Here is a 56326-nt window from a genome sequence, read left to right as displayed (position 1 = left end):
TGATAACCGCGAAAACCAAGCTGCAGGGCAGGTCACAAAGCTGCGGCATAAAATCTAGAGCGCTTCAGGTTGTGAGACTCGCCGTTCTGCAGCGGGAGGTAAGCCCGGGTACGGCCCGTGGCAGAAGAACACACGACTCTCCGGAAAAGACCTCACCGCTAGAAGGTTTTCCGGGTCACACAGAGCTAGCGGACGGCGGTGATAACCGGCTCAAGGAGGAACAGGCACGACCGCTCCTCGTAGCGGTCGACCTTTGCCGTGACGCTCAGGTTCGCCCCCACGCCGATCGTGTCCGGCACCGAGCCGACCCAGTGAAGATCGTAAGTGGTGTTCACATCACGGAACTGGAAGGCCGGCCCGGGCGAGGACGTTTCGCTGAAGTCGCCCGCGCCGACGAGGATGTCATATCTGGTCTTCGCGCCCCCATGCGGTCCCATCGCGCCGATGGAGCCCGGGAACGCGATCGTTTGACCACTATGAGCCGCAGCGAACGCTGCGACCCCAGGCGCGCAGGTGTCAGTCCCCGCGAGGACAGCCGCGAGCTCAGGACTGTTCTCAGGCGTAAGCACAACGCCACCAGGTTCCGGTGATGGTGTCGGTGCCGCGTCTGTCGATTCCTGGGACGGTTGCTCGCTCGGTGCAGCCGCTGTTTCACTCGACACAGGACTCGCGGATTCTGCTGAGGTAGCGTTCCTCTCACCGATCACACCGAAGGCCATGATGATCGCGAGTACAAGCACGACCCCGCCGCCACCGACGATCCAAAGGAGCTGGCGAGACTGGGGCTTCGGGCGTCGGAACGTGATCTCCGCCTGTACCTTCCCAGGCGCCTGAGAAACAAACTCCCAGCCATCGCCTTCCCACTTCTTGATCGTTCGCGACTCCATGCCGCGGATCGCGCGGACCGTCTTCGTCTCGTACGTGACTTCGGTGTCCGTTGCCATGCTCGCAGCCCCCAGATTCAGGCCGGAAAGTGACCGGCCTCGCCGGAGTTTACCGACCTCCCTCGAGCATGCTCGCAGCCCCCGCGATTCGCTGTTGCGACCAGTGTTATAACTTGCCCCGTCACGGTGGTCTCGTCGCTCCGGCGCAGTTCTCTCGCGCTCAGCGCTGCAGCCACCACGTCGGACCACGTCATCAAGCGATCACAGAACACCACCACATAGCGATCAAATCCACACTCCTGCCGCAGGCCACGATCGCGTCCGCCCTCACAATTTCTGTGCTGGTGGAGGATCGACAAACAGGACACCGATTCGGGTGGGCTTATGGGTCGGCCGGAAGGTGATGGTCCGCACCGACGGGGCCGGAGGCACCCCACGGGCTCATCGAATACCTCGAGAGACGCCGACTCTCGTACTCCGTCGGTTCACGCTCACCACCAACCTTGCCGGGCTGATCGACCAGATTCCGAAGAACAGATGACCCGGGCCTACAACGCGGACCGGATGCCGCGCGAGGGCGCATGGGTCGCGGAACTCACGGGATGGCGGACCTGTCGGGATGGCCGGACGGGATGCGGCTGATCGTGCGTAAAGAGCGTCCGCATCCCGTCGCGCAGCTGCGCTTCACCGACGTCGACGGGCTGCGGATCACCGCATTCGTCACCAACACCAAGCACGGGCAGCTCGCTGAACTGGAGCTACGTCACCGTCAACGTGCTCGTTGCGAGGACCGGATCCGGAACTCGAAGGACACCGGGCTCACGCTTTCACTGCATCCGCGCCCAGCGGGCCGCCGCACATCAGGCTTCATACTGATTGCCCGTAAAAAGTCCAGGCCTGTCGGCCAGGGTCGGGTGGCCCGGGGAAATCTCACCCCCGGGCCACCCGACCCTGGCACTCGCCCCCCACGAGCGCGCCCATCTTCACCATTCGGCCAGTACCGGTCCCAACGCCCATCGTGGTTCTCCTTCTCGCAGAATGACTTGCAGCACGATGGCCCGTCAGGGCGGTCTCATCGCAGTGGCAGCGACACTCGACCGCAGGCCAAGGCTCCCCCGGCTCAGCGGCCGGAGAGCCGAGGCAGGCTGCCTCCTGGCCGCGACCCCACTTCACCCAAAAAGATTACTGAGAATACTGGTCCAACTGTGCTTTGTCACCCGCGGTGATGGCGCGCGGCGCGAGCCCGTTGTCCCGGAGGTGCCCATGACGGGCCACCAATCCTGACAGGCGGAGGCCATAGCTGGACTAATCTAATTTTAAATCTGGCTATTCAAATAATTCATTGTCTCGGGATTGGAATTCCAGTCGCAAATCGTAATTATCGATGCGATCGCCCAGGCAGCACCTTGCCTGGAAGATAGGCCTGCCGCACCAATGTCTTCCACAATCTTACTAGCAGGCACACCCTCATCAAGCTGGCGGCACATTCCCGTAGATATCTTTCTGATGGTTTCATCATCAACATCTGGAATCCCATTTAGCACCAGCGCACGTATCCTGTCTACCTCTTCCGCTGTTGGAACATACGAACCCATCTTCCCTTTATTTGACACTTCCTCTGTCGTTGTCGCTTCCTCAGCAGAGGGCTTTGCCGTCACGGCATCAGTCTTGGAATTCGCCATATCCTCACCGCTAGAGCATGCAGACAGGGCAACAACAGCGACAGCGGAAGCAAGGACCGAGATAAATCGACGCGAAGTCATGGATAGAACCCTTTCAAAAGACTGAATTGGGATGAAGTACACAGGATATTTTCTCGCATTGCGCCAACATGCGCCATGCGACTAAGAGCCCGGCCCTTATAGTTGGTTCAGAGTGGTCAGCCGTCTCGATAGTTTCGTTACAAGGACAGAGTATAAGTATTGTATTCGGAACCCAGACCGCGACAGATTGACTTGAGTATCCCGAAGCGTCCTGAGCGTCAATAAGGGCGCTGATAGGCATGCGAACATGAAGATTTTTGCAAACGGAAGTAGTTAACTGAATCACAATATCATAAGGCGCCCTTGAGCATTTCCGGTTCTTCCGCATTCAGAGTGCGTTGATTCGTTCTTCCCAGAACTGGAGGACGCACTGCGCAAGGCAGACGCCGGACCGTATCTTCACTGACCGTGGGGTCAGCGGCGCAAAGACCTCTCGTCCCTAGCTCGACGCCTGCCTAGATCACCTGCCCGCGGGTGATGTGCTTGCCGTTTTGAAGCTCCACCGTGTCGGCCGTAACACCCGGAATGTGCTGAAGGTCATCGCCGGGACTGAAGGACCGGGGGGCGGCTTCCGCAACGTCACCGAGGAGCCAATGGGGAGGCGATCTTGACGATCATGGCAGCCTTCGCCCAACTAGATCGCGACCTCATCCGAAGGCGCACCCGCGCGGGCTGAGTGCCGCCATCACGGCGTACATCGTCTTTGTCTCAGAGAGCCCCTCCCCGACGGTGATTGGCCCGAACCGTCCTCGGCTGCATGTTTCTGCGCTTGTCCGCGGATCACGAGGGGACCATCGGCATCTGGTTCTGACCACGTTTCGCCTGCGACCTCAAACTCAGCACGCAGGCCAAGCCTGTCAATGGACAGTGGGAACTGACCACGGGCGGACACCAAAACTGACCACAGGTGGCCAATAAGCCATGAAAAGTGGCCGCTAACTTGTTTCAGACACGGAGATAACTTGCGCTGTTAGCGTGGCCTCGGACGATGAGGTTGAGATGCTGGAGCTTTCCGTATAACGAAGGTTATCTCCGTTAAGGGAGAAGTTCCCGACCTCAGCGTCTTCTCCTCCAAGCACTTCGTAAACAACCTTGAATTTTCGACCTTCTAAGTCTTTGGCCAGCCCCAAGAATACAGGGTCAATGGCGTAGGTAACGTTGCATCCAGCTGATCCAAAACATTTCTTTTTGGAGACCGTGACATCGATTCGAAAGTCGTCATTTGTGATTATATTTCGGGAAGGAACCTTGGTAGTGGAAGTGGCGGCAGGGCTCGCGAGGGGGCTGAGGATGCCCGTTGTGTTTGACGTTCCTCCCTGAGATTTCCCGATGAGGTAGCCGCCAGTTCCAACCGCCGCAAAAGCGACAAGCAAGCCGGCTGAGACGCCGGCAATGATCCGTCGACGTGATTTCGGTCTTTTGCCCGGCGTGTTGACTGGCGGCATGTGCGGCTGGCTGTACGGGATTGGATTTTGGCCCTCGTGGCCTGGGGCTGAGTGGAAGGTCATTCGGAATCTCCTGGATTTCATGGCTGTAGTTTGTAGAAAATAAGATGCGCTTTGGTACTTATATCAGTGGGGTACGACATTTCGTAAATTTTGACGATTTTAGTTGAAAATGAGGTGCTTGTCACCGTGATCGCGACCTTCGCTTATGACCCTTCCGGCACCGCAGGCGTCATTGGCTTCACGGGGCCGCGGTGTGGCCGTTGCTGCTGATCCCAGAGTCAAACGCGGAACTACTGCGAGAGCGCGGCGAGTAAACGCGGCCCATGAGCATGCTCGCAGTGCGGTGAACAGCGGATGACGATGCCCCCAAGCCGAGCAGATCGAGTTGGGGGCATCGCACTGTTCCGGCCATCTCTGGGCCCGCAGCCCTAAGCCTTCCGGGCTGCAAGCGACGCCGCCAGGAGCTCCGGGTTATCCCCGGCTAGTGCCGCAATGGCAGCTACAACCTCGCGTTGATCGCTGATGAAGCGCAGAGCTACCTTCCTCGACAAGAGGGCCTGAAGCGCCTGTCAGTGTTTGAGATGGCTGGTCTGCGGACGGATTAGCTCGTGGGCAACAAGGCCAGGTTCTCTGGGCAGTACGCCTCGACGGATGCGCGAAGAAACGCTTCTGCTGCGGCCCTCTCTTGCAGCCAGGTTTTTCCTTGCATCTTGGCGAGCTGCATCGACAGCTCAGTCATCTCGTCGAACTTTTGATCGTCGGGGACAGTCATCGATACAAGCGCGTCACAATTCCCGTTGGCTGCCGGGATCAGCAATGCTACCTGGTCGGCAGTAGGGTAGATCCCGTAAACCTCCAGTTGCACAGCGAACTTCTCATTCTTGGTCAAAACCTTGGTTGTCGTAGTCGCTGCAGCGGATGTCGTTGTTGATGCAGCCACCTCAACCTTGCCATCACTTCCGCACCCTGCCAGAAGTAAAGCGCCGGCACCGAGAACAGATACGAATGTCTTATTCATCCTCTATGGATACCAGACCGGTCGGATGGAAGAATATTAGGGACTGCTGCACGGATAGGTGGCAAGTTAGTCCGCACAGGCAAGGACCGACAGATCGTCTTGAAAACCTAAATGTTTACGAGACAGTCGCCAGCCAAGCAGTACCGGCACCAGCAGCATGAGCTTCCGCAGGATTCGACGTCTCGCATACTCGTCTCACCGTAAACGGTTTCAGCGCTGAGACTTCCCCACCTCGGTCAACTCGCGGCTCGCCGCTGGTATCGAGCCGGGGAGACCACACCAGTTCCGCCATGAGGAAGTTGCAGGTGGACCACACTTCTCGGTCGCCATCCGGGGCAAAGGCCTGCCAGACTTTGCCAGCGTCTGGTAAGAGCGTTCGCGAATGTCGGAGCGACAAGGCACTATGCAGGCACCACGGGACCAACGTGAGGTGTGTTCGATAGTTCTGTGGGCGGCCTGTGCCACCACCCTGAATGAAGGCAATAAGAAAATGAAGTTTCGACAGATCGGTATGGCGGCAGCCCTGGCGGCAACTTTCCTGCTCGCCAGCTGTGGAGGATCAAGCGAACCTGCATCGACACCGGCATCAACGACGTCAGTCACCTACAACTCTGTCCGTGAACAAGACGCGGCCTACTTAGATATGCTCGACCAGGGCATCCCTCTAGGAGTCAGAGATACCGATCTGGCCGTCCATCGTGCTGGTGAAATCTGCAGCTCCCTTAACTCAGGCAGATCTAAGGACTCGGAGATCCAAGGATGGGCGAACGGCTCAGGATTCACGTACGGCCCCTCCGGCGCAAAGGTTCACGTTGAATCTGCTATCGATGTCTACTGCCCTGAACACAAGTAGCCAGCGGATCAAAGAACTCGAAAATGAAAACTGAAATCTCAAGGAAGCCAACGAAATACTGATGTCCGCACCGCAGGATGGTCGCCCACCTCCGGCAGGGTGGCCACCATGGTCGCCGCGTGCACCGTCGACCGACTCATGACAGACGAGGGCCTGTCCGGCACCGTCCGGAGCCTCCGGCATCGCACCACGATCCCTGGCGGGAAGGACAGCCGGCGGGCCCCTGACCTGCTCGCTCGAGATCTCACGGCTGAGGCGAAGCGGGTGACGACGGTGTCGGTCGAGACCATGAAGATCGTTGACGGCCTCGCCCTCGGCAGAGGTTGCTGAGGGAGATCAGTGGACGTGATCCGGCAATTCGAGGGTGAGCCGATATCTATGTCCTGCAGACAGAGGCTGGTCGCCACGGTCGGCTGATATCTTAACAACCAACTTAGATCAGACCGTTGGCGGCGGCACATCTGTACCGCTATACAGTGAAGTCAAGCCCGAATTATATTTGATTAGTGCTGAATCGTAGAGCTGCTCGAATCTGGCGATAGAGCTAGACGCAGCGAAACCTTCAGCGCTCATCAGGGTATCGGCAGCCTGCTGGAATGTTCGGATCGCTTCTTGCGCTTTGTCGGCACTGTCGTTGATGGCTCTCGGTGCCTTCTCAAGCATGTCCCAGTAGGTTCCAAGCGCACCCTTAGCGTCCTTGATGTTGTATGTATCTACCGCTGTAGGGCCGCCCTGGGCTGAAATCCTGGTGACTAAGTTATTCAACTCGACGATGACGTTCTGTGCGACACGTGCCGCTGGATCAACCGTGTCGATGAACTCTTGGACATCATTTTTGTCCTGGACCTGCTGCTGCTTCTCTCGCTCCTTGTTCTCGGCCTGTTGCTGCTTATCACGCGCTTCATCTTGCTTCTTTTGTTCGCGAAGTTCTTCGTATACTGGTGATCCCGTTGGCAGTCGGTCATAAACTCCATCGTCATCCGACTTCGCGATATCCAGCCGGATCGTAGTCTTGGGATCGACTTGATCCTCGGCTTCGGGGTTTTGTTCGATAACGACCCAGTTACTGTCTACCCAGGGTTTTCTGCTCTCGATCGCGTCGACATCCTCAAATTCTTTGAAACCAGCGTCTTTCAGGACGTTATGGGCTGCATCGAGTCGGTACCCAGTGACATCGGGGACGCTGGTCGTGTCGCTCCCACACCCGGCGAGCAAAATTGCAGATGCTGCCAGGGCCGCAGCGAGTACACCTTTTTGCATGGGTCAGATCGTAGCGGCACCAAAGGCCGAGGGGGACATCGGCCCTCTGCTCTAATCTAGCGAAAGATCCGGCTCAGCCGTCTTCTGACCAGTGGTGACTTTTTCCGGACCTGCCGATAAACCCCAGCTTCTACAGTCAACGTCTGAGCGGTTGCGTCTGCGGTTGGGATGCGCTTCTGCAGATACCGGAGAAACGACCGAACATCACCTTCCGGTCGGCCCCCACTGTGTCTTGGTGGTTCCTTATTGAGACGCGGCGAACTGCGCTCGCAGATAGGCGTACACCGTCTCGCGGCTGACCCCATACGCCTTCGCGAGCGCGGTCTTCGACTCGCCGGCTTTCGCCCGCGCCGCGAGCTGGCCGGCCTGTTCCGGGGTGAGCGCGGGCTTGCGCCCCTTGTAGACGCCGCGCTGCTTGGCCTTCGCAATCCCCTCCTTCTGCCTCTCCAGGATCAGAGATCTCTCGAACTCTGCGAAGGCCCCCATGACGGACAGCATCATCATCGCCATCGGCGAGTCTTCCCCGGTGAACGTCAACGACTCCTTGACGAACTCGACCCGCACCCCCTTGTCGGTGAGCGTCTTGACCAGCCGGCGCAGATCATCGAGATTTCGAGCAAGCCTATCCATGGAATGCGTGATTACGACATCGCCGTCGCGGACGAAGCCGAGCATCTGCTCCAGCACCGGGCGGGCAGTGTCCCGACCAGATGCCTTCTCCGTGAACATCTTCTCGACGTCGACACCGTCGAGCTGCCGGGCGGTGTTCTGCTCGAGAGTGCTGACCCTGATGTACCCGACCCGCACGCCAAACCCCCTCCACCCGACCAAACTGTCAGGTTGAAAGCTAAGAGCCCACCGGGCAAGTGTCAACAAATAGAATTTTCGACCTCACCTTGACGGATATTTCCCCTGCTCAAATCTGTCAGCCTGGGGTGCACCCCAGACGGGCCTAGCATTCACGGTGGTGTTCACTTCGGCCAGCCGCGAGAAGGGCTGGCAGGTCAGTGATCCCCGGCAGCCTTCCGTCGGCCTGCGGAACTGTCTGAGACGGCCGTTGATGTCTAGTAAATGGCCGACGAACCCAACCACTGGCGACATTCCGCCTCACCGCCTCGTCCCCTTGCCGGTGAGGAAGATGTGACCGCCCGGTCACCGCGCACGCCCCTCGGGGCAACACCGGCTTCCTACCGTTAGGGCTCCCCCCACTAACAGGAGGCCGGAGATGAAGCGCAAGCACGTGGTGATGGTCGGGCACGGGATGGTCGGGCACAAGTTCGTGGAGACGTTGCAGCGCAACGACTCCCAGGGCCTCTGGTCGGTGACCGTCCTCTGCGAGGAGCCGCTGCGCGCCTACGACCGGGTGGCGCTGTCCTCCTATGTGGGCGCGTGGGACCCGGCGGCGCTGGCGCTGGCCGGCAACGACTACGCGTCGGACGAGGCGGTGACGGTGCGCACCGGCGTCCGGGCCGCGGAGATCGACCGGGCCCGCCGCGTCGTGCGCACCGCAGACGGCGAGGAGATCGGGTACGACGCGCTGGTGCTGGCCACCGGCTCCTCCCCGTTCGTCCCGCCGCTGCCCGGGCACGAGCTTGGCCACGTGTACCGGACCGTCGCGGACCTCGACGCGATCCGCGCGGCCGCCGAGGCCGCGGGCCCGGGCGCCGTCGGCGTCGTGGTCGGCGGCGGGCTCCTAGGCCTCGAGGCGGCGAACGCGCTGATGCTATTGGGCCTCAAAGCCCATGTGGTGGAGCACAACCCGCGGCTGCTGCCGATGCAGGTCGACGAGGGCGGCGGCGCACTGCTGAAGAAACTCGTCACGGACCTGGGTCTGACCGTGCACACCGGCGTCGGCACAACCGAGCTCAGCGCGCTGGAAAAGGGTGTGCGCGTGGAACTCTCCGACGGCACAACCCTGGACGCCGCCTTGCTGGTGTTCTCCGCCGGCATCCGCCCCCGCGACGAGCTGGCCCGGGCTGCCGGGTTGCCGCTCGGCGAGCGCGGCGGCGTGCTGACCGACCTGAGCTGCCGCACCGAGGACCCCGATGTGTGGGCGATCGGCGAGTGCGCCGCGGTCGATGGACGGTGCTACGGCCTCGTCGCGCCCGGCTACACGACGGCGGAGATCGTCGCGGACCGGCTGCTCGGCGGAGAGGCCGTCTTCCCCGGCGCGGACCTGTCCACCAAGCTCAAACTGATGGGCGTCGACGTCGCCAGTTTCGGCGACGCGCAGGGCCAGACGCCGGGCGCGCTGTCCGTGGTGCTGTCCGACGCCGCGAAAGGCACCTACGCCAAGCTCGTCGTCACCGACGACGCGAAGACGCTGCTGGGCGGCATTCTCGTGGGCGACGCCTCCGCCTACCCGACGCTGCGCCCACTGGTGGGCCGCGCGCTGCCGGGCGACCCGGCCGCGCTGATCTCCCCGGCCGGGGAGAAGCTCGGGGCGGGGGCGCTGCCTGATGACGCAGAGGTCTGCTCCTGCAACGCCGTCACGAAGGGGGACATCTGCGCGGCGATCGCCGCCGGCGCCTGCGACCTGGCCGCGATCAAGGGCTGTACCGGGGCGGGCACGACGTGTGGGGGCTGCCTGCCGACGGTCAAGGACATCCTGGAGCAGTCCGGCGTGGTCATGTCGAAGGCGCTGTGCGAGCACTTCCCGCAGTCCCGCGTGGAGCTGTTCGACATCGTCCAGGCCACCGAGACTCGCACCTTCTCCGCGCTGATCACCAAGTACGGCAAGGGTTCTGGCTGCGAGATCTGCAAACCCGCGGTGGCCTCGATCCTCGCGTCGACTGGCTCCGCGCACATCCTCGAACCGGACCAGGCGGCGCTGCAGGACTCCAACGACCGTTTCCTCGCCAACATCCAGAAGAACGGCACCTATTCGGTGGTGCCGCGCATGCCGGGCGGGGAGTGCACGCCGGAGCAGCTGATCGTCATCGGCGAGGTGGCGCGTGATTTCGGGCTGTACACCAAGGTCACGGGCGGGCAGCGGATCGACCTGTTCGGCGCGCGCGTGGAGCAGCTGCCGCTGATCTGGCGCCGGCTGGTCGACGCCGGGATGGAGTCGGGGCAGGCCTACGGAAAGTCCCTGCGCACGGTGAAGAGCTGCGTCGGGTCCACATGGTGCCGCTACGGCGTGCAGGACTCGGTGGGCATGGCGGTGCGCCTCGAGACCCGCTATCGCGGGCTGCGCTCGCCCCACAAGATCAAGTTCGGCGTCTCCGGCTGCGCCCGCGAGTGCGCGGAGGCCCGCGGAAAGGACGTCGGCGTGATCGCCACCGAGCAGGGCTGGAACCTCTACGTGGGCGGCAACGGGGGCCAGACGCCGGCGCACGCGACGCTGCTGGCGGGAGGTCTCGACGATGCGACGCTGGTCAGCTACATCGACCGCTATCTGATGCTCTACGTGCGCACCGCAGACCGGCTGCAGCGGACCTCCCGCTGGGTGCAGGGGCGCGGCCTCGAGGATCTCCAGCAGGTGGTGTGCGAGGACAGCCTCGGCATCGGGGCGGAGCTTGAGGCGGCGATGGACGCGCACGTCGCCGGTTACCGCGACGAGTGGGCCGGGGTGCTCGAGGACCCGGCGAAACTCGCGCGCTTCATCAGCTTCGTCAACGCGCCGGAGGAGGCGGATCCCACTGTCGCCTTTGATGATTCGGGCCTGCGCAAGGTGCCCGTGTTGCTGGGGATGCCGGCGCCCAGAAAATCCTCGCAATCGCAATGACTGTGTAACGGCCCCGAAACGCCCCGTCCGTAGAAATAAAGGCACGAACCAAAGGAGACCGCGATGACGATGACACTGGCACATGAGAACCTGGCACGAACCCGCTCGAACTGGACCTCCGCGTGCACCGTGGGTCAGTTGATTCCCGGCCTGGGCGTCGCCGTGCTCCTGCGCGGCGGCGAGCAGGCGGCGTTGTTCCTGCTGCCGGACGGGCAGCTGCGTGCGGTCGGCAACATCGACCCGTTCGCCCGCGCCGCCGTGATCTCCCGCGGGCTGGTCGGCGATCGGGCCGGGGAACCGGTCGTGATCTCTCCGCTGCTCAAGCAGGCGTTCTCCCTCCTGGACGGGCGCTGCCTGGACCAGCCGGCGGTTCGGCTGCCGGTGCACGAGGTGCGGGTGTTGGACGGTGGTCTCGTGCAGGTGCGGCGTGCGTGAGCTGGCCGGGTTCACCATTGGTGTCACCGCCGCCCGGCGCGCCGAGGAGTTCGCGAACCTGCTGGTGCGGCGGGGCGCGGACGTGGTGTGCGCCCCCGCGATCCGGGTCATCGACCTCGAGGACGACGCGGAACTGGCCGCCGCCACCCATGACGTGATCGGGCATCCGCCGCGAATCGTGGTGGCCACCACGGGGATTGGCTTTAGGGGGTGGGTGGAGGCCGCAGAGGGACAGGGACTCGGGGAGGGCCTGCGCGCCGCGCTAGCCGGCACGAGGCTGCTGGCGCGCGGGCCCAAGGCGGTCGGCGCGATCCGGGCGGCGGGGCTGCGGGAGGAGTGGTCGCCCGTTTCGGAGTCCTCCGCGGAGGTCCTCGAGCGGCTGCTGGGCCAGGGCGTGCGCGGCATGCGGATCGCGGTGCAGCTGCACGGCGCCGCCACCGAGTGGGAGCCCGCCACCGACATCTGCGCGGCGCTGCGGCGGGCCGGCGCGGACGTCGTTGCTGTTCCTGTGTACCGCTGGGTGCCGCCGGCCGACCCCACACGCCTAGACCACATGATCGGCCTGGTGAGCACCGGCGCGTTGGACGCGCTGACCTTCACCAGCGCGCCGGCCGTCGCCTCATTCCTCGGGCGCGCGCAGGCCACCGGGATGTTGGAGCCGGTGCTGGCCGCCCTGCGCGGCCCAGTGCTCGCCGCATGCGTCGGGGCGATCACCGCGGCTCCGCTCACCAGCCTCGGCGTGCCTGCCGCCGTGCCCGAGCGCTCCCGGCTCGGAGCGCTCGCGCGGCTGCTCGCGGAGGAGCTTCCCGCACGTTCGGGCGTGATCCACGCCGGCGGCTCGGAGCTGCGGCTGCGGGCGGGCGGCGTGCTGCTCGACGGGCAGGCGTGTCAGCTGTCCCCGGCCTCGCTGTCGCTGCTGACGGTGCTGGCGGCGCAGCCGGGCCGGGTGGTCTCGCGCCCGGAGTTGCAGGCGGCGTTGGCCACGACGGGCTCGCACGCCGTGGAGGCCGCGGTGGCCCGGCTGCGCGGCTCCCTCGAGGCCCCTGGCGTGGTGCAGACGGTGGTCAAGCGGGGCTACCGGCTCGCGGTGGAGACCACCTGATGACCCTGGTCCTGGTGGCGCACGGCACCCGATCCGGCCACGGCACGGCAATGATCGCTGACCTGGCCGCCGCAGTCTCCGTGCAGGTGGGAGACGTGCGGACCGCCTTCATCGACGTGCGCGGGCCCTCCCCGGCCGAGGTGCTGCGCTCACTGCGAGGCGCGTCGGTGCTGGTCCCCGTATTCCTCTCCTCCGGCTTCCACGTGCGGGTAGATGTGCCCCGGGAGGTGGCGTCGGGCGCGCGGCACCCGGTGGCCGTCACCCCCGCGCTGGGGCCGGATCCGGCATTGGCGCGAGTGCTTGCGAGCAGGCTGGTCGCGGCCGGCTGGCGGCCGGGGGACGCCGTGGTGCTGGCGGCTGCGGGGTCGACAGATCCCCGCGCCCGCGCCGAGATACGCCAGATGGCGGGCTTGCTCGCTGATCTGGTGCGCGTGCCGGTGGCGATTGGCTACATCGCCGCCGGCACGCCGCAACTGTCCGACGTGCTCGCCCGGCCCCGCGCCGGCCGCGTCTTCATCGCGTCGTACCTGTTGGCGCGCGGCATGTTTCAGGATCGGCTTGAAGTGGCGGACGTGGCTGGGGTGACGGCGCCGCTGGGCGCGGACCCCGAGGTGGTCGATGTGGTGGTGCGGCGGATGGCGTCTGTGAGTTTGCCCCCGCCATGTGCCCGCGCCCCCGCTGCAACGGGGGCGCGACCGCGAAACGGGGGCGACGTCGGCGAGGGCCGGGCCGCGCGCTCATTCCTCGTCGAGCCGGCAGATCGCGTCGGCCCAGTCGACCGGCAGAGCCGCGGGGTCGACATTCCAGAACGCGAAGGCCGAGCTCTCCATGAGGGGATGGAAACGCGTCATCGTGCGCCGGTGCGGCTCGATCGCGATGGCGGCGTCGATCGCCGCGCGGTCGGTCCAGGCAGACAATGTGTAGAAGGTCCTGGCGAGGGGTTTGGCGATGAGCGCGACCCCGACGGCCCCTGGTGATGCGAGCATCTGTGCGCGGATCCGCATGGCTGCGAGGAGGAATGCGGGCACCTGCGTCAGGGATTTCAGATGGAAACGGGAGGCCATCACCAGCACCTCGGCATTCTCGGCGGGCCGGGTATTGGTGGCGGCGGTCCAGGGCAGTGCGGGCATGGTGGCCTCCTTCGGAAGGGGATCTAGTCATTGACAAGATTGCGCCTCACGGCCCATCTTGTCAATGACTAGATGCGGCGTAGGCTGTGATCCGTGACCTCGCACCCGTACCACCACGGCGACCTGCGCCACGCGATCTTGGCCGTGGCCGTCGAGCTGATCCGCGTCGACGGCATCGGCAAGCTGAGCCTGCGCGAGCTGGCCCGTCGGGCCGGGGTCTCCCACGCCGCGCCGGCACATCATTTCCGGGATAAGACGGGGCTGCTCACCGCAATCGCCGCCGAGGGCTTCGAGACGCTGGCGGACGCGCTCGCAGCGCCCGTCGATCCCGATGCGAACATCCTGGGCGAGCTGGGCGTGCGCTATGTCCGCGTCGCGCTGACGCACCCCGCGCATTTCGAGGTCATGTGGGCGCGCGCGACGCTCCGATGGGAGGACAGTGCGCTGGCCGCTGCGGCGCAACGCGCCCTCGGGCTCTTGCGGTCCGCGCTCGACGGCGCTCCGGACGCGGAGTCCCAGCTGCAGGCGGCCTGGTCGCTGGCGCACGGCTACGCGGCCCTGTGCCTGGGCGGGAACCTGGCGCCCGGCCCGGATGCCGCCGAGGCCTTCCGTCCCATCGCACGTCAGCTCTTCCCCTAGTGAGGGGGAACACCCCGGCACCGCCAGCCGTTGAGGGGGTTGTGCCTACTGAATCGAATGCCGCGTCCCTGGTCCACCTCGAGGTCTGGTCCGATATCGCCTGCCCCTGGTGCTACATCGGCGGCAACCGCCTGACCCAGGCCCTGGCCGAGCTGCCCGCCGGCGACCGGGACCGAGTGCAGGTGCGCTGGCGCTCCTATGAGCTGAGCCCGGACCGCGCGGTAGGCGGCGGCGAGCGGGAGCTCGACGCGCTGATGACGGCGAAGGGTATGACGGCGGAGCAGGTCGAGGGCATGTTCGGCCACGTCGCGAGCACGGCGCAGGCCGACGGTCTGGCCATCGACTTTGGCACCACCGTGGCTGCCAACACCTTCGACGCCCATCGTCTGGTGCACCTCGCGGGCGCGGACACCGAGCGGGGTGCGGCGGTGCTCGACGCGCTGTTCACGGCGCACTTCGTGGAGGGTGTCGCGGTCGATGACCGGCAGGCGCTGGTCAAGATCGCCGCCGCCGTGGGGTTCGACGCCGACGAGGTGGCGCAGGCTCTGGCCGATGACACTGCGTCGGACGCGGTCAGGGCGGACGAGCAGATTGCGGCGGAGCTGGGGGTCACGGGCGTGCCCTTCTTCGTCGCCAACCGCAAGTACGCGGTCTCCGGCGCGCAGCCGGTGGAGGTGCTCACCCAGCTATTGCGAACTGCGCTGGACAACGCGTCGTAGGCTCGACCGGGTGGCCGCGCCGGGTGGCCGCGTGACGGAGGGGCCCTCATGGCAGAAATCAAGCTGGTGGCGACGCTGATCTCGAAGGACGGCTCGGGCGAGGCAGTGCGGGAGATCCTCACCGGGCTGACGGCGAAGAGCCGCGCCGAGAACGGCTGTGTGGCATATGAGCTGTACGAGTCCGCCGCGGCGCCCGGCACGTTCATCACCATCGAGGTGTGGGCGGACCAGGAGGCGTTGGACGGGCACATGCGGGGGCTGAACCTCAAGTTCGCCGCGGCAGCGTTGCGTGCGCACCTCGATGGCGCGCCGGCACTGCATCCGCTGATCGCCGTCGACGCCTAGTGCGCAGGGTCGCCATCGACTTATTCGACGCGACCGCTCCGCCCGCGGACCCCGCGGCGGACGAGCGGGCGCTGGCGGAACTGGGCCTGGACCGCGACGAACAGGCTGCCGCGCTGGCCCAGATCCGCGCCAGCCGCGCCGAGCTTTCCCGGCTGCGCCACCGTGAGACCGAGCTGGCGGTGCTGTACACCAGCGCCCGGGAGTTGGCCGAGGTGCGCGACGTCGACGAGCTGCTGCAGCGGCTCGTCGACAAGGCCCACTCGATGATGGGCACCGACATCACCTACTTGTCGGAATTCGACCAGCGGACCCACGACCTGTACGTGCGGCAGACCGCCGGCGCGATCTCGCCGGAGCTGCGGCGCCTGCGGGTGCCCGCGGGCGCCGGACTGGTCAGCGCCATCGCGGAATCGCGCGCCCCGCAGTGGGTGCAGCGCTATAGCGAGCGCACGGACTTGCCGCACGACGACGACGTCGCCGCCGCGACGGAGGCGGAGGGGCTCGTCGCGATTCTCGGCGTGCCGATGTTGGCCGACGGGGAGGTCCTCGGCGTGCTGTTCGCCGCGGACCGGCGCGAGCGGCGCTTCACGGCGGAGCAGATCTCGATGCTCTCGGCGCTCGCGAACTACGCCTCGGTGGTGCTGCAGACCGCCCGGGCGCTGAGCCGGGCGGAGGTGGCGGTCGCCGAGACACAGCAGGCGCTGGCGGAGCTGACCGAGCACGTCCAGGCTCGGGACCGGTCAAATGTGGTGCACCAGGACCTGATCCACGCGGTGCTGCGCGGCGGTGGCTATCCACAGGTGGCCCGGACGCTGGGCAACGCGCTGGCGCGCCGGGTGCGTATCGTCGATGTGGACCTGCGGCTGCTGGCCTCGTCCCCGGCGGAGCACGGGGCGGCCAACCTGCTGCTGCCGAAGGCGGTGACCGACGCTATCGAGCAGAGCCGCCAGTCCGGCCACTGCACGCGGGTGGGATCAGGCGCCGGGACTGTGGAGCTGGTGGCCGCGATCACGGCGGGGGACACGCTGCTGGGCGCGATCCTGCTTGATGAGGCAGAGACGGCCGAGGGCCCGGTGATTGGCCCGGTGATTGGCCCAGTGGAGGAGCGCACCGTCGAGCGCGCGGCCCAGGTCGCCGCGATCCTGGTGCTGCAGAACTCCGCCGCGGACGCCGCCGACAGGCGCGCACGGGGCGAATTGGTGGCGGACCTGCTCAGCGCCGCGCCGGAGCGGCGGCGCGACCTGGCCCGCCGGACCCGGGGCCACGGGGTGGACTTAGGCGCGCTGGACACGGTGCTGGTGGTCTCGACGGCGCCGCCGGTGCGGCCCGCAGCGCTGCGGGCGGTGCTGCAGGCGCTGCCGGCGGGCGCGCTGGCGAGCGAGCACGCTGGCCTGGTCGCGGTGGTGATGCCATCCGGAGATCCGTCGAACGCGGCCACCATCTTGCATCGGCAGATCGCGGGGGCGATCGGCCCGCAGGCCGTGGTGGTGGCCCCGGACCGCGCGGCCACGCCGGACGGGCTGCCGCGGGCGTTCGACTCCGCGCTGCGTACCGCCCGGCTGCTAGTCGCGCTGGGCACCGTCGACGGCGCCGTGACGACCGCCGCGTACCTGCCGTACACGCTGCTGTTCGGGGATGACCCGGCGCTGCTGCACGAGTTCGTGGACGACATCATCGGACCGGTCCTGGCGCACGATAGGCAGCGGGGCACTGACCTGACGGCGACCCTGCGGGCCCTGGTGCGCAACGAGGGCAGCCCGACGAAGGCCGCGCGGGCCCTGAGCTATCACCCGAACACGGTGGTGCAGCGGCTGGACCGGATTCGCGTCCTGCTGGGCGAGGATTGGCGGCACGACGAGAAGTTCTTCCGCGTCTCGATGGCGGTGCGGCTCGAGGAGTTGCGCAGCGGCGGTGTCCTGAACGTTCGATGATGGGTCCTGGACACATTGATTTGGAAGATTAGTGGGCTGATAGCACGTGGCCCAGACCGCGCCGCGAATCTACCGTGAGGTCGGACATAAACGACTTCGGGAGGATGGCAGTGGCGATCGACAGCCGGATCAAGAACTTCAGGGCCTACGACGTGGCCGCGCGTCGCGCCGAGGTGGCCGGGCAGACCGGCCTGACGGACGCCGACATCCAGACCTTCGAGCCGGGCGCGGGCCTGACGATCGACCAGGCCGACCGCATGGTGGAGAACGTGATCGGCGTGATCGGCATCCCCGTCGGCATCGCCACCAACTTCACCATCAACGGCAAGGACTACCTGATCCCGCTCGCCACCGAGGAGCCCTCCGTGGTGGCCGCGGCCAGCAACGCGGCGCGCATCGCCCGCGGCCTCGGCGGCTTCCACGTCTCCAGCACACAGCCGATCATGCAGGCGCAGATCCAGGTCGTCGACGTCCTCGACCCGGCCGCCGCCCGCATCCGCCTGCTCGAGGCGCGCGCGGAGCTCATCGCCCTCGCCAACGAGCAGGACCCCATGCTGGTCAGCTTCGGCGGCGGCGTGCAAGAGGTCTCGGTCCGCCTGGTCACCGCGCCGGAGCAGACCTATGTGGTGCTGCACATCCACGTCGACGTGCGCGACGCGATGGGCGCGAACGCCGTCAACACCATGGCTGAGGCCATTGCGCCCCGCGTCGCCGAGATCGCGGGCGGCCGCGTCGTCCTGCGGATCCTGACGAACAAGGCGGACCTGCGGCTGACCCGCGTGCGCGCGGTCTTCGACGCCGAGCTCATCGGCAGCCCCGAGGTGGTCGACAACCTCATCCACGCGGTGCGCCTGGCCGAGTGCGATCCCTACCGCGCCGCCACCCACAACAAGGGCATCATGAACGGCATCAGCGCCGCGGTCCTCGCGACCGGCAACGACACCCGCGCGGTCGAGGCGGGCTGCCACTCCCACGCGGTCAACGCCGACGGCGTGTACTCCTCGCTCTCGCACTTCGAGAAGGACGCGGACGGCAACATCGTCGGGACCCTCGAGCTGCCGATGCCCGTGGGCCTCGTCGGCGGCGCCACCAAGGTGCACCCCGTCGCGCAGGCCGCCGTGAAGATGCTCGGCGTCGAGACGGCGGAGGAGCTGGCCGGCGTGATCATGGCCGTCGGTCTGGCGCAGAACCTCGCGGCCGTCCGCGTGCTCGCCGGCGAGGGCGTGCAGCGCGGCCACATGGGCCTGCACGCGCGCAACATCGCGGCGACCGCCGGCGCGGAGAAGCACGAGATCGACGCCGTCGTCGCCCGGCTGGTGGCGGACAAGAAGATTCGCGTCGAGCACGCTGTGGAGGTCCTCGCGGAGCTCCGCGGCGGGAACTGACCGGCCGTGTCAGCGCCTGAGCAGCCGGCCGCCTGGTCGCCGGCCCCGCACCGCTTTCCCCAGGCGGGCCTGCCCACGCAGGTGCGGGTCTACGAGGTGGGCCCGCGGGATGGGCTGCAGGCCGAGACCGAGGTGATCCCCACCGCGGCCAAGGTCGAGTTCATCGAGCGGCTCGTCGCGGCGGGCGTGGGCACCGTGGAGCTCACGAGCTTCGTCTCCCCCCGGTGGATCCCGCAGCTCGCCGACGCCGAGCAGCTCATGGCGCAGGTCTCCCTGCCCGACGAGGTCCGGGCCGTCGTGCTGGTGCCGAACCTGCGCGGGCTGGACCGGGCCATCGCGGCCGGGGCCACCGAGGTCGCGGTGTTCGTCAGCGCCACAGAGGAGTTCGCGAAGCGCAACCTCAACACCACGATCGCCGGGGCGGTCTCCGCCGCCGTCGAGGTGGCCACGGCCGCCCGGGCCGCGGGCCTGCCCGTGCGCGGGTACATCTCGATGTGCTTCGGCGACCCCTGGGAGGGCTCGGTGCCGGTGGAGCGCGTCGCCGACCTCGCCCGGGAGCTGCTCGACGGCGGCTGCACCTCGCTCTCGCTCGGCGACACCATCGGGGTGGCGACCCCGGGGCACGTGCGCGCGCTGCTGGCGGCCGTCCAGGCCCGCGGCGTCGACGTGGACCAGGTCGCGATGCACTTCCACGACACCTACGGGCAGGCGTTGGCCAACGTGTACGCCGCGCTCACCGCCGGCGTTACGGAGTTCGACAGCGCCGCGGGCGGATTGGGCCGGTGTCCCTACGCAAAGGGCGCCACCGGCAACCTCGCCACCGAGGACCTGGTGTGGATGCTGCACGGACTGGGCATCGAGACCGGCATCGACCTGAACTCCCTCGCCGACGCGAGCGCCTGGATGGCGGACCGCATCGGCCATGCCAGCCCGTCCCGCGTCGTCACCGCGCTGTTGTCATCCCGCCGCAGCGCATCCCACCAAACCTAGATCCCCTGGAGGCCAGCAATGTCCCGAGTTAGGCCCCACAGGGGCAAAGACCCCGAGAAGGCGCCGTATCTGGAGGTGTGGGGCGACACCGTGGTCGGCAAGAGCCTCGGCATCTCCGTCCTGATCGGCAGCGTCATGGGCGCGGCCGCGCTGCTCGGGGCGACGGCGCTGTTCGAGCGCGTCGTCGCGGACCCCGCGCTCGCCAACGCGTACAGCCTGCTGGTGGGCATCGTCGCCTGCCTGCTCGCCGGCGTGGTCTGCGGCTCGTTTATCAAGCCCAGCCGCATCGTCGAGCTGGCGGCGCCGGACCCCGCGGCCATCGACGAGGTCATCGAGGTGATGCGCGAGCAGCGCCACGGGCTCGGCGTCCTCGCCGACATCCCGGAGGCCGCCCGCGCCGAGCTCAAAGAGCTCGGCCTCTACGAGCACTTCGCGGCCGCTGAGGCCAAGGACCAGGCAGAAGAGGACGCCCAGAAATGACCGGAGTGCTCGCGAACGACATCTTCCTGGCCGTGATGTTCGGCATCATCGGCGCCATCGCCTTCACCCTCATCGGGCTGGTCTCCGGCACCGACGAGACGGCGACGATCGCGCCGCTGACTCTGCTGGTGATCCTGCTGGGCGCGCCGCCCGCGGCCGTGTTCACGTTCTTCCTCTCCGGCGCCATCGCCAAACATATGACGCACGCGGTGCCCACATTCCTGCTGGGCATACCGGGCGACACGATGGCGATCCCGCTGCTGCCCGAGGCCGACATGATGCGCAATCTCGGCGTGCCCCACATCGCGCTGCGCAAGGCGATCTCCGGGGCCGTCGTGGCCGCGGCCGTCGCGGTCCCCGTGTCGGTGCTGTTCGCGACGATCCTGGCGCCGTTCTCGGACACCGTCATGGACGTCGCGCCCTGGCTGTTCCTGGCCGCCGCGATCGGTATCGCCTACTCGTCCGCGGGCCGGTGGGCCGCGGTCATGGCCCTGGTGCCGTTCGTGGTGCTGATCCTCGGGGCCCGCGCCCTGACAGCCAGCTACGACGTCTCGCTGAGCATCAGCTACTTCATCGCTATCGCGGTGGGCCCGCTGATCGCGGACCTGTGCCTGAGCATCGGGCCCTCAAGCCGCAAGGAGATGGAGCGCCACGAGCCGAAGACCGTCGCCCTGGCGCCGGACATCAAGGGCTGGAAGGGCTATTTCCCCAACCCGCTCAAGGTGCTCGACCGCAAGCAGACCGCCGCCACCGCGGCCACCGCCACGATCTCCAGCGCCACCTTCGTCTTCAGCCCCGTCGCGATGACGGTGATGATGGGTGAGCTGGTCGGCGCCCGGATCAAGAACGGCTACCACCGCCTGACCACGATGATCAGCGCGAAGAACGGCACCACGGAATCGACGTACATCGCCGAGACCCTGATCCCGCTCGTGGCGTTCGGCCTGCCGCTGAGCCCCCTTGCGGCCGGCCCCGCGGCACCGCTGTTCAATGCCCCGCCGGTCTTCGAGACCAACCAGGAGACGGGGGTCATCAACAACCTCTCGACCTACCTGACCCAGTGGGAGTTCCTGGCTTTCGGCATGTTGGCCGTGGTCACCGCGACGCTGATCGCCTACCCCTTCGCGATGAACTACGCGTACCGCGCGGCGTCCCTCGTCGTCCGCAAGATCAGCCATGAGGCCGTCATCGCGGTCTTCACCGGCCTGGTCGTCGTCATCGGCCTGTGGGAGGGCGGGATCCTCGGGCTCGTCGTCACGCTCACCGTCGGACTGGTCGGCGGCATGCTCGGCCGGCTGTTCAAGGTGCACGGTGGCGTGCTGTTCATGGGCTACTACGTGGCTCTGTTCACGGTACCCGCGATGATCGCCCTGTTCTAGGGCTCGCAGGCCACGGGCCGGTGTCCGCCGCTCACGCGGCGGGCGCCGGCCGTTGTCATTTCCGGGCTTGGAGCCTGGTCGAGAGCGTGTGCGCGTGCTCGAGGAGCAGGTTCCCCAGCTCCTCATGGCGCTCGGGCCGGAACCGCGTCTCGACCCCCGTCAGGCTCAGCGCCCACGCCGGGCGGCCGCCCCGGTCGAACACCGCGGCGCCCATGCCCCAGCTGCCCTCGACGATGAGCGCGGGGTTCACGGCGTAGCCGGTGGTCAGGGTCGAGCGGATGCGGGCGCGGATCGCGTCCTCGCCGTGCGCCGGTCCCCACGCGGGCTCGAGGTCCGCGCGGGCGAAGTAGTCGGCGACTTCGCGCTCGGGCAGGTGGCTGAGGATCGCCAGGCCGGCCGAGGCGACGCCTAGGGGGAAGCGCTTGCCCTCGTGGAGCACGTGCGAGCGCAGCGGGAAGCTGCCGTCCTGGGTCAGCACACACACCGTTTCGTCGCCGCGGCGCGCGGAGAGGAACGCGCTCTCGCCCGTGGCGCGAGATAGCTCGTCGAGGACCTCGCGGGCGTGGTCGATGATGTCGTACCGGTTGCCCGCCGCCGCGCCCAGTAGATACAGCTCGGGCCCCAGGGACCAGCGCCCGGTGTCCGACGCGCGGTCGATCAGGCCCTCGGCGGCTAGCGACGTGAGGATCCGGTGCGCGGTCGGCCGGGTGAGGCCGGCGGCCCTGGCCAGGTCCGTCGTCGACGCGCCCGCGGGCTCGGCGGCGCCGACGGCGCGCAGCAGCCCCGCCATCTTCGCGACCATGGGGAGGCCCTGCTCTGAAGTCTGCACGGCCCCATCATAGCGTCCACCAGGCGGACGCGACAGTGCGAAAGGGTCATCAGGTGAGCAATGTTCCAACGCTTCATGCGAGACCCTTGACCAGGTCAGAGGCATGCAGTTCAATGGCGTGCACGGAAGCAATGTGTCTGCCCAGCGAACGTAGGTCAGGAATAGCATGATGAAATCGAAGGTGTACAGCTCCGCCGCCGAGGCGGTCGCGGATATCGGGGACGGCGCGAGCCTGGCGGTCGGCGGCTTCGGCCTGTGCGGCATCCCGGACGCGCTGATCGAGGCGCTCGCGGCGACGTCCGTGCAGGACCTCGAGGTGTTCTCCAATAACTGCGGCGTAGACGACCACGGCTTGGGCATCCTCTTGTCCGCCCGGCGGATCAGCCGGGTCACCGCGTCGTACGTGGGGGAGAACAAGGAGTTCGCGCGCCAGTACCTGGCCGGCGAGCTCGAGGTAGAGCTGACGCCGCAGGGCACGCTCGCCGAGCGCCTGCGCGCCGGCGGGGCTGGAATCCCCGCGTTCTTCACCCCCGCCGGGGTCGGCACTCCGGTCTCCGAGGGCGGCATGCCCTGGCGGTACAGCGCCGACGGCTCCATCGCCGTCGCCTCCCCGCCCAAGGAGACCCGGGCCTTCGGGGAGAAGCGGTACGTCTTGGAGGAGGCGATCAACGCCGACTACGCGCTGGTCCACGCCCTCATCGGCGACACCGACGGCAACCTCGTGTTCGACAAGACCGCGATGAACTTCAACCCGCTCGCCGCGATGGCGGGCCGGGTGTGCATCGCCCAGGTCGAGCGCCTCGTCGAGCCCGGCGAGATCGACCCCGCCGACGTGCACCTGCCCGGCGTCTTTGTGAAGCGCGTGGTGCACACCGGACCCCAGAGCAAGCGCATCGAGAAATTGACCGTCACCGCCTCGGCAGGAGCCGCATCATGACCGCATCTGTGAAAGCCAAGGGTTGGACCCGCCAGGAGATGGCCGCCCGCGCCGCCCGCGAGATGGTCGACGGCGAGTACGTCAACCTCGGCATCGGCCTGCCCACGCTGATCCCCGGCTACCTCGGCGCCGACGTGAGCGTGGTGCTGCACTCGGAGAACGGCATCCTCGGCACGGGCCCGTACCCCACTGAGGACGCGGTCGACGCGGACCTCATCAACGCCGGCAAAGAGACGGTGACGGTCAACCCCGGCGCTGCCTACTTCGACTCGGCGCTCTCGTTCGGCATGATCCGCGGCGGCCACATCGACACGGCGGTCCTCGGCGGCATGCAGGTCTCCGCCACCGGCGACCTCGCCAACTGGATGGTCCCCGGCAAGATGGTCAAGGGCATGGGCGGGGCGATGGACCTGGTCCACGGCGCCCGGCGGGTCATCGTGCTGATGGAGCATTGCGAGAAGTCCGGCGCGCCCAAGATCCTGCCGGCCTGCACCCTGCCGCTGACCGGCCAGGGCGTGGTCGACAGGATCATCACCGACCTCGCCGTCATCGATGTCGCCGGCGACGGCACGCTGGTGCTGCGCGAGCTCGGCCCCGGCGTCACGGTGGCCGACGTCCTCGCGGCCACCGGCGCGGATCTGACGGTCGACCTGTCCTAACCGCGTATTCTGCGGTGATGCATGACATTCGAGTCCTGGAGTCCGAGGCCGAGCTGCGCCAGTCATCGGCACTGTTCCGCACCGCGATGGTGGGGCTGCCCGCGCCGCGCGCCGATGGGGAGCTCCTCCTCGAGCCGGGCCGCACCCTCGGTGCGTTCCTCGGCGACGAGCTGGTGGGCACCGCCGACGCGACCAGCAGCGGCCTCGTCCTGCCGGGCGGGGCCCGCGTGGCGCACGCCGCCGTCACGCATGTCGGCGTCCTGCCCACCTACACCCGGCGGGGCGTGCTCACCGCGCTGATGACGACGCAGCTGCGCGACGCCCGCGAGCGCGGGGAGGTCGTTGCCACGCTGCGTGCGTCCGAGGCGGGGATCTATGGGCGCTTCGGCTACGGGATGGCGAGCTCGATGCAGAGCGTCGAGCTGGACCTGCGTCGCGCCCGGCTGGCCGGGGCCGCGGAAAGCGCCCCGGTGCGGCTGCTCGACGCGGCCACCGCGTGGGAGACGTTGGCGGACATCGCCTCCCGCAATCCGAGCACGCGGGCCGGCACCATCGACCGGAGCGCGCTGTGGTGGGCCAACCAGCAATCCTGGGGGCCCGGCCCGGGTCCCCGCTACGTCGCGGTGTGCGGGGAGCCCGGCGCGGAGACGGGCTTCGCGCGGTACCAGCCGATCGACACCGTGGCGTGGTTCGGCAGCCGCGACCGCACCGTCGTGGTGGGCGACCTCTACGCGCCGACCCCCGACGCCCACCTCGCGCTCGTGCGCTTTCTGATGTCCCTGGACCTGGTGGACACCGTCGTGTTCAATGCGCTGCCGCTTGACGACCCGCTGCCGTGGTTGCTCACCGACTACCGCGCGGCCCGGGTGCGCAGCGTCTCCGACGAGACCTGGCTGCGGCTGCTCGACGTGCCCGCCGCCATTGCCGCGCGGGCCCTCGCCGGACCCGGCACTGTGACCATCGAAGTGCGCGACGCGCTACTGCCGGAGAACGCCGGCGCCTATGCGATCAGCGCCGACGGGACTGCCCGCGTCGACGGGCCCGGCGAGCTGGCCGTGGACGTGGCGACGCTGGCCGCGGCGTTCCTGGGCGGCGCCCGCTGGCGGCAGCTCGCGGCGGCCGGCCTGGTCGAGGTCCGCGACGGCGCGGCGCTTTCCCGGGCAGACATGCTGTTCGCCGTCGACGAGGAGCCTTTCGCCGGGGTGATGTTCTAGAGGGCCTGGTCAAGCCGGGTGCGGGGAACATTCGGCGCGCGTTGGCGGTGATGGTGCTGTAATCAATGCGGTGACGGGGGGAACCTGGCGTGTCCGCCACACATCTGAGTTGACCACTCAAGCCGGCCGAGCGCTACCGGGTCGCCGACATTGTGCTGACCGTGATGCTGGTTCTCGGCATGATCGTCGTCAGCTTTTCCACCTTCATCATGGTCTTGATCAGCCCGATGGTGACCGACAGCTGCTCTGGCGACAGCTGCGATATGGACACCATCGGCATCGCCTGGACCACGATGATCCTGTCGGTGCCGGTGACATTCCTCGTCGTGATCGCCGGCATCATCTGGGCCGCCATCAAGCGTTGGTTCATGTTCATCTGGCCCCTGCTTGGCTGCGTGGTGATTGGCGCGGTCACCTTGATTGCCGTGCAGGTCATGGAGGGCGCCGCAGGCTTATAGCGCGGCCCGGGGAACATTCTGGCAGGATCCCGCATCTGACTTTCTGCTATGACTCTTCCGCCTACGGATCGACCCCCGCCGCACCGGCCTACCCCGCGGGCGGTCAATCGCCCCGGCCTCCAACGTCGGCTGGGCGGTCGCGGCCCTGCACCCGAAGTGGTCCTCGGGGGATGTGGCCGGCGCCGTGAACTCCTCCGCGCAGGCGAAGAAGCTGGGCAAGATCGCCCTGGGGATCGGCGTGGGGATGATGGTCCTTGTGTTCATCCTCTATGTGGTGATCATCGCCGCGGTGGTGTCCACGACGACGACCTACAGCTACTGACCTCGTGCGGGCCGGCAGGTCAGGGGAGATCCGCCGGCCGCACCTGCGTCTGGGCGAGCGCCCACTTATAGTTCGGCTTGCCCGCCGGCGACCGCTCGATGGCCTCCGCCAGCCAGACGGATCGCGGCACCTTATAGCCAGAGATGTGCTGGCGCACATGGGTGTCAAGATCCTCGAAGGTGACCTCAACGCCCGGACGTAGGGCGATAACGGCAGCGACGGCATGGCCCATGCGCGCGTCGGGCACGCCCACCACCAGGGCGTCGAGCACGGCGGGGTGGGACTTCAGCGCGCCCTCCACCTCCTCGGGGAAGACCTTCTCGCCGCCGGTGTTGATGGACACCGAGCCGCGGCCGAGCATGGTCACGGTGCCGTCGACCTCCACGCGGGCGAAGTCGCCGGGGATCGAGTACCGGACGCCGCCGATGGTGCGGAAGGTCTCGGCGGTCTTGGCGGGGTCGTTGTAGTAGCCGACCGGCAGGTAGCCGCTGCGCGCGAGCACGCCGACCTCCCCGGAGCCGGGCGCGACGGGCTGGCCGGCCTCGTTGAGCACCAGGGTGGAGGCGTCGATGCGCACGCGCGGGCCCGCGGAGGACTGCTCGCCGGCGCGCACCACGGACAGGCCGCTGAACCCGGTCTCGGAGGATCCGATGGAGTCGATGATGACCACCCCGGGCAGCGCCGCGACGAACTGCTCCTTGAGGCTGGGGGAGAACTGCACTGCGCTGCTGGTGAGTGACTTGAGCGAGGACGTGTCGTAATCCCCCGCGAGCAGGGCATCCATCATGGGCCGGGCCATTGCGTCACCCACGATGAAAAGGACTGTGACGCGGTGCCTTTGGACCATCTCCCAGGTGAACGCACCGCCGAAGTCCGGGTAGACCACGGCCTTGCCGCCGGTGAGCATTCCCGTGAGCACCGCCCACTGCGAGCCGCCGTGGATGAACGGCGGCACGGGGAACCGGGTCACCTGGGGGGCCGCCGCACCCTCACGGGACTGCTGGAACTCGTCGGTGATCTCCTCCCCGGTGGTGATGGAGATCCCGCCGCCGAGCACGCGCCACACGTCCTGCTGCCGCCACATCACGCCCTTGGGCATGCCGGTGGTGCCGCCGGTGTAGATCATGAAGATGTCGTCGGGGGAGCGCTCCCCGAAGTCCCGGGCCGGGTCTGCGGCGGCGAGGGCCTTCTCGTACTCGACGCCGCCGAAGGAGTCGAGGCTGGCGCCACTGTCATCGTCAATCACGATGAACGCCTTGAGCTTTGGGCACAGCGGCGCGACGGCCGCGATCTTGTCCGCGTACTGGCGCTCGTGGATCAGCGCCACCATGTCGGAGTTGTCGAACAGGTAGTGCAGCTCCTTCTCGACGTACCGGAAGTTGACGTTCACCATCACGGCGCGGGCCTTGAGGATGGCGAGCATCGACACGACGCACTCGATGGAGTTTCGGCTGTACAGGCCGACCTTGTCCCCGGGCCCCACCCCGCCGGACTGCAGATGGTGCGCGAGCCTATTGGCCCGCTCCTCCAACTCGGCATAGGTGACGACGCGGTCGCCGGACTCGAGCGCGATGCGCTGCGGCACGGCGTCGATGGTGTGCTCGATGAGGTCTGCGAGGTTCAGGGCCATAGGTACTGAACCTAGGCAACGAGGGGTGGGCGCGCACATCGTTTCCCATCGGCGGGCAGGGCATATCGTGGTCCCGGGTTGGCCAGATGCTCCCGAGGGCGATCGCACAGCGCCTACGGTGGAGAGCATGAACGTTCCGAGCCTGACTTTGAACAACGGCGTCGAGATGCCGGCTCTCGGGTTCGGCGTCTACCAGACGCCACCGGAGGAGACGGTCGCCGTTGTCGAGACCGCGTTGCGGACCGGATACCGGCATATCGACACCGCCGCGGTCTATGGCAACGAGCGGGGTGTCGGCGAAGCGATCGGGCGTTCCGGCATCGACCGCTCCGAGATCTTTGTCGAGACGAAGGTGTGGATCACCGACTTCGGCTACGACTCCACTCTGCACGCTTTCGACAAGAGCGCGGGAAAGCTTGGCCTCGAGCGGATCGATTTGCTGATCCTGCACCAGGCTCTGCCGGGCGATTTTGCGCGCACCCTGGATGCGTACCGGGCGCTGGAGACGCTGCTCGCGAACGGCAAGGTTCGCGCGATCGGGGTCAGCAACTTCATGCCTGATCATCTCGCGCGATTGGCCGAGTCGACGTCGGTGGTACCGGCGGTCAACCAGATCGAGGTGCACCCCTACTTCCGGCAGTCTGAGTTGCTCGCCGACGACGCCGCTCGCGGCATCGTCTCGCAGGCCTGGTCGCCGATTGGCGGCATCACGTTCTACCGCGAAGGCGCCCACGGATCGACCCTTCAAGACCCTGTTATCAACGGTGTTGCGAAGGTGCACAATAAGTCCGCGGCTCAGGTCATGTTGCGCTGGCACCTCCAGCAAGGACGCCAGGTGATCCCAAAGTCGGTGACGCCGTCGCGCATCGCGGAGAACTTCGATGTCTTCGGGTTTGAGCTGACCGCCGCCGAGCTCACCGCGATCGACGGACTCGACACCGGCGTCCGCGGCGGGCCCGAGCCCGAATACATCACTCTCGACAAACACGGGATCGAGATCCCTGAAGCCTGAAAAGATCACGAAAGGACTCTGCCATGCAGCTCGACTCGCCAGTGCCCACCACGAAAACCTCGGCCGAGCAGTTCACCGGGGACGTCTGGCTCGACGCCATCGCCGCTCCTCGCGAGGATGGCCAGCGAATGTTTGTGGCCAAGGTGCGATTCGCGCCGGGGGCCCGCACCGCCTGGCACTCACATGCACGGGGTCAGACCTTGCATATCACCCAGGGCATCGCCTGGATGGGCACTCGCGACGGGAGCAAAATCGAGGCGCATCCAGGGCAGACCATCTACTGCCCGCCGGGCGAGGACCATTGGCACGGGGCTGCGCCCGACGCCTTCATGGAGCACCTGGCGATGCTGGACAACGCCGATGATCCGGCGATGACGACCACGTGGTTCGAGCACGTCACGGACGCCGAGTATCAGGGCGGCCACTGAACTTTCCCCGGACCATCGCTACGCCGAGACGACGAACACCACCTTGCCGGACAGTCTGCCAGCCTCGCATCGGGCATGGGCCGCGGCGGCGGACTCCAGGGGATAGGCGCTGTCGACGTCCACCGAGTAGCGCCCGGCCTCGGCCAGCCGCGACGCTTGGTCGAGCGCGTGGAACGCGCTCGGTGTGGTGGTGAGCTGGACGCCGGGCACCGCCCCGGAGAAGTCCGCGATGGTGACCACCCGGCCCGGGTCCCCCGTCAGCTCGGCGAGCTCGCGGATAGAACCGTGGCCCGCGGTGTCGAGGGCCCCGTCAACGGGCCGGTCGACGCGGCCGGCCAGGCCGGGGCCGTAGGTGGTCGGATGTGCGCCCAGGGCTCGGAGCGCGTCGTGCTTGGACTCGCGGGCGGTCCCGATCACCGTGAGCCCGTCGGCGATGGCGAACTGCGCGGCGGCGTGGCCGACTCCGCCCGCGGCGCCGTCGATCAGCAGGGTCTGCCCGGCAGCGAGTCCCAGCAGCTCCAGCGAGCGCAGCGCCGCCTCGGCCGTGGTGGCGACGCCGGCGGCAGCGGGCCAGCTCAGGGCGTCGGGCTTGTGGGCATAGTGGTCCAGCACCGCGAACTCGGCATTGGTGGCAGAGCCCAGGCCGAAAACGGCGTCGCCGATCGCGAACTCGGTCACCCCGTCGCCCACCTCGTCGACGATGCCGGACGCCTCCAAACCCGGTGTCCGCGGGAAGTCCTCGCCGCCGAACATGCCGGAGCGCTCCTTGCAGTCGAACAGGTTGACCCCGGCGGCCCGCACGAGGATACGGACTTGGCCGACACCGGCGTGGGGTTGATTGGCTTCGGCGACCCCGAGGACCTCCGGGTCGCCGAAGCGGGAGTACTGGACGGCACGCATGAGTCTCCTAGACAGGTGGGGGCGGAGGCGCGCCGTGGGCGTGCGCGGGCCGGATCAACACTTTGAACAGCACGACCATGCCGACGGCGATCACCGTAATCAGCGCGATCCAGACCTAGATCATCAGGACCCAGCCGCCGGGGCTCATGCCCCAGCCATCGCCGTAGCCCATGTGTCCGTACCTCATCGTGACTCGCCTTCCTCTGCGGTTCACCATGTGCAGCTCCAGGCTAGGCCGGTTCGAGGGGCCGCTGGATCCGCGCAGGTCAAGGCGTCTTGTGAGGTCTACTCCGGCGCGTTGTCGAACATCTTCAGCGCCAGCGCCGCGTGGGTGCCGCCGGCCCCGGCCCGCAGCGCGGCGGCGATCAGCCCGGCCTCGGCGACCTCCTCGCGGGTGGCCCCGGCCTTCTTCGCGGCGGCGGTATGGGCGGTCAGGCAATAGACGCACTGCGTGACGGTGGCGCAGGCGATCGCGATGAGCTCACGCTGCTTGTGGGGGATCGCGCCGTCCTCGCGGCCGACGATGGCGTCGAAGCCGACCCAGGCCTTGAACTCCTTGGGCGCGGCACCGCGCAGTTCGGAGAGGTACTTCATGTCCTCGGTGTCATGGATGTGGGTCATGGGGCTCCTCGATGCTCGATGTGACGCGGACACCTCGGACGCTACGCTGATCCGTACCGCCGCGGCACTGCCCGATCGTGCAGCTCGGCGAGCCTGCGAAAGGACATCCATGGCCATCCCCCCGCTCTCGCGCCGCGACCTTGACTTCCTGCTCTATGAGTGGCTCGACGCCGAGTCACTCACCGCCCGGGACCGCTTCGCCGAGCACTCCCGCGAGACGTTCGACGCGGTGCTGGACCTGAGCGCGGACATCGCCATGAAGGAGTTTGCGCCGCACAACAAGCTCTCCGACGCGAACGAGCCGGAGATGCTGCCCGACGGCACCGTGCGGCTGATCCCCGAGATCAAGCACGCGCTCGACGTGTTCAGCCGGGCCGGGCTCACCGCCGGGCAGTTCGACGAGTCCCTGGGCGGGATGCAGCTGCCGACGGTGATCGCCCGCGCCGCGATGGCGTGGTTCCAGGCCGCGAACGCCTCCACCTCGTCGTATCCATTCCTGAGCATGGGCAACGCGAACCTCATCGTCGCGCACGGCACCCCCGAGCAGGTCGACACCTACGTGCGACCCATGCTCGAGGGCCGCTACTACGGGACCATGTGCCTGTCCGAGCCCGACGCCGGCTCCTCCCTGGCCGACGTGAGCACCCGGGCCGAGCCGCAGCCCGACGGCTCCTATCGGCTGACCGGCACCAAGATGTGGATCTCCGGCGGCGAGCATGAGCTGGGCGAGAACATCGTGCACCTGGTCCTCGCGAAGATCCCCGGTGGCCCGGCGGGGGTGAAGGGCATCTCGCTGTTCATCGTGCCGAAGGTGCTGCCGGTGACGGGTGAGCGCAATGACGTTGTGCTGGTGGGGCTCAACCACAAGATGGGCAACCGCGGCACCACCAACACGCTGCTGAGCTTCGGTGACGGCACGTACTCTCCGGGCGGGCGCGCGGGGGCCGTCGGCGAGCTGGTGGGCGAGCCCAACAAGGGGCTCAGCTACATGTTCACCATGATGAACGAGGCCCGCATCGGCGTCGGCTTCCTCGCCATCTCCCTCGGCTACGCGGGGTATCTGCAGTCCCTCGAGTACGCGAAGACCCGCACCCAGGGGCGTGCGCTCGACAACAAGGATCCGTCATCCCTGCCGGTGGCGCTGATCGAGCATGCCGACATCCGTCGAATGCTGTTGGCGCAGAAGGCCTATGTGGAAGGTGCGCTGGCGCTGGGCCTGTACTGCTCGAAGCTGGTGGACGAGCAGGACACGGGCGAGGACCCCACGCGCGCGACGCTGCTGCTGGACGTGCTCACCCCCATCGCGAAGAGCTGGCCCTCGCAATGGTGCCTGGAGGCGAACAGCCTGGCCATCCAGGTGCACGGCGGCTACGGATACACCCGCGAGTTCGACGTGGAGCAGTTCTACCGCGACAACCGCCTCAACCCCATCCACGAGGGCACGCACGGCATTCAGGGCCTGGACCTGTTGGGGCGCAAGGTGATCATGCAGGGCGGTGCCGGGCTGGCGCTGCTGGCGGAGACGATCACCGCGACGATCGAGCGCGGCCGGGCCGCGGGCGGGCTCGAGGCTGCCTACGCCGAGCAGCTGGCCGCGGCACTGGGGCGGATCGTGGAGACCACGATGACGCTGTGGGCGGACGGGGATCCGGCTGTGGCGCTGGCGAACTCGTCGATCTACCTCGAGGCGATGGGGCACATCGTCATCGCGTGGATGTGGCTGGAGCAGGCGCTGGCGTGCGCCGACCCCGACGGGACACCCAAGTCTGGCGACTTCTACGACGGCAAACGCGTTGCGGCGCAGTACTTCTACCGTTATGAGCTGCCGCGCGTCGGGCCGCAGCTAGACCTGCTGGGCAGCCTGGACCGCACCACCCTGGACGCGGACCCGGCCTGGTTCTGAGCCGGTCCGCCCCGGACATGGATACGGCCCGAAACCTGTTGGTTTCGGGCCGTATCCAGTTCAAACGGGTCAGAACCGGGTCGCGCTGCCGGAACTGCCCGCGCTGCCGCTGCTGCCGCTGCTGTCACTGCTGCCAAGGCTTCCGGTGTCGATGCCGAGCAGGCCGAGGATCGCGCCCAGCCCGCCGGGGGTTGTCAGCACGCCGCTGCCGAGACCGAGCGCGGCGGAGCCGACGTTGATCGGCGAGCCCACGAGGACGGGCGTGAACGCGAGAGCGGGCTCGGAGACGGCAAGGGGGTTGATGCAGGCCCCGATGGCCAGGTAGATGCCGTTCGGGACGTTGGTGATCTCTGTGCTGAAGTTCCGGTCGAGCGCGTGGGTGGCCCCGATCCTGGGGCCCCACGCGAACATGGCGGGGTCGATCTCGCCGAGCGGCGGGATGGTGCCTGCGGCGAGGTCCGGCAGCAGCGGGATGGCCTTGGCGACGTCGATCAGGGCGGGCGAGCAGGTCGTGGTGGTATGGCGCCAACCGCCGTTCGGGTCAGCCATGTCGAAGTCCACGGTGTTGCCGTCGACCGTCGTGGTGATGATCGGCTGCTCGGGGGCGTTGGCGGACGCCGCGGAGGCGGTCCCCGGCAGACCCAGCACGGAGACGCCGGCGAGCGCGACGGCCGCTGTGCCGCCCACCAGCGCGCGCTTGACAAGGCCGGTGGCGGGTGTGGAACTGCGCATCTCGACCCCCATATTGAGAAACCCAAAATGGCCCTCATAGTCTCGAAGACTAGCGCCTACTAGGGCGTCGAGCATGGCCTTTCCTGAAACTTGCTCAGGCGAGGCTGCTCGGCGAGGCCGATGATCGAGGTGTTGGAGAAGATCACGAGGATCAGGCCGAAGATGACCGAGATGGCGGACGCGGTGAGGGGCCAGCCCCAGCCAGAATTCGCGGACTTCGGGTGCGCCGCGGCGGATATCATGCCGAGTGGTGCCGCACTGCCGTCGAAGGAAAGTGAACCCCGTGCCATGCGCCTTATCAATTCGCAAGCCCATAACCGGTCAATTGGCATCGCCGCCGTGATTCTCGCGTCGTCGATCGTGCTCTCCGCCTGCTCGGACTCGGCACCCGATGACCCGGTGGCCCCCAACGACGGGTGGTCGGCGGTGTGACTACCACCGGGGGCTTCGGGGACACGGTGATCGCGGTGCCGTCGATGCCGCAGACGGATTCCGCGACGAACGGCACGGGCATGTACCCGTGGCAGGTGGACTTGTATCCGCCCGGCACACCGAAAGTGGAGGCGTCCGCCACCGAGCTGACCCTCGAGGCCATTGCCGCGACTGAGGCCGAACTGAGCTGGGGGAGCGTGCCGGAGCTGGACGCGGACGTGCTGTGGGCGATCCCAGACACAGCGGACCAGATGAGCGAGTTCACGGGGAATGGCCTCTGGAATGGCCTTGCGGCCGTGCAGCGCGGTAGTCGTGCCGAAGACCGAGGGCGTCCCCTTTGCGCTGGCTTTTTCGTCTCCGCTGAGCCTGGTGTGGGCCGCGAACCAGCTCGCGCCGCAAATGTCTGAGGCCGCATCGCGGGAGTGACGAGCAAACAGCCTCGGCCAACTCGTTCGCACAGACGCGATCCGTAGACTCTTGCAGTGTCTGTACTTGCGTTTGAACTCACGGAAACCTCCCGAGACTGGCTGATTCACCGACCGGTGGAGATCGCCATCTACATCGTGCTGGCGTTGGTCGTGCGCCTCGTCTTGCATAAGGCGATCGACCGGACAACGAACCCGGAGACCCGGCGGCGTAAGCGGGAGGCCTCACGGATTCCGTCGATGATGAGCTCGCTACGTCAGCGGGCGCCGGAGAATTTGCGGTTGCGGGCCGCGGAGGCGATGCGCCAAAAGAGTCCCGATACGCCCCGCGAGGAGGCGTTGCGGGAGCGCCGGAGCCAGCGGGCGCACACTATCGGCTCGGTGCTCAAGTCCACGGTGTCGTTCGTGGTGCTGATGTGGGTGCTCTTCCAGACCCTGTTCATCCTGGGCGTCAACGTGGCCCCGTTCATCGCGTCCGCGGGCATTGTGGGCGTGGCGATTGGCTTCGGCGCGCAGAACCTGGTGCGCGATTTCCTCTCGGGCCTGTTCATGCTCTTCGAGGATCAGTACGGGGTGGGGGACGTCGTGGACCTCGGCGACGCGGTGGGGACGGTGGAGGCAGTCGGGCTGCGGGTGACGACGGTCCGCGACGAGTTCGGCACCCTCTGGTACTGCCGCAACGGGGAGGTGTTGCGCGTCGGCAACTACAGCCAGGACTACGCGATCGCGCTGTTGGAGCTGCCGATCGCCCACGGCGCGGACGTGGACCTGGCCTGCCGAGTGGCGCTCGAGGCCGCGGTGGCCGCCGCTGCGGAGGAACCCCTGATCGGCAAGGTGATGGGGTCTCCCCAGATGCTCGGCGTCAACTCCGTCAACGTCAATGCGGTGAACGTGCGGCTGACGGTGACGGTGCGTCCCAACACGCAGTGGAGCGTGCAGCGGGAGTTGCGCCGACGAATCCTCAACGCCTTCGAGGAGAACGGCATCAAGGCGCCGCGGCCCTATGGGGTGGCGCTCGAAGAGAACGGGTGACCAGACCCCTTCAACCTGCCCGCTGCCCTGCCCGCTGCCCTGCCCCCTTCAACCTGCCCACTGCCCTGCACCGAGAACGGCGAAGTTGACGGGTTTCCGACGAAACCACGTCAACTTCGCCTCGTTCGAGCTGGTCGGCGCGAAGGGCGCGACTGCCTAGAGGGTTTGGATCTGTCGACCGAGCGCGCGGGCGCGGAAGGCGATGAACAGCATCAGGATTCCAAAGATGATCGCCCAGACGCCGGCGAGCACGGCGAGGCTGATGATCGAGGTGTTGGGGAAGATCACGAGGATTAGACCGAAGATGACGGAGATGGCGGCCGCGGCGAGGGGCCAGCCCCAGCCGGAGTTCGCCGAATTGCGGTGGGCAGCAGCGGACATCATGCCGAGGACGCCAAACACGATGGCATAGAAGGCGATGACGTAGAGCAGCGCGACGGTCGTGATGGACGGCCAGAACATGGCGATCAGGCCCACTGCGATGGACACGGCGCCGGCAGCCAGCAGCACGCCCCAGGATTTGAGGTCCGCGCGGTCGCGAATGGCGTGGGTGGCCAGCATGATGCCGTCGACCAGCGTGTAGACGCCGAACACGATGACGAGAGCCCACACCGTGATGCCCGGCCAGATGACGGCCACCACGCCGAACAGGATCGCGAGGATGCCGCGGACCAAAACCACCGACCAGACCTGCTTGAGCAGGTGGCTCAGGTTCACGTCGCCGTCGACTGTTGTCATGTTCTCTCCCTAATCGGATTGGCGTTGCCGTCATCTTGCCAGTCCAACGGGGCGGACGTGGTCTGGCCTCGGCATCGCGGCCATTAGTGTGGTGGCATTCGCCGGGGTGGTGATGGCCGAGAGGGGCTGCAGCCGATCTACCGCCGCACCATCCTGGGCACGGATCTGACGTTCGTCGGCTCCGCGTCGCTGGCGGGGCAGGTACGGCTGCGGTTCGACACGCGTGTCCAGAGAAGTGAGGCGCATCCACGCAGAATCTGCCGACCCGATATCTGCGTGGATGCGCGTAACTTTCGCGGGTTCGTCAGCGCAGGGCGGCGAGCACCGCCGGCTGGTCCTGGCCGGGCCAGGTGCCGGCGAGGTGCACACCGACGGCCGGGCGCGCGGGGTCGATCGCGCGGATCAGCTCGAGAACCTGGTCCCCGGCGGTGATCACGGTGACGGGGCCATCGTCGGCGCAGGTGACGGTATCGACCCGTGGGACCGTCGTGCCCGGCTCTCCGCTGCCCCGCACGCGGGTGGTGACCACGCGGGCGGAGTCCGGGACGGGAGTGGCGAACTCCAGGTCCGCCTGCCGCCCACCGGTCCGGATCGAGGTGGCCAAGGCGCGAGCGTAGACGGGGTCGGCGACGGCGTCGTACACCCAGCGCCGGCCCAACACGGAGTGCTCCATCGTGGTGATGAGCGACGCCTCCGCGCCCTCGAGCGGAGCCCCGCGGTAGGTCAGGGGGACGTGGTAGATCCGATTCTCGGACTGCACGAGGTGGGACTCCATGCCCACCTCGTCCTGCGGGTCGTCGAATCGGTATGCGCCCACGATGGTGAGCTCGGCACCGTTGAACCAGGGTTGCGTCGGCACCCAGGCCTGGAGGATCTCCAGCTTGGAGAGGCTCAGGGTCGCGTCATAGATGAGGGCCACGGATCCAGGGTACGAGAAAGGTATGCGAATGCCGCACTAATATGGCGGCATGACTGCATCGACTCCTGACCTCCACCTGGCGAAGGCCCTGAGTGACGTCGTCGCGGTGGCCCACGCGCGCGACGGCAGGCTCGCGATCTGGCATGTCGATGTGGGACCGGACAACGGGTTGGCCCGCATGGCTGGGGCATGGGTGGTGTCAGACGAACTGGACCAGGCCGCGACGTTGCTGCGCGGCCGCCGGGTCCTCGCCACCGCGGAGGCGCGCGCGGCCATCGAGGAGCTGGATGTGCCGATCGCCGGCTTCCTGGACCCCGACACGACCCTCGCGGGGATCGGCGAGGAGACGGACCGCCTGCAGGAGGAGTTCGAGGCGGCGATGGCCGGGCGCAAGACCAAGCTCGTCAACCCCAGTTGGCCTACGCCGCCCGATGCACTAGAGGTCGCGGACGGTGCTGAGGTGGCCGTCGCGCTCGGGATGGCGCGCTGGCTCGAGGGCCTGGCGAAGACGTGGGAGAAGGTCGAGGCGCAGCGCGTGACGCGCAAATTCCTGGCGCCTGAGTTGGGCAGGGACCGCCGGTCGCTGCCGGTGCAGTTCTAGTCGGGAAGGAAATCGGGCCAGTGATGGTTGACACCGTCGAAGGCATGCCGCGCGAATAACGGTGACATCGTCGATGGAACAATAACTACGAGCACACCACTGATCACCGATCTTTGAGAGGACCGGCCATGGCCAGGATCTATAACAATGTCAGCGAGCTTGTGGGGCGCACCCCGATTGTGCGGCTCAACCGCCTGACAGAGGGCCTCGGCGCCACCGTTGCCGCGAAGCTCGAGTTCTACAACCCCGCCAGCAGCGTCAAGGACCGCATCGGCGTCGCCATCATCGACGCGGCGGAGGCCTCCGGCGCGCTCAAGCCCGGCGGCACCATCGTCGAGGGCACCAGCGGCAACACCGGCATCGCGCTCGCGATGGTCGGCGCGGCCCGCGGCTACCGCGTGATTCTGACGATGCCCGAGTCCATGTCGATCGAGCGCCGCATGATGCTGCGCGCGTACGGTGCGGAAATCGTGCTTACGCCCCCGGCGGAGGGCATGTCCGGCGCGGTCAATAAGGCCGAGGAGTTGGTGGCGCAGTCCGACAACGCGGTCCTGGCCAAGCAGTTCGCCAACCCCGCCAATCCCGCGATCCACGAGACCACCACGGGTGAAGAGGTCTGGGAGGACACTGCGGGCGAGGTCGACATCTTCGTCGCCGGCATCGGCACCGGCGGCACCCTGACCGGTGTGGGCCGAAACCTCAAGGCGCGCAAGCCCGGCGTGCAGATCGTGGGCGTGGAGCCAGCCGACTCGGCGATCCTGACCGGCGGCAAGCCCGGCCCGCACAAGATCCAGGGCTTGGGCGCGAACTTCGTGCCCGAGGTCCTCGATCGCGAGATCTACGACGAGATCGTGGACGTCGAGTTCGACGACGCCATCCGCGTTGCCCGCGCGCTCGGCACCGACGAGGGCATCCTCGGCGGCATCTCCGCGGGTGCCAATGTGTGGGCGGCGCTGGAGCTGGCCAAGCGGCCGGAGAACGCCGGCAAGCTGATCGTCGTCATCGTCCCGGACTTCGGCGAGCGGTACTTCTCGACGCCGCTGTTCGACCACATCCGGGACTGACCTAAGTGTCCTTCCTCTACAGGATCCGCGAGGACCTGGCCGCCGCACGTGGCCACGATCCCGCCTCGCGGGGCGATCTTGAGAACGCCATTGTCTACTCGGGGCTGCACGCCATCTGGTCGCACCGGCTGGCGCACAAGATGTGGAGCCGGCCGGGCCTGCGCGGCCCGGCCCGGGTCCTCGCGCAGCTGACCCGCTTCGCGACCGGCATCGAGATTCATCCCGGCGCGCAAATCGGGCGACGGCTGTTCATCGACCACGGCATGGGCGTCGTGATCGGTGAGACTTCCGAGATTGGCGACGACGTGATGATCTACCACGGCGTCACCCTCGGCGGGCGCTCGCTGGCGCGCACCAAGCGGCACCCGACGATCGGGGACCGGGTCACGATCGGCGCGGGGGCGAAGGTCCTCGGGCCCGTCGTCATCGGCGCGGACAGCGCCATCGGCGCCAACGCCGTCGTCACGCGCGACGCGCCGGAGGACTCGATCCTCACCGGCATCCCGGCGCAGGCCCGCCCGCGGACGAAGAAGCAGCACGAGGAGCTGGTGGACCCCACCAGCTACATCGACCCGGCGATGTACATCTAGACCATTGAAGCCTGATGTGGTGGTGATCGGAGCCGGGCAGGCCGGGCTCTCCGCCGCGCACCACCTGCTTAAACGCGGCTTGGATCGGGATCGGCTGCTGGTGCTCGACGGCGCCGACTGTCCCGGCGGCGCCTGGCAACACCGTTGGCCGACACTGACTTTGAGCACGGTCAATGGGGTGCACGATCTGCCAGGCATGGCCTTCCAAGACGTGCTCGAGCCCGGCGAGGACCCGTCGGCGGTCCGCGCCGCGGAGGCGATCCCGCGGTACTTCGCGGAATACGAGCGTCGGGAGGGGTTCGCCGTGCGGCGCCCTGTGACGGTGCGCTGCGTGACGGAGGGCTTCACCGTGGAGACCGACGACGGTGCGCTGTCCGCCCGTGCGATTGTCAACGCCACCGGCACCTGGGAGCGGCCCTTCATCCCCTGGTATCCGGGCACATTTGGCGGCCGGCAGCTGCACACAAGGGACTATCGCGGGCCGGACGAGTTCGCAGGCCAGCGGGTGCTGGTGGTCGGCGGCGGCATCTCCGCGGTTGGCCACCTAGATGAGATCTCCCAGGTGGCCGCGACCACGTGGGTCACCCGCACCCCGCCCCGGTTCACCGACGAGCCGTTCACGCCCGAGGTCGGCCGCGCCGCCGTCGCCCGCGTCGAGGAGCGCGTGCGCGCGGGCCTGCCGCCCGGCTCGGTGGTCTCCGTGACCGGCCTGCCGTGGAACCCGCGGTACCGGGCGGCCCAGGCACGCGGCGCATTGGATCGGTTGCCGATGTTCGCCGAGCTCACCTCCGCCGGCGCGCGTTGGCCGGACGGGGTGACGCGGTCGTTCGACGTCATCCTCTGGGCGACCGGATTCCGCAGCGCCCTCGACCACCTCGCCCCGCTGCGCCTGCGCGGGCCCGGCGGTGGCATCACGATGACGGGCCGGCTCGCGACTCAGGTCGAGGGCCGGCCGCTGCTGCACCTGATCGGCTATGGCCCCTCGGCCAGCACCATCGGTGCGAATCGGGCAGGCCGCGCGGTCGCGGCGGAGTTGCTGGCTGCGCTGTGAGAGGGCGCGGCGATCTGTTGTGCAGCTGTGCAGGAGAAATCGCTGGATCTCCTGCACAGCTGCACAACAGAAGGGGCGCGGCGAAGCCTGTCGATCGCTGAGTGGAACGAGCGTTTGTGTTCAGCAAACGCGGTGCTAGATTGCCATTAGGACACGGGCACCGCCCGCACACCGCAATCACACTGGCCGTAGCTGTCGACTCGCTGCGGCCAGTTGTCCGTTCCGAGGACGATCGTCCATAGCCGGGCCGCCTGCGAAAGCACTATCATCTGTCGACGTGCACCGGAATCCATTTGATAAGCCGAGCGAGACCAGTCGACTGTCCGGATTCGCCAAGGCCGTCGTGGCGCTGCTGGTCCTGGCGGCGGTCGTCACCATCGGCGGCCTCATCGCGTTGTGGCCGAGCGGTGAGCGGCCCCAGATCCCGGCGCACCTCGAGATCACCCTGGGCGCGGGCTCGGAGCTGGTGGCCGGATCGGTCCTATCCGTCGCGGCGGGACCCTGCGGGAGTCCATCAGCGAACAAGGTCTTCGCCGACAAGCCCGCGCTGCCCGCCCAACAGATCGCCGAATGCCCGCAGACCATTGTCGACATCAGCTCCGGACCCGATGCCGGCCAGCGGACGCTGCTCGTGATCACCCCCGGGCCCGGCCAGCCGGAGCTGGCCGTCGGCGACGACATTCGGCTGTCCCGGTCCGTCGGATTCGACGGCGAGACCGCCTACAACTTTGAGGACTTCCGGCGCTCGGCACCGCTGCTCCTGTGGGCCTTGGCCGCCGGGATAGTGGTGTGCGCGGTGGGCGCGTGGCGCGGATTCCGGGCGCTGGTGGGCGTGGGGGTCGCGCTGGCCGTGATCGTCGGGTTCCTGCTGCCGAGCCTGCTCGACGGCCGGTCCCCGGTGGCGTTGGCACTGGTGGCGGGTTCGGCGATCTTGTTCGTGGTGCTGTATCTGGCGCATGGCGTGAGCCTGCGGACCAGCGCCGCGCTGTTCGGCACTCTCTCGGCACTGGTGCTCGCGGCGGTCCTGTCCTGGCTGGCGATCGAGACGACGATGATCACCGGGCTCGCCGAGGACAACAGCGCCACCATCCAGGCGTTCATGGGCGAGGTGTCCGTAACAGGGCTGCTGCTGGCGGGCTTCATCATCGGCTCCCTGGGCGTGCTCAACGACGTCACTATCAGCCAGGCCGCGACGGTGTTCGAGCTGGCGGGCGTCGACAAGGACCTGACGGTGCGCCAGCTCTTCGGGACGGCGATGCGCGTGGGCCGCGACCACATCGCCTCCATGGTCTACACCCTCGTGCTGGCCTACGCCGGCGCGAGCCTGCCGCTGCTGATCATCTTCTCCGTCTCCCAGCGCTCGCTGGGGGAGGTGCTCACCAGCGACGTCGTGGCGGTGGAGCTGGTGCGCTCGATCGTCGGCGCCATCGCGGTGGTGCTCGCGGTGCCGCTGACCACGCTGGTCGCGGCGCTGCTCACGCGGGGCACGGACAGCGCGGTCCTGGCGGCGGGCCCCAGCCACCAGCACTGAGGTTCAGGACAGGCCCCGCGCGATCGACTCGGTGTTGCTGACCGGCCAGGTCCGCGGCGCTGGGCGAGGCCAGCACAGTGCCGCTGGGCACGACGGCACCGAGCACGCGGAACCCGAACTTCTCGGCGAGGCATCTGAAGACGTGGTGGTTGGTCACGAGTGTGCGCCGGTCCGGCGCGATTGCGTCGAGCTCGGCGCGATAGCCGGCGGCCTGCTCGTGCGCCGCACCCCGGATGAGATCCGCGGAGGCCGTACTAGAGGGGGCGCACCGCCGGGGCGATCTCAAGGACGGGGACCGCGGCGCCGCGGGCTCCCGCCACCGTGTTGGCGATGCCGCCCTCTAGGCCGAGCCCGTTCGCGATCACCAGCTGCGCCCGCTCGACCCGGGCCGCGTCCCGCGCGGAGATCTCGAATGAGTGCGAGCGGGCCGCAAGATCGCGGCGCAGCCGAAGAGCGTGGGCGAACAGCTCAGGAAACGCTGCGCTACTTGGCAATCCGGGCGGTGCGACGCAACCGCGTGTTGACGAACTCGCCCATTCCCCAGCGGCCGAGCTCGCGACCGAAGCCGGAGCGCTTGACACCCCCGAAAGGAAGCCCGGGCAGGGTCGTGCCGTGCTCGTTGACGTAGGCCATGCCCACCTCGAGCTGATCGGCCACCTCCTGGGCCCGCGTGATGTCTGTGCCCCACACCGAGCCGCTGAGCCCGAAATCGACGTCATTGGCCAGTTTGATGGCCTCGTCTGGGGAGTCGACGCCATAGATCACCGCGACGGGCCCGAAGATCTCCTCCGAATAGGCGTCCATCTCTTTGGTGACTCCGGTCAGCACTGCTGGACGCATGAACGCGCCCTCACCGCCGGTGGCGTCACCGCCGGTGTGCAGGGTGGCACCTTGCTCAACGGCGCGTTTGACCTGCGCCACCACGGTGTCGCGCGCGTCGATCGAGGACAGTGGGCCGACTCGGGTTTTCGGATCAGTGGGGTCGCCGACCTGGGCGGACGCGAAGTACTCGACGACGGTCGAGACGAACTCGTCAAGCTGGGAATTGGGCACGATCAGTCGCTTGGGGGAGTTGCACGCCTGCCCGGCATTCGACAGCCGGCCTTTAGCCGCCGCCTTCGCCGTGGTCTTGGGGTCGCTGTCATCGAGGACGATGAACGCGTCGGAGCCGCCGAGCTCGAGCACGGCCTTCTTGAGGTTCTTGCCGGCGGTCTCCGCCACCGACGCTCCCGCACGCTCGCTGCCGGTCAGCGAGATCCCCCGCACCCGGGGGTCGGCGATCATCTCGGCGATCTGGCCGCTGCTGGCGAACACATTGATATAGGCGTCTTTGGAGACGCCGGCGGTGTGGACGATTTCGGCCATGACCTCGGACGAGGCCGCGCAGATCGATGCGTGCTTGAGCATGATGGTGTTGCCGACCATCAGGTTTGGGGCCACGAACCTCGCCACCTGGTAATACGGGTAGTTCCACGGCATGACACCGATAAGCGGACCGATCGGCTCGGTCTCGACCAGCGACTCCTCCGCGCCCTGCGGGGGCAAGCTCTCCGGCGTCAGCAATTCCGCGCCGTGCTCCGCATACCAACGGTAGATAGACGCGGCGAGCCCGACCTCGCCGGCGGCTTCCTTGATCGGCTTGCCCATCTCGGTGGCGATCAGCGTGGCGAGCTCGTCGGCGCGAGCGTCGTAGGCATCGGCGATGGCGGAGAGGAGCCTCGCGCGCTCAGCCACTGGTGTGGCGCGCCAAGCAGGGAAGGCTCCGGCCGAGCGGCTCACGACGTCGGCCCAGGCCCCGTCGCCCAGTTGCTCGAACGTCTTCTCGGTCTTGCCGGTGGTCGGATTGGCGGTGACATAAGTTGACATGAGACCACGCTACGCGGGCTCCTGGCGCTGGGGTGCGGTATTTATCGCTGCCGTGCACAAGGCGAGCGCAGGCTGATGGGCCCGACGACTGGCTTCGTGTTCAGTCGGCGTCACCACGCGATACTCGGCCATCGGTGGTGTACGGAACGAAAACGCCGGTGCTGCGTCCGACGTGGTCGAGCATCCAACCGAGGCGTTTGACCTGGCGCAGAATCACCGCGGAGTCCACGACCTGCAGGTGGCCAGTTCGCGCTCTAGATGCTGTTGCATGCGCATGGCGTCGGAGGCTGACCGGTTCCAAGTGCTCGGGGGCACTTTTCCGGAGCCTGCGGCTGCGCTGGCCCGGGCCGGTCTGACGGGAGTGGCCGGGCGCGTGCAGCCCCAGTGTCTCCCCGCACCTCTGCTCGGGCTCAGCGCCGACGCCCGAGGCGATGTCGGTCGCGCGTCGCAGGCGCTGTCGGGCTGACCGCGCGCGACCCGGCGGGCTTAGTCCAAGATAATCCGTTGCGCCCTGGCGAGGTTGGCGATCAAATCGGCACGGGTCTGGTGCTCGTGGGCCACCCATGCGGGTTGACCGGGACCGCTGCGCCACGACTCGGTGAGCGGGCTGTTGTCGGCTGTGTCGAACCCGAACTGGTCGTATAGCCGCGTCACGAGTTCCACGGCTTCGGGGAAGTCGCTCGAGGCTGAAAGCGCGAGACGGTCAGGGGCACCCGCTGGCTTTCCCGCGGTGGTGATGCGGGGAGCTTGGATGTGGTTGAAGGCCTTGACGATCTTGGATAGCGGAAGGTGCGCTTGGCGTAGCTCGTGCACTGTCTTCTCGCCCGAGTCGATGACCGGGAAATGGCCATCGCGCCAGGCCATGTAGTTGTTGGTGTCAAGCACGATCTTGCCTGCTAGCTCCTCTGCCGGCATGTCGTTGACCACCTTGAGGGGGACCGCCACGACTGCGAACTCACCATTGGCAGCGGCGCCGGCGGCGGTGGCGGCACGCGCTGCCGGGCCCAACTCGTCAATGAGGCCCTGCAAAGTCTCGGGCCCGCGGGAATTGGCAATAACGACGTCGTAGCCGTTCGCGATTGCCGCGCGTGCTATCTGGCTACCGATCTCACCTGCGCCGATGATGCCGATTACTGTCATGGATTCGTTACCTCTCTAGTGGGGGTTGCGTCGGCCCGGCACCGCCATTCGCCACTGGAGCCCAGCCACGGAACTCAAATCTGGTTGAGGCCGCCGTCGACGTACAAGCTTGAGCCGGTGATGAAGCTGCTCTGCTCGGAGGCGAGGAATGCCACGGCTGCGGCGATCTCCTCCGGGCGCCCGAGCCGGCCCAGAGGCACATGCGTAGCCAGTTGCTGTTTTAGGCCTGCGGCCGCATCCGCGTCGGGAGCGAGCCCCGACAAACCAGGGGTATCGGTCGGGCCGGGCGTGATGGTGTTGACTCGGATACCGCGTCCCTTGAGTTCATTGGCCCAGGTCCGAGAGAACGATCGGGAGGCGGCCTTGGTTGCCGCGTACACGCCGAACGCCTCCGCGCCGACGTCCATGTTGGTGGAGCCGTTCAAGATCACCGAGGCCCCGTCGTTGAGTAGGGGCAACGCCTTTTGAACGGTGAACAGCGTGCCCCGAACATTGATGCCGAAGAGGGTGTCGAAGTGCTCCTCGGAGACGTGCTCAAGTGTCACGAACTCCGCGACGGCGGCATTCGCGAACAGTACGTCCAGGCCCCGGCCCCGGCTGCGGATCGCGTCGTAGAGCACGTCCAGGTCGGCCAGGTTCGAAATGTCGCCGATCACCGCGGTGGCCGCTGAGCCAATCACTTCGACGGCCGCGTCGAGTTCGATCTTGCGGCGGCCGGTGATGAACACGTGGGCGCCCTCTGCCGCCAGCCGCACGGCACTGGCCAGGCCAATTCCGGTGGCGCCCCCAGTGACGAGAGCGGTCTTGCCGTCAAGCAGTCCCATGGGAAGAACCTCCTTCGGGTTCCGCATCGATCGATGCGGAACCCGAAGAGTAGCACTTCCGCATCGATCAATACGGAATAGGTAGGATAAGGGGGTGGAAATAGAAAAGAGTGGCCTCGGCGGCCGACCGCGAGGATTCGACGCCGATGAAGCTCTCGAGCGCGCCATGCTGGTCTTCTGGGAGCACGGCTATGAGGGGGCCAGCCTGACCAGGCTGACTGAGGCGATGGGGATCTCGACCACCAGCATGTATGCAGCCTTCGGCAACAAGGAGGCGCTGTTCCGCAAGGCCCTGGAGCGCTACACCGACGGGCCCGGCTCATATCTGGCCCGGGCACTGCAGGAGCCGACCGCTCTCGGCGTCGTCACCGAGATCCTGACCGGTGTCGTTCGAGCCACCACCATCCCGGGTGGCCCCCACGGGTGCCTGGGTGTCCAGGGTGCCCTGAGTACGGGTGATTCCGGGAGTGGGGTCCGTGACCTGCTCGTCGCCTGGCGTGACAACGGCTGCTCTCGCCTCCAGGAGCGGTTCCGCCAAGCCGTCGTCGACGGCGACCTGCCTCCGGAGGCCGATCCGCGGCTATTGGCCCGCTACGTCACCACCGTGACATTCGGCATCGCTGTGCAAGCCGCGGGCGGGGTTGGCCGCGAGGAACTCCAGGAGCTGGCAGACGTCGTCGTCCGCAACTGGCAACTCGCTGGACATCCAGCTCTCGACCAGTCGAGCGGCCTCGGGCGCTGACCCAGGTCCTCACGCTGGAGGGTCGCGCGCTGCTCGATCCGGCCGGGCAGGCTCGCTGACCGGGTGTGACGAATCCGTCGCCCTCCCGATTTGCGCGGACACGGGAAAACGCTGCTAAACTTCCCTCAGCGATTCCGCGCCTTGTGCGCGTCGCTATGCACACTGGTCAACGTCGCCCAGTGGGGTCGGTGGTCAGTGTGCGCGTCATGCCAGTAGGTAGGGCGCGTGCGAATCCGAGTGTGCAACTCTTCGCAGTGACTTCTCTTTCGGTGGGCTCAATGCTCACCACTGCTGCCGACCCGCAAACCATCCAGTTCCATGGATCGGGTGCCGGGCAACCGGTCCCGATCGCGCGGTTTCCAGTCGATACTTCTTCGAAGCGTCGGCTGGTTGCAGCCAGCGATGAGAGTGACAGCAGATGAATCTTCGACCGGGCCCCACCGGCCTCTACGATCCGGCCAACGAGCACGACGCGTGCGGCGTCGCGTTCGTCGTGGACATGCACGGACGGGCCAGCCGCGACATCGTCGACAAGGCGATCACCGCGCTGGTCAACCTCGAGCACCGCGGGGCCGCGGGCGCGGAGGCCACCAGCGGCGACGGCGCCGGCATCCTGCTACAGGTGCCGGATAAGTTCCTGCGCGCGGTAGCGGGCTTCGAGCTGCCCCCGGCTGGGGAGTACGCCACCGGCATCGCGTTCCTGCCGCGCACGGACGAGGACTCGGACCTGCTGGTCACCCGCATTGAGGGCATCGTCCGCGCCGAGGGCCTCACGGTGCTCGGCTGGCGCGAGGTCCCCGTGGACGCGTCGAGCCTGGGCGCGATGGCCCGTGGCGCGATGCCCAGCTTCCAGCAGCTGTTCATCGCCGGCGCGGGCCTGTCCGGCATCGCCTTGGACCGCCGCGCCTATGTGGTGCGCAAGCGCGTCGAGCACGAGCTCGGCGAGCTGGGTAGCGGACCGGACGTGGGCGCGTACTTCCCGAGCTTGTCCGCCCGCACCATCGTCTACAAGGGCATGCTCACCACGCCGCAGCTGCGCGATTTCTACCTCGACCTGCAGGACGAGCGGATGGAGAGCGCGCTGGGCCTGGTGCACTCGCGCTTCTCCACGAACACCTTCCCCTCGTGGCCGCTGGCACACCCGTTCCGGATGGTCGCGCACAACGGGGAGATCAACACCGTCACCGGCAACGAGAATTGGATGCGGGCGCGCGAGGCACTCATCGACACCGCCATCTTCGGGGGCAGCCACGGCACCACCGACATCTTCCCGACCTGCACCGCTGGCGGCTCCGACACCGCGCGCTTCGACGAGGTCCTCGAGCTGTTGCACCTGGGCGGCCGCAGTCTCCCGCACGCCGTGCTGATGATGATCCCCGAGGCGTGGCAGCACCACGAGACCATGGACGCGGACCGAAAGGCATTCTACGAGTACCACTCCGCGCTGATGGAGCCCTGGGACGGCCCGGCGTCGGTGGCGTTCACCGACGGCACGGTCGTGGGCGCGGTCCTCGACCGCAACGGCCTGCGCCCGGGCCGCGCCTGGGTCACCGAGGACGGCCTGGTCGTGATGGCGTCCGAGGTGGGCGTGCTCGACATCGACCCGGCGACCGTGGTGCAGAAGCTGCGTCTGCAGCCCGGCCGCATGTTCCTGGTGGACACCGCGCAGGGCCGCATCGTCAGCGACGACGAGATCAAGGCCGACCTCGCCGCGCAGGAGCCGTACGGCCAGTGGATCGAGCGCAATGTGGCGCATCTCGGAGACCTCCCCTCACGCCCCTACACCTACATGCCCCACGAGCGAGTCGTGTTGCGCCACCAGGTCTTCGGCTACACCGAGGAGGAGATCTCGCTGCTGATCCGGCCAATGGCGGCGACCGGCGGGGAGGCGCTCGGGTCGATGGGCACCGACACGCCCATCGCGGTGCTCTCGACGCGCCCGCGCATGCTCTTCGATTACTTCGCGCAGCTGTTCGCGCAGGTGACCAATCCGCCGCTCGACGCGATCCGCGAGGAGTTGGTCACCAGCCTGGCGACGGCCATCGGCCCGGAGGGCGACCTGCTGCATCCGACGCCGTACTCCTCGCGCCGCATCGTGCTCGAGAGCCCGATCCTCGACAACGACGACCTCAACAAGCTCATCCACGTCAACGACGAGGACGAGTTCCCCGATTTTGGCTCGGCCATCGTGCGAGGGCTCTACCCCGTCGCGGAGGGCGCCTCGGGCCTGCGCCGCGCGCTCGAACGGGTCCGCCGCGAGGTCTCCGAGGCCATCGCCGAAGGCAGCCGCATCGTTGTGCTCTCGGACCGTGAGTCTGACGACACCCTCGCGCCGATTCCATCGCTGCTGCTGACGGCTGCGGTGCACAGGCACCTCATCCGGGAGCGCACCCGCACCCAGGTGGGCCTCGTCGTGGAGTCGGGCGATGCCCGCGAGGTGCACCACATGGCGCTGCTGGTGGGCTTTGGCGCATCGGCGATCAACCCGTACATGGCGTTCGAGGCGATCGACGAGCTGGTCAACCGCGGCGACTTGGAGGAGGTCACGCTGGAGAAGGCCGTCGCCAACTACGTGTACGCGGCGGGAAAGGGCGTGCTCAAGGTGATGTCCAAGATGGGCATCTCCACCATCGCCTCCTATACCGGCGCGCAGCTGTTCGACGTGATCGGCCTCGCCCAGCCGCTGGTGGACGAGTACTTCACCGGGCTCAACTCCCGAGCCGGCGGCATCGGCCTGAGCCAGATCGCGGCGGACGTCGCGGCGCGGCACCGCCTGGCATTCCTGGACCGGCCCGCGGAGCGCGCGCACCGCGAACTCGAGGTCGGCGGCGAGTACCAGTGGCGCCGCGAGGGCGAGTACCACCTGTTCAACCCAGACACGGTGTTCAAGCTCCAGCATGCGACGCGCACCGGCCAGTACCAGGTCTTCAAGGAGTACACCCAGCTCGTCAACGACCAATCCGAGCGCCTCGCCACCCTGCGCGGGCTGCTGAAGTTCAAAACCGATGTGCGCCAGCCCATCCCCCTAGAAGAGGTGGAGACCGCGGCCTCGATCATCAGCCGCTTCTCCACGGGCGCGATGAGCTACGGCTCCATCTCCGCGGAGGCGCACGAGACCCTGGCCATCGCGATGAACCGCCTCGGCGCGCGCTCGAACTCCGGCGAGGGCGGCGAGAATCCGGAGCGCTTCACGCCGGATGCCAACGGGGACAAGAGGATCTCGGCGATCAAGCAGGTCGCGTCGGGCCGCTTCGGCGTGACCTCGCACTACCTGACCAATTGCACCGACATCCAGATCAAGATGGCGCAGGGCGCGAAGCCCGGCGAGGGCGGCCAGCTGCCCGGCAACAAGGTGTACCCGTGGATCGCGGAGGTGCGGCACTCGACGCCCGGCGTCGGGCTGATCTCCCCGCCGCCGCACCACGACATCTACTCCATCGAGGACCTGGCGCAGCTGATCCACGACCTGAAGAACGCCAACCCGCAGGCGCGAGTCCACGTCAAGCTCGTCTCGCAGCTCGGCGTCGGGACCGTCGCCGCGGGCGTGTCCAAGGCGCACGCGGACGTGGTGCTGGTCTCCGGCCACGACGGCGGCACCGGGGCGGCCCCGCTCACCTCGCTCAAGCACGCGGGCGGGCCGTGGGAGCTCGGACTGGCCGAGACGCAGCAGACACTGCTGCTCAACGGCCTGCGTGACCGCATCGTGGTCCAGTGCGACGGTCAGCTCAAGACCGGCCGCGACGTCATCATCGCGGCGCTGCTCGGCGCGGAGGAGTTCGGCTTCGCCACCGCACCGCTGGTGGTCTCGGGCTGCATCATGATGCGCGTGTGCCACCTCGACACCTGCCCCGTGGGCATCGCCACGCAGAACCCGCTGCTGCGCGAGAGGTTCAGCGGGAAACCGGAATTCGTCGTGAACTTCTTCGAATACATCGCGGAGGAGGTGCGCGAGCTGCTCGCCGAGCTGGGCTTCCGCACGCTGGAGGAGGCTGTCGGCCAGGTGGGGATGCTGGACTCGGCGGATGCCATCGAGCACTACAAGGCGTCGACGCTGGACCTCACCGGGATGCTCACCGCCGTGACGTCCCCGCAGTACCCGGACCAGGCGCTGTACTGCACCCAGACCCAGGAGCACGGGCTGGAGAAGGCGCTCGACAATCAGCTGATCGGCCACGCGCGTCAGGCCATCGACACCGGCGGGACCGTGCGGATCGAGACGGCGGTCGGCAACGTGAACCGCACCGTCGGCACCATGCTTGGCCACGAGCTGACCAAGGTGCACGGCGCGGGGGGCATGGCCGAGGACAGCATCGACATCACGTGCACCGGCTCGGCGGGCAACAGCTTCGGGGCGTTCATCCCGCGCGGTGTCACGCTGCGGCTAGTCGGTGACGCGAATGACTATGTGGGCAAGGGACTCTCGGGCGGGCGCATCACGCTGCGGCCGTCGGGCTCGGCGCAGTTCACGGCCGAGGAGAACGTGATCGCCGGCAACGTCCTGCTCTATGGGGCGACGAGCGGGGAGGCGCTGATCCGCGGACTGGTGGGCGAGCGCTTCGCGGTCCGCAACTCGGGGGCGACGGCCGTCGTGGAGGGCGTGGGCGACCACGGCTGCGAGTACATGACGGGCGGCCGTGTCGTGGTGCTCGGCCCGACCGGGCGCAACTTCGGCGCCGGCATGTCCGGGGGCATCGCGTATGTCTACGACCCCGAGGGGCGCCTGCCCGGCAACCTCAACACGGGGATGGTCGACATGGAGGCTGTGGCGGCTGGCTCCGCAGACGAGGAGTGGCTCCGTGCCGCCGTGATCCGTCACCACGTGGCGACGGATTCGGCTGTGGCCGAGAACATCCTGGCGAACTGGGCCGCACGTCTGGGCGGCTTCACCAAGGTGATGCCGCGGGATTACCGCAGGGTGCTGCTTGCCATCGAGCAGGCGAAGAAAGATGGATCTGACGTGGACGACGCAATCATGGTGGTGGCAAATGGGTGATATCCGAGGTTTCCTGAAGCACGATCGAGCGCTTCCCGCCCGCCGGCCTGTGCCGCTGCGCCTACTCGACTGGAACGAGGTCTACCAGGATTTCCCGCCAAAGGACCTGCAGACCCAGGCCAGCCGCTGCATGGACTGCGGAGTCCCGTTCTGCCACAACGGCTGTCCACTGGGGAACCTGATCCCGGAGTGGAACGACCTGGTGGAGCGCGGGCACTGGGAGGAGGCCATCGAGCGCCTGCACGCGACGAACAACTTCCCGGACTTCACCGGGCGGCTGTGCCCCGCCCCGTGTGAGTCCGCCTGTGTGCTGGGCATCAACCAAAACCCCGTCACGATCAAGCAGATCGAACGGGACATCATCGAGCGCGCCTTCAGCGAGGGCTGGGTCAGCCCCGTCCTGCCGACGGTGAGCACTGGCAAGAGGGTGGCCGTCATCGGCTCCGGCCCCGCGGGACTCGCTGCCGCGCAACAGCTCACGCGCGCCGGCCATGACGTGACGGTGTTCGAGCGCGCCGACCGCATCGGCGGCCTGCTGCGCTACGGCATCCCGGAGTTCAAGATGGAGAAGAAGTTCATCGATCGTCGCCTGGCTCAGATGTCGGCGGAGGGCACTCGCTTCGAGGTGGGCGTCAATGTGGGCGGCGACGGCCCCGGCGACCTGCCGGTGGAGGAGCTGCGCACCAGGTTCGACGCGGTGGTGCTCGCGCTTGGCTCCACCATCGGGCGCGACCTGCCGGTGCCGGGCCGCGAGCTCGACGGCATCCACCAGGCGATGGAGTACCTGCCGATGTCCAACCGCGTGCAGGAGGGCGATATTGACGAGCCTGCCATCACGGCGTCGGGCAAGAAGGTCGTCATCATCGGCGGCGGTGACACCGGCGCGGACTGCCTCGGCACCGCGCTGCGTCAGGGCGCGGAGATTGTGCACCAGTTCGAGATCATGGCGCGCCCACCGGTCGAGCGCGCCGGCTCGACGCCGTGGCCGACCTACCCGCTGATGTATCGCGTGTCCTCCGCGCACGAGGAGGGCGGCGAGCGCGTGTTCGCGGTCAACACCTCGGACTTCATCGGCTCCGGCGGCAAGGTCACCGGGCTGCGCGCGCATGAGGTGCGGATGGCGGCGGGGCGCTTCGAGAAGGTCGAGGGCTCGGACTTCGTGCTGGAGTGCGACCTGGTGCTGCTGGCGATGGGCTTTGTCGGCCCGGAGCGCGAGGGCCTGCTCGACGGACTGGGAGCCGACATCACCGACCGCGGCAATGTTTCACGTGGAACGGATTGGGCTGCGCGAGTTGGCGCTAACGCGGATGCCGGGGTGTTCGTGGCGGGTGACGCCGGCCGCGGGCAGTCGCTGATCGTGTGGGCGATCGCCGAGGGGCGCTCGTGCGCCGCCGCGGTGGATGAGTACCTGATGGGCGCCACGGCGCTGCCGTCTCCCATCACCCCCACCACGATGCAGATGCGGTAGCGAGCCCGCCCTAGATTCGCACCTAGATCCGCCCACCGCGACCCCGCGGCGGGCGGATCTCTCGCGTCGATACGGGGCTGGAGTGATGCATGTGACTGGTGTGACTATTAGCCAAAATTACTCGTGGAGTTCACGCGGACTGCCCTCTGAAACAGGTGGTGTTTGCGTACTGTGATCGACATGTCCTGGTTCACCTGCAGGAGGGCTCGGACGAGTTCGGGGATCACGCCGTAGGCGGGGTCACGGCAAGGAAACGGGAGAATTCGCGATGCGTCTTGGACGTTCGGCAGTGGTGATCTCGGCGGCGCTCGGCGCTATGTCGGCCATGCTCGTGGCCGGTGGCACAGCCTCCGCGGACCCGGCGGCCTGCAAGTCGCTTGAGGTGATCGCGATTCCGGGCACCTGGGAGACCGGGCCGGGCAACACCCCGGTGGGCAACGGGCTACTCGGTGCAGTGACCGACGGGATGGCCTCAGCCAGGGTAGGCGTCAGCTACGTCAGCTACGTCGCCACCGCATTCCCGTGGGAGAGCCAGGTATACGGCGCCTCCAAGGCGGAGGGGATCGCCCACGCTGACGGCATGATGGGCGCGATCGCCGCGGAATGCCCGTCCTCGAAGTTCGCGATCATCGGTTACAGCCAGGGTGCGGATGTGGCAGGCGACCTCGCGGCGCGGATCGGACATGGGCAGGGTGCGGTGGGGGCGGACCGGGTGGTCGGCGTAGGACTGCTCTCGGACCCCCGGCGCTCCGAGTATGACCACCTGGTGGGGCCGCCCGTCCCCGGCAATGGCGGCGGCGGACCGCGACTCGAGGGCTTCGGAGCGTTGACCGAGAAGATTCGGACCTTCTGCGCGCCAGGCGATCTCTACTGCGCCGCGCCCCAGGAGGACTTCGTGGCGCGGATCTTCGGCTTCGCCGCACAGCAGTCCGATCCCGGCTCCTCTGATAAGCAGGCGGTCCCCGAGGGGCAGAACCTGCTCAACGAGCTGATGGCCGCCGGCGGCATCCAGCTGCTGCAAGGCCAGCTGACCGAGGGCAACAACGAGGCGCGCTACCGGCAGATTGATGGCTTCCTCAAGTCCGGCGCACACCAGGACTACACCCGCTATGTGGTTGATGCGCAGGGGAACTCGGCGACGCAGTGGCTGCGGGGCTGGCTCATCGGTCTGGCGTGACGCACGGGTGGGCGCGAGTCTTCGCCGCCGACGAGCGTCGCGGATTAGTGCCGGACGAGCAGGTCCCGCACGTGCTGGGTCTCATTCACCGAGGCGACACGCGTGCGGCCATCGCGCGAGATCAGCACCCGGGTCATCGAGACGTAGTCGATGGGGAACACCAGCGGCCGGTCCAGGCCGAGCAGGTGCTGCAGCCACACATTGATGACGCCACCGTGGCAGAACACCGCCACGGTCTGGTGATGCTCGTGTGTGTCGATGACGCGCCGCATCCCCACCCGCACTCGCGCCGAGAACGCGGCCGCGTCCACGAACTCCGGCAGGTGGCCCGCGAGGATCCGCTGGTAGGTCTCAGGTGCCGCCGTCTTCGCCTCGTGGATCGGGATATAGGCCGACAGTCCGGAGTCGTATTCCGCCAAGTCCGGGTCAGTGCCGATCTCGAGGCCCAGATGCGCGGCCAGGGGTTCGCCCGTCTGCATCGCGCGGGCCATGGGGCTGCTCACGATCGACGAGACATCCAGGCCGTCGACCGCCGCGATCGCGCGCTGTGCCTGCTCGCGGCCGATGGCCGTCAGGTCGGGATCCGCCGCGGCATGTCCGGTGGGGTCGACGCGGTCGGGGAGTCCATGACGGATCAGGAGGATCTGCATGCCCTGACGGTAGCGGCCGATCCGCACGTCCCCTGCAGCTGTCGCCACTACCAGACCGCTGAATAGGCCAGGCTATGCTAACTGAATGTCTCGTATACGGTCTCGCGCGCTCGCCGGCGCCGCAGTCATCGCAGTCGCATCTCTCCTGCTCACGGGCTGCGGGAGCGGCACCGCGCAGGATTCCCACAGCCCCGGCAATCTGGACGTGGCCACGGGCGGCGCGCAGTTCGCGACGGCGGACACGGAGACTGCGAAGTTCGGCAGCGATGCCGCGCCCGGTGAGTTCCCGCGCACCATCCTGCACGCCAAGGGCGAGACGGTCATCGAGGCCAAGCCGATCCGCGTCGTGGTCCTCGACAGCGGCGAACTGGACGACGTCCTCTCCCTTGGGATCGTCCCCGTGGGCATCGCGAACCCCGGCGCCAGCGGCGCGCAGCCGACCTACCTCGCGGACCAGCTAGAGGGCATCCCCAACGTGGGCACCTCCGCCGAGCTGAATATCGAGGCGATCGCCGCGCTCCAGCCCGACCTCATCCTGGGCAGCAAGCTCCGGGCCGACGGGCTCTATGAGCAGCTCTCCGGCGTTGCGCCGACCGTGTTCAGCATCCGGCCCGGGTTCCCCTGGAAGGAGAACTTCCTCCTGGTGGCGGACGCGCTCGGCGCGGAGGACCAGGCGCAGTCAGTGACCGACGAGTACCAGGCCGCGGTGCAGTCGGTGCAGGAGTCGCTCACCGGCACGCCCACGATCTCGATGGTGCGTTTCCGGCCGAACCAGATCCGGCTCTACGGCAACAAGTCGTTTATCGGCACGATCCTCACCGACGTCGGACTGCCCCGCCCGGCCATCCAGGACATCGACGAGCTGGCCGCCGAGGTGAGCGCGGAGACCATCAACGAGGCCGACGGCGATCTGCTCTTCTACTCCAGCTACGGGCCGCCGGAGGGCACCGCCGAGACCGCAGTCACCGCCGGACCGCTCTGGGGCCGGCTCGGCGCGGTCGAGAGCGGCAACGCGCACCGGGTGGATGACGAGACCTGGTTCCTCGGGCTCGGACCGACAGGTGCGCTGCTGGTGCTCAAGGACCTGAAGGAATTCGTCGGCTAGGTTCCGCGCCGGGGAGTCGGCTGGCCGGGTGGAGAGGGGAGGACGATGATGGAGCCGTGACCTCCCACCGTTCGACCCCTGAAAATTCCGCCCCCGCCGTTCAGATCCGCGACGAATCGATCCGCCTCGGCCAATTCCTCAAGCTCGCCAACCTCCTCGAGAGCGGCGCCGAGGCGAAGCAGATGATCGCCGAGGGCCAGGTCGACGTCAACGGCGAGACCGAGTTCCAGCGCGGCCGCCAGCTGCGCGACGGCGACCTGGTGGAGGTGTTCGACATGTCCGCGCGGGTCGAGGGGCCGCAGCGGATCGCCGACGGGGGTTAACCCGAACTCGAAGTGGGATGCTGTCCCCATAGTGCGCCACCCGTCTCCTGGCGAAGATAGGAATATGACCTCTTCATCGCCACCCATCCGCAGCCACTGGTCGATCCTCCGGCCCGTGACCTGGGCGCAGATGGGCTGCGACCTCGCGTACCTGTTGCCCGGCTTCGCGCTCGCCCTCGCATCGTTCTCGGTCATGATCTCGCTCCTGGCCACCGGCGTGAGCACACTGATCATCCTCGTCGGCCTGCCGATCCTGGTGCTCTCGCTCGTCGTCGCCCGCTGGTTCGCGGACCTCAACCTGTCCCTGCTGCGGCGCTGGGGTGGGCCGGTGCCGCCGACGCTGTACGAGCCCGCGGAGTACGACTCCATCAGCGGCATGGTGGACGTGCTGCGCGATGGCCAGCGCTGGCGCAACGCCGTGCATGTGACGCTGGTTAGCTTCGTGTATCGGCTTATATCGTTTTGGTGTTGGGTTTTCCCAGCTCGACGGCCCGCTAGGGTCGAAGGTGGGAGAGGTCTGGT

General features: G+C 67.5%; 55 protein-coding genes and 3 pseudogenes. 39 read left to right on the top strand and 19 right to left on the bottom strand.

Annotated features, from left to right (window positions below; translation table 11 throughout):
• Positions 1-185 precede the first annotated feature (185 nt).
• Positions 186-944 carry a DUF4839 domain-containing protein gene (locus tag TBIF_RS03070; protein WP_024793398.1) on the bottom strand — a complete coding sequence of 253 codons (759 nt, stop codon included), beginning with the start codon at positions 942-944 and terminating at the stop codon, positions 186-188.
• Between the two features lie 334 nt (positions 945-1278).
• Here TBIF_RS03070 and TBIF_RS26685 point away from each other — a divergent pair.
• Positions 1279-1720: pseudogene (locus tag TBIF_RS26685) on the top strand (transposase); the annotation flags it as partial.
• A 480-nt stretch (positions 1721-2200) separates the two neighbouring features.
• Here TBIF_RS26685 and TBIF_RS25255 read toward each other — a convergent pair.
• Positions 2201-2566: a DUF732 domain-containing protein gene (locus TBIF_RS25255; protein WP_148302139.1), complete on the bottom strand. Its 366-nt coding sequence runs from the start codon at positions 2564-2566 to the stop codon at positions 2201-2203.
• A 697-nt stretch (positions 2567-3263) separates the two neighbouring features.
• Between TBIF_RS25255 and TBIF_RS26110 the strand changes: the two genes are divergently transcribed.
• Entirely contained in the window at positions 3264-3323 is a 60-nt protein-coding gene (locus TBIF_RS26110; RefSeq protein WP_235174461.1) for a hypothetical protein, read from the top strand.
• Positions 3324-3582: 259 nt separating this feature from the next.
• Here the strand turns inward: TBIF_RS26110 and TBIF_RS25245 are convergent, their stop codons facing one another.
• Both TBIF_RS25245 and TBIF_RS25240 read right to left on the bottom strand, forming a co-directional pair.
• Complete coding sequence (locus tag TBIF_RS25245; protein ID WP_148302138.1) at positions 3583-4155, bottom strand: hypothetical protein; 573 nt, start codon at positions 4153-4155, stop codon at positions 3583-3585.
• A 541-nt stretch (positions 4156-4696) separates the two neighbouring features.
• Complete coding sequence (locus tag TBIF_RS25240; RefSeq protein ID WP_148302137.1) at positions 4697-5113, bottom strand: DUF732 domain-containing protein; 417 nt, start codon at positions 5111-5113, stop codon at positions 4697-4699.
• A gap of 382 nt (positions 5114-5495) precedes the next feature.
• Between TBIF_RS25240 and TBIF_RS26570 the strand changes: the two genes are divergently transcribed.
• Both TBIF_RS26570 and TBIF_RS03055 read left to right on the top strand, forming a co-directional pair.
• Positions 5496-5966: a DUF732 domain-containing protein gene (locus tag TBIF_RS26570; protein WP_084611512.1), complete on the top strand. Its 471-nt coding sequence runs from the start codon at positions 5496-5498 to the stop codon at positions 5964-5966.
• A gap of 108 nt (positions 5967-6074) precedes the next feature.
• Positions 6075-6296 carry a hypothetical protein gene (locus tag TBIF_RS03055; RefSeq protein ID WP_148302136.1) on the top strand — a complete coding sequence of 74 codons (222 nt, stop codon included), beginning with the start codon at positions 6075-6077 and terminating at the stop codon, positions 6294-6296.
• Positions 6297-6404: 108 nt separating this feature from the next.
• On the opposite strand, the gene TBIF_RS24750 is transcribed toward TBIF_RS03055, so the two are convergent.
• The gene (locus TBIF_RS24750) at positions 6405-7226 is read right to left on the bottom strand and encodes a PASTA domain-containing protein (RefSeq protein WP_084611511.1); all 822 of its coding nucleotides are present in this window, start codon (positions 7224-7226) and stop codon (positions 6405-6407) included.
• A gap of 243 nt (positions 7227-7469) precedes the next feature.
• Positions 7470-8033, bottom strand: a complete 564-nt coding sequence (locus TBIF_RS03045; protein ID WP_024793394.1) for a recombinase family protein — start codon at positions 8031-8033, stop codon at positions 7470-7472.
• 418 nt (positions 8034-8451) lie between these two features.
• Between TBIF_RS03045 and nirB the strand changes: the two genes are divergently transcribed.
• From nirB to TBIF_RS02985, 12 genes and pseudogenes are all read left to right on the top strand, one after another.
• A complete protein-coding gene (nirB, locus tag TBIF_RS03040; RefSeq protein WP_024793393.1) occupies positions 8452-10953 on the top strand; it encodes a nitrite reductase large subunit NirB in 2502 nt (833 codons plus the stop codon).
• Between the two features lie 63 nt (positions 10954-11016).
• Positions 11017-11388 (top strand): nitrite reductase small subunit NirD, encoded by a 372-nt coding sequence (gene nirD / locus TBIF_RS03035; protein WP_024793392.1) that lies wholly within the window; start codon positions 11017-11019, stop codon positions 11386-11388.
• Entirely contained in the window at positions 11381-12490 is a 1110-nt protein-coding gene (locus TBIF_RS03030; RefSeq protein ID WP_024793391.1) for a uroporphyrinogen-III synthase, read from the top strand. The genes nirD and TBIF_RS03030 overlap by 8 nt, the downstream gene beginning before the upstream one ends.
• A pseudogene (locus TBIF_RS26105) lies at positions 12490-13134 on the top strand (sirohydrochlorin chelatase); the annotation flags it as partial. The gene TBIF_RS03030 and the pseudogene TBIF_RS26105, both read left to right, overlap by 1 nt.
• A 579-nt stretch (positions 13135-13713) precedes the next feature.
• Positions 13714-14259 (top strand): TetR/AcrR family transcriptional regulator, encoded by a 546-nt coding sequence (locus tag TBIF_RS22755; RefSeq protein ID WP_038169596.1) that lies wholly within the window; start codon positions 13714-13716, stop codon positions 14257-14259.
• Positions 14260-14300: 41 nt separating this feature from the next.
• Positions 14301-14978, top strand: a complete 678-nt coding sequence (locus TBIF_RS03015; protein WP_024793390.1) for a DsbA family oxidoreductase — start codon at positions 14301-14303, stop codon at positions 14976-14978.
• A gap of 48 nt (positions 14979-15026) precedes the next feature.
• Positions 15027-15323, top strand: coding sequence for a putative quinol monooxygenase (locus tag TBIF_RS03010; protein ID WP_024793389.1), 297 nt, complete (start codon positions 15027-15029; stop codon positions 15321-15323).
• A complete protein-coding gene (locus TBIF_RS03005; protein WP_024793388.1) occupies positions 15323-17254 on the top strand; it encodes a helix-turn-helix domain-containing protein in 1932 nt (643 codons plus the stop codon). The genes TBIF_RS03010 and TBIF_RS03005 overlap by 1 nt, the downstream gene beginning before the upstream one ends.
• A gap of 110 nt (positions 17255-17364) precedes the next feature.
• Positions 17365-18639, top strand: a complete 1275-nt coding sequence (locus TBIF_RS03000) for a hydroxymethylglutaryl-CoA reductase, degradative (RefSeq protein WP_024793387.1) — start codon at positions 17365-17367, stop codon at positions 18637-18639.
• A 6-nt stretch (positions 18640-18645) separates the two neighbouring features.
• Positions 18646-19629 carry a hydroxymethylglutaryl-CoA lyase gene (locus tag TBIF_RS02995; protein ID WP_024793386.1) on the top strand — a complete coding sequence of 328 codons (984 nt, stop codon included), beginning with the start codon at positions 18646-18648 and terminating at the stop codon, positions 19627-19629.
• Positions 19630-19647: 18 nt separating this feature from the next.
• Complete coding sequence (locus TBIF_RS02990; RefSeq protein WP_024793385.1) at positions 19648-20109, top strand: hypothetical protein; 462 nt, start codon at positions 19648-19650, stop codon at positions 20107-20109.
• On the top strand, positions 20106-21488 hold the full coding sequence (locus TBIF_RS02985; protein WP_024793384.1) for a tripartite tricarboxylate transporter permease: 1383 nt from the start codon (positions 20106-20108) through the stop codon (positions 21486-21488). Before TBIF_RS02990 ends, TBIF_RS02985 begins: the two co-directional genes overlap by 4 nt.
• Before the next feature lie 55 nt (positions 21489-21543).
• Here the strand turns inward: TBIF_RS02985 and TBIF_RS02980 are convergent, their stop codons facing one another.
• A complete protein-coding gene (locus tag TBIF_RS02980) occupies positions 21544-22317 on the bottom strand; it encodes an IclR family transcriptional regulator (protein WP_024793383.1) in 774 nt (257 codons plus the stop codon).
• A 169-nt stretch (positions 22318-22486) separates the two neighbouring features.
• Between TBIF_RS02980 and TBIF_RS02975 the strand changes: the two genes are divergently transcribed.
• From TBIF_RS02975 to TBIF_RS26680, 5 genes are all read left to right on the top strand, one after another.
• Positions 22487-23254, top strand: coding sequence for a CoA transferase subunit A (locus tag TBIF_RS02975; protein WP_024793382.1), 768 nt, complete (start codon positions 22487-22489; stop codon positions 23252-23254).
• Entirely contained in the window at positions 23251-23913 is a 663-nt protein-coding gene (locus TBIF_RS02970) for a CoA transferase subunit B (RefSeq protein WP_024793381.1), read from the top strand. Before TBIF_RS02975 ends, TBIF_RS02970 begins: the two co-directional genes overlap by 4 nt.
• A 17-nt stretch (positions 23914-23930) precedes the next feature.
• Complete coding sequence (locus tag TBIF_RS02965) at positions 23931-25127, top strand: GNAT family N-acetyltransferase (protein ID WP_038169589.1); 1197 nt, start codon at positions 23931-23933, stop codon at positions 25125-25127.
• A gap of 161 nt (positions 25128-25288) precedes the next feature.
• Positions 25289-25585 carry a hypothetical protein gene (locus TBIF_RS02960; protein ID WP_148302135.1) on the top strand — a complete coding sequence of 99 codons (297 nt, stop codon included), beginning with the start codon at positions 25289-25291 and terminating at the stop codon, positions 25583-25585.
• 184 nt (positions 25586-25769) lie between these two features.
• On the top strand, positions 25770-25907 hold the full coding sequence (locus TBIF_RS26680; RefSeq protein WP_158506306.1) for a hypothetical protein: 138 nt from the start codon (positions 25770-25772) through the stop codon (positions 25905-25907).
• A gap of 19 nt (positions 25908-25926) precedes the next feature.
• On the opposite strand, the gene TBIF_RS02950 is transcribed toward TBIF_RS26680, so the two are convergent.
• Positions 25927-27537: an acyl-CoA synthetase gene (locus tag TBIF_RS02950; RefSeq protein ID WP_024793378.1), complete on the bottom strand. Its 1611-nt coding sequence runs from the start codon at positions 27535-27537 to the stop codon at positions 25927-25929.
• Between the two features lie 127 nt (positions 27538-27664).
• Here TBIF_RS02950 and TBIF_RS02945 point away from each other — a divergent pair, with 127 nt between their 5' ends.
• A complete protein-coding gene (locus TBIF_RS02945; RefSeq protein ID WP_024793377.1) occupies positions 27665-28549 on the top strand; it encodes an aldo/keto reductase in 885 nt (294 codons plus the stop codon).
• Positions 28550-28572: 23 nt separating this feature from the next.
• Complete coding sequence (locus tag TBIF_RS02940) at positions 28573-28977, top strand: (R)-mandelonitrile lyase (RefSeq protein WP_024793376.1); 405 nt, start codon at positions 28573-28575, stop codon at positions 28975-28977.
• 18 nt (positions 28978-28995) lie between these two features.
• Here TBIF_RS02940 and TBIF_RS02935 read toward each other — a convergent pair whose 3' ends face one another.
• Both TBIF_RS02935 and TBIF_RS02925 read right to left on the bottom strand, forming a co-directional pair.
• Positions 28996-29877: an NADP-dependent oxidoreductase gene (locus tag TBIF_RS02935; RefSeq protein ID WP_024793375.1), complete on the bottom strand. Its 882-nt coding sequence runs from the start codon at positions 29875-29877 to the stop codon at positions 28996-28998.
• A 285-nt stretch (positions 29878-30162) separates the two neighbouring features.
• Positions 30163-30498 carry a carboxymuconolactone decarboxylase family protein gene (locus TBIF_RS02925; protein ID WP_024793374.1) on the bottom strand — a complete coding sequence of 112 codons (336 nt, stop codon included), beginning with the start codon at positions 30496-30498 and terminating at the stop codon, positions 30163-30165.
• A gap of 109 nt (positions 30499-30607) precedes the next feature.
• Between TBIF_RS02925 and TBIF_RS02920 the strand changes: the two genes are divergently transcribed.
• A complete protein-coding gene (locus TBIF_RS02920) occupies positions 30608-32401 on the top strand; it encodes an acyl-CoA dehydrogenase (RefSeq protein ID WP_024793373.1) in 1794 nt (597 codons plus the stop codon).
• 69 nt (positions 32402-32470) lie between these two features.
• On the opposite strand, the gene TBIF_RS02915 is transcribed toward TBIF_RS02920, so the two are convergent.
• A complete protein-coding gene (locus TBIF_RS02915; protein ID WP_084611516.1) occupies positions 32471-33133 on the bottom strand; it encodes a hypothetical protein in 663 nt (220 codons plus the stop codon).
• Between the two features lie 59 nt (positions 33134-33192).
• Positions 33193-33423: a hypothetical protein gene (locus tag TBIF_RS25235; protein ID WP_148302134.1), complete on the bottom strand. Its 231-nt coding sequence runs from the start codon at positions 33421-33423 to the stop codon at positions 33193-33195.
• On the opposite strand from TBIF_RS25235, the gene TBIF_RS25595 reads away from it, so the two are divergent.
• From TBIF_RS25595 to TBIF_RS02900, 3 genes are all read left to right on the top strand, one after another.
• Positions 33422-33565: a hypothetical protein gene (locus tag TBIF_RS25595; RefSeq protein ID WP_158506305.1), complete on the top strand. Its 144-nt coding sequence runs from the start codon at positions 33422-33424 to the stop codon at positions 33563-33565. The two genes, TBIF_RS25235 and TBIF_RS25595, sit on opposite strands and share 2 nt — an antisense overlap.
• Entirely contained in the window at positions 33562-33972 is a 411-nt protein-coding gene (locus TBIF_RS02905) for a hypothetical protein (RefSeq protein WP_148302133.1), read from the top strand. The genes TBIF_RS25595 and TBIF_RS02905 overlap by 4 nt, the downstream gene beginning before the upstream one ends.
• A gap of 75 nt (positions 33973-34047) precedes the next feature.
• Entirely contained in the window at positions 34048-35022 is a 975-nt protein-coding gene (locus tag TBIF_RS02900) for a mechanosensitive ion channel family protein (protein ID WP_024793369.1), read from the top strand.
• Between the two features lie 156 nt (positions 35023-35178).
• On the opposite strand, the gene TBIF_RS02895 is transcribed toward TBIF_RS02900, so the two are convergent.
• Both TBIF_RS02895 and TBIF_RS02890 read right to left on the bottom strand, forming a co-directional pair.
• On the bottom strand, positions 35179-35760 hold the full coding sequence (locus TBIF_RS02895) for an HdeD family acid-resistance protein (RefSeq protein ID WP_024793368.1): 582 nt from the start codon (positions 35758-35760) through the stop codon (positions 35179-35181).
• 304 nt (positions 35761-36064) lie between these two features.
• Positions 36065-36679 carry a CG0192-related protein gene (locus tag TBIF_RS02890; protein ID WP_024793367.1) on the bottom strand — a complete coding sequence of 205 codons (615 nt, stop codon included), beginning with the start codon at positions 36677-36679 and terminating at the stop codon, positions 36065-36067.
• Positions 36680-36728: 49 nt separating this feature from the next.
• Here TBIF_RS02890 and TBIF_RS02885 point away from each other — a divergent pair, with 49 nt between their 5' ends.
• From TBIF_RS02885 to TBIF_RS02865, 5 genes are all read left to right on the top strand, one after another.
• The gene (locus tag TBIF_RS02885) at positions 36729-37280 is read left to right on the top strand and encodes a hypothetical protein (RefSeq protein WP_024793366.1); all 552 of its coding nucleotides are present in this window, start codon (positions 36729-36731) and stop codon (positions 37278-37280) included.
• Positions 37281-37408: 128 nt separating this feature from the next.
• Entirely contained in the window at positions 37409-38344 is a 936-nt protein-coding gene (gene cysK / locus TBIF_RS02880) for a cysteine synthase A (protein WP_024793365.1), read from the top strand.
• Between the two features lie 5 nt (positions 38345-38349).
• Complete coding sequence (gene epsC, locus TBIF_RS02875) at positions 38350-38934, top strand: serine O-acetyltransferase EpsC (RefSeq protein ID WP_024793364.1); 585 nt, start codon at positions 38350-38352, stop codon at positions 38932-38934.
• A gap of 22 nt (positions 38935-38956) precedes the next feature.
• Positions 38957-39985 carry an NAD(P)-binding domain-containing protein gene (locus TBIF_RS02870; protein WP_084611515.1) on the top strand — a complete coding sequence of 343 codons (1029 nt, stop codon included), beginning with the start codon at positions 38957-38959 and terminating at the stop codon, positions 39983-39985.
• Between the two features lie 277 nt (positions 39986-40262).
• Entirely contained in the window at positions 40263-41516 is a 1254-nt protein-coding gene (locus TBIF_RS02865; RefSeq protein WP_024793362.1) for a YibE/F family protein, read from the top strand.
• A gap of 43 nt (positions 41517-41559) precedes the next feature.
• On the opposite strand, the pseudogene TBIF_RS26675 reads toward TBIF_RS02865, so the two are convergent.
• From TBIF_RS26675 to TBIF_RS02840, 4 genes and pseudogenes are all read right to left on the bottom strand, one after another.
• Positions 41560-41944: pseudogene (locus TBIF_RS26675) on the bottom strand (metal ABC transporter solute-binding protein, Zn/Mn family); the annotation flags it as partial.
• A 55-nt stretch (positions 41945-41999) separates the two neighbouring features.
• Positions 42000-43382 carry an NAD-dependent succinate-semialdehyde dehydrogenase gene (locus TBIF_RS02855; protein WP_024793360.1) on the bottom strand — a complete coding sequence of 461 codons (1383 nt, stop codon included), beginning with the start codon at positions 43380-43382 and terminating at the stop codon, positions 42000-42002.
• A 486-nt stretch (positions 43383-43868) separates the two neighbouring features.
• Positions 43869-44522, bottom strand: coding sequence for an NADPH-dependent F420 reductase (locus tag TBIF_RS02845; protein ID WP_024793358.1), 654 nt, complete (start codon positions 44520-44522; stop codon positions 43869-43871).
• Positions 44523-44596: 74 nt separating this feature from the next.
• Positions 44597-45346 (bottom strand): SDR family oxidoreductase, encoded by a 750-nt coding sequence (locus tag TBIF_RS02840; protein ID WP_024793357.1) that lies wholly within the window; start codon positions 45344-45346, stop codon positions 44597-44599.
• 94 nt (positions 45347-45440) lie between these two features.
• Here TBIF_RS02840 and TBIF_RS02835 point away from each other — a divergent pair, with 94 nt between their 5' ends.
• The 4 genes from TBIF_RS02835 (at position 45441) to TBIF_RS02820 (ending at position 53726) form a co-directional block, all read left to right on the top strand.
• A complete protein-coding gene (locus TBIF_RS02835; protein WP_024793356.1) occupies positions 45441-46088 on the top strand; it encodes a TetR/AcrR family transcriptional regulator in 648 nt (215 codons plus the stop codon).
• A gap of 418 nt (positions 46089-46506) precedes the next feature.
• On the top strand, positions 46507-51081 hold the full coding sequence (gene gltB / locus TBIF_RS02830; RefSeq protein ID WP_024793355.1) for a glutamate synthase large subunit: 4575 nt from the start codon (positions 46507-46509) through the stop codon (positions 51079-51081).
• On the top strand, positions 51074-52549 hold the full coding sequence (locus TBIF_RS02825) for a glutamate synthase subunit beta (RefSeq protein WP_024793354.1): 1476 nt from the start codon (positions 51074-51076) through the stop codon (positions 52547-52549). Before gltB ends, TBIF_RS02825 begins: the two co-directional genes overlap by 8 nt.
• 268 nt (positions 52550-52817) lie before the next feature.
• Positions 52818-53726: a cutinase family protein gene (locus TBIF_RS02820; RefSeq protein ID WP_024793353.1), complete on the top strand. Its 909-nt coding sequence runs from the start codon at positions 52818-52820 to the stop codon at positions 53724-53726.
• 44 nt (positions 53727-53770) lie between these two features.
• On the opposite strand, the gene TBIF_RS02815 is transcribed toward TBIF_RS02820, so the two are convergent.
• Complete coding sequence (locus tag TBIF_RS02815; protein WP_024793352.1) at positions 53771-54376, bottom strand: histidine phosphatase family protein; 606 nt, start codon at positions 54374-54376, stop codon at positions 53771-53773.
• An 85-nt stretch (positions 54377-54461) separates the two neighbouring features.
• Here TBIF_RS02815 and TBIF_RS02810 point away from each other — a divergent pair, with 85 nt between their 5' ends.
• The 3 genes from TBIF_RS02810 to TBIF_RS02800 form a co-directional block, all read left to right on the top strand.
• On the top strand, positions 54462-55481 hold the full coding sequence (locus TBIF_RS02810) for an ABC transporter substrate-binding protein (protein ID WP_024793351.1): 1020 nt from the start codon (positions 54462-54464) through the stop codon (positions 55479-55481).
• A 56-nt stretch (positions 55482-55537) separates the two neighbouring features.
• The gene (locus tag TBIF_RS02805) at positions 55538-55804 is read left to right on the top strand and encodes an RNA-binding S4 domain-containing protein (protein ID WP_024793350.1); all 267 of its coding nucleotides are present in this window, start codon (positions 55538-55540) and stop codon (positions 55802-55804) included.
• 64 nt (positions 55805-55868) lie between these two features.
• Positions 55869-56326 (top strand): sensor domain-containing protein (locus tag TBIF_RS02800; RefSeq protein WP_200869128.1); only part of this gene is annotated, 458 nt, incomplete at its 3' end.

It is taken from the genome of Tomitella biformata AHU 1821 (assembly GCF_000524475.1).
Taxonomy (GTDB): domain Bacteria; phylum Actinomycetota; class Actinomycetes; order Mycobacteriales; family Mycobacteriaceae; genus Tomitella; species Tomitella biformata.
This window is presented reverse-complemented; position numbering and strand designations above follow the sequence as displayed.

What these genes read in the sequence shown, in the direction of transcription:
- TBIF_RS02845 (WP_024793358.1), bottom strand. Translation starts at nt 44,522, where the DNA reads ATGACAGTAATCGGCATCATCGGCGCAGGTGAGATCGGTAGCCAGATA.
- TBIF_RS02990 (WP_024793385.1), top strand. Translation starts at nt 19,648, where the DNA reads ATGTCCCGAGTTAGGCCCCACAGGGGCAAAGACCCCGAGAAGGCGCCG.
- TBIF_RS25240 (WP_148302137.1), bottom strand. Translation starts at nt 5,113, where the DNA reads ATGAATAAGACATTCGTATCTGTTCTCGGTGCCGGCGCTTTACTTCTG.
- TBIF_RS02945 (WP_024793377.1), top strand. Translation starts at nt 27,665, where the DNA reads ATGAACGTTCCGAGCCTGACTTTGAACAACGGCGTCGAGATGCCGGCT.
- TBIF_RS02935 (WP_024793375.1), bottom strand. Translation starts at nt 29,877, where the DNA reads ATGCGTGCCGTCCAGTACTCCCGCTTCGGCGACCCGGAGGTCCTCGGG.
- TBIF_RS02970 (WP_024793381.1), top strand. Translation starts at nt 23,251, where the DNA reads ATGACCGCATCTGTGAAAGCCAAGGGTTGGACCCGCCAGGAGATGGCC.
- nirD (WP_024793392.1), top strand. Translation starts at nt 11,017, where the DNA reads ATGACGATGACACTGGCACATGAGAACCTGGCACGAACCCGCTCGAAC.
- TBIF_RS25255 (WP_148302139.1), bottom strand. Translation starts at nt 2,566, where the DNA reads ATGGCGAATTCCAAGACTGATGCCGTGACGGCAAAGCCCTCTGCTGAG.
- TBIF_RS02975 (WP_024793382.1), top strand. Translation starts at nt 22,487, where the DNA reads ATGAAATCGAAGGTGTACAGCTCCGCCGCCGAGGCGGTCGCGGATATC.
- TBIF_RS02825 (WP_024793354.1), top strand. Translation starts at nt 51,074, where the DNA reads ATGGGTGATATCCGAGGTTTCCTGAAGCACGATCGAGCGCTTCCCGCC.
- TBIF_RS02820 (WP_024793353.1), top strand. Translation starts at nt 52,818, where the DNA reads ATGCGTCTTGGACGTTCGGCAGTGGTGATCTCGGCGGCGCTCGGCGCT.
- TBIF_RS02885 (WP_024793366.1), top strand. Translation starts at nt 36,729, where the DNA reads ATGACTGCATCGACTCCTGACCTCCACCTGGCGAAGGCCCTGAGTGAC.
- TBIF_RS26570 (WP_084611512.1), top strand. Translation starts at nt 5,496, where the DNA reads ATGTCGGAGCGACAAGGCACTATGCAGGCACCACGGGACCAACGTGAG.
- TBIF_RS25595 (WP_158506305.1), top strand. Translation starts at nt 33,422, where the DNA reads ATGCGCCTTATCAATTCGCAAGCCCATAACCGGTCAATTGGCATCGCC.
- TBIF_RS02855 (WP_024793360.1), bottom strand. Translation starts at nt 43,382, where the DNA reads ATGTCAACTTATGTCACCGCCAATCCGACCACCGGCAAGACCGAGAAG.
- TBIF_RS02950 (WP_024793378.1), bottom strand. Translation starts at nt 27,537, where the DNA reads ATGGCCCTGAACCTCGCAGACCTCATCGAGCACACCATCGACGCCGTG.
- TBIF_RS02895 (WP_024793368.1), bottom strand. Translation starts at nt 35,760, where the DNA reads ATGACAACAGTCGACGGCGACGTGAACCTGAGCCACCTGCTCAAGCAG.
- TBIF_RS02920 (WP_024793373.1), top strand. Translation starts at nt 30,608, where the DNA reads ATGGCCATCCCCCCGCTCTCGCGCCGCGACCTTGACTTCCTGCTCTAT.
- TBIF_RS02840 (WP_024793357.1), bottom strand. Translation starts at nt 45,346, where the DNA reads ATGGGACTGCTTGACGGCAAGACCGCTCTCGTCACTGGGGGCGCCACC.
- nirB (WP_024793393.1), top strand. Translation starts at nt 8,452, where the DNA reads ATGAAGCGCAAGCACGTGGTGATGGTCGGGCACGGGATGGTCGGGCAC.
- TBIF_RS25245 (WP_148302138.1), bottom strand. Translation starts at nt 4,155, where the DNA reads ATGACCTTCCACTCAGCCCCAGGCCACGAGGGCCAAAATCCAATCCCG.
- TBIF_RS02925 (WP_024793374.1), bottom strand. Translation starts at nt 30,498, where the DNA reads ATGACCCACATCCATGACACCGAGGACATGAAGTACCTCTCCGAACTG.
- TBIF_RS02810 (WP_024793351.1), top strand. Translation starts at nt 54,462, where the DNA reads ATGTCTCGTATACGGTCTCGCGCGCTCGCCGGCGCCGCAGTCATCGCA.
- TBIF_RS02965 (WP_038169589.1), top strand. Translation starts at nt 23,931, where the DNA reads ATGCATGACATTCGAGTCCTGGAGTCCGAGGCCGAGCTGCGCCAGTCA.
- TBIF_RS02915 (WP_084611516.1), bottom strand. Translation starts at nt 33,133, where the DNA reads ATGCGCAGTTCCACACCCGCCACCGGCCTTGTCAAGCGCGCGCTGGTG.
- TBIF_RS03055 (WP_148302136.1), top strand. Translation starts at nt 6,075, where the DNA reads ATGGTCGCCGCGTGCACCGTCGACCGACTCATGACAGACGAGGGCCTG.
- TBIF_RS03010 (WP_024793389.1), top strand. Translation starts at nt 15,027, where the DNA reads ATGGCAGAAATCAAGCTGGTGGCGACGCTGATCTCGAAGGACGGCTCG.
- cysK (WP_024793365.1), top strand. Translation starts at nt 37,409, where the DNA reads ATGGCCAGGATCTATAACAATGTCAGCGAGCTTGTGGGGCGCACCCCG.
- TBIF_RS02815 (WP_024793352.1), bottom strand. Translation starts at nt 54,376, where the DNA reads ATGCAGATCCTCCTGATCCGTCATGGACTCCCCGACCGCGTCGACCCC.
- TBIF_RS03070 (WP_024793398.1), bottom strand. Translation starts at nt 944, where the DNA reads ATGGCAACGGACACCGAAGTCACGTACGAGACGAAGACGGTCCGCGCG.
- TBIF_RS25235 (WP_148302134.1), bottom strand. Translation starts at nt 33,423, where the DNA reads ATGGCACGGGGTTCACTTTCCTTCGACGGCAGTGCGGCACCACTCGGC.
- gltB (WP_024793355.1), top strand. Translation starts at nt 46,507, where the DNA reads ATGAATCTTCGACCGGGCCCCACCGGCCTCTACGATCCGGCCAACGAG.
- TBIF_RS24750 (WP_084611511.1), bottom strand. Translation starts at nt 7,226, where the DNA reads ATGCAAAAAGGTGTACTCGCTGCGGCCCTGGCAGCATCTGCAATTTTG.
- TBIF_RS02985 (WP_024793384.1), top strand. Translation starts at nt 20,106, where the DNA reads ATGACCGGAGTGCTCGCGAACGACATCTTCCTGGCCGTGATGTTCGGC.
- TBIF_RS02940 (WP_024793376.1), top strand. Translation starts at nt 28,573, where the DNA reads ATGCAGCTCGACTCGCCAGTGCCCACCACGAAAACCTCGGCCGAGCAG.